At 48.5% G+C, this 57,671-nt stretch carries 30 protein-coding genes, 3 tRNA genes, 7 rRNA genes and 1 pseudogene (2 of these 41 only partly in view); 14 read left to right on the forward strand and 27 right to left on the reverse strand.

The window, feature by feature from the left end; genetic code table 11:
• Window positions 1-1,865: the 5' portion of a putative bifunctional diguanylate cyclase/phosphodiesterase gene (locus CFF01_RS16775; RefSeq protein WP_088905544.1), read on the reverse strand. The gene continues 706 nt to the left of window position 1, outside the view; only the first 1,865 of its 2,571 coding nucleotides appear in the window; its start codon is at window positions 1,863-1,865; its stop codon lies beyond the left edge, outside the window.
• A 624-nt stretch (window positions 1,866-2,489) separates the two neighbouring features.
• Complete coding sequence (hemE, locus tag CFF01_RS16780) at window positions 2,490-3,554, reverse strand: uroporphyrinogen decarboxylase (protein WP_033539516.1); 1,065 nt, start codon at window positions 3,552-3,554, stop codon at window positions 2,490-2,492.
• A 478-nt stretch (window positions 3,555-4,032) separates the two neighbouring features.
• On the opposite strand from hemE, the gene rsd reads away from it, so the two are divergent.
• The gene (gene rsd, locus CFF01_RS16790; RefSeq protein ID WP_198387074.1) at window positions 4,033-4,500 is read left to right on the forward strand and encodes a sigma D regulator; all 468 of its coding nucleotides are present in this window, start codon (window positions 4,033-4,035) and stop codon (window positions 4,498-4,500) included.
• 94 nt (window positions 4,501-4,594) lie between these two features.
• Here the strand turns inward: rsd and acnB are convergent, their stop codons facing one another.
• Complete coding sequence (gene acnB, locus CFF01_RS16795) at window positions 4,595-7,192, reverse strand: bifunctional aconitate hydratase 2/2-methylisocitrate dehydratase (RefSeq protein WP_088905546.1); 2,598 nt, start codon at window positions 7,190-7,192, stop codon at window positions 4,595-4,597.
• A gap of 409 nt (window positions 7,193-7,601) precedes the next feature.
• On the opposite strand from acnB, the gene hxpB reads away from it, so the two are divergent.
• The gene (hxpB, locus tag CFF01_RS16800; RefSeq protein ID WP_088905547.1) at window positions 7,602-8,261 is read left to right on the forward strand and encodes a hexitol phosphatase HxpB; all 660 of its coding nucleotides are present in this window, start codon (window positions 7,602-7,604) and stop codon (window positions 8,259-8,261) included.
• A 64-nt stretch (window positions 8,262-8,325) separates the two neighbouring features.
• Here hxpB and CFF01_RS16805 read toward each other — a convergent pair whose 3' ends face one another.
• The 9 genes from CFF01_RS16805 to ampD form a co-directional block, all read right to left on the reverse strand.
• The gene (locus CFF01_RS16805) at window positions 8,326-10,380 is read right to left on the reverse strand and encodes a M13 family metallopeptidase (protein WP_088905548.1); all 2,055 of its coding nucleotides are present in this window, start codon (window positions 10,378-10,380) and stop codon (window positions 8,326-8,328) included.
• A 133-nt stretch (window positions 10,381-10,513) separates the two neighbouring features.
• On the reverse strand, window positions 10,514-12,727 hold the full coding sequence (locus CFF01_RS16810; RefSeq protein ID WP_088905549.1) for a patatin-like phospholipase family protein: 2,214 nt from the start codon (window positions 12,725-12,727) through the stop codon (window positions 10,514-10,516).
• A gap of 100 nt (window positions 12,728-12,827) precedes the next feature.
• A complete protein-coding gene (locus CFF01_RS16815; protein ID WP_088905550.1) occupies window positions 12,828-17,282 on the reverse strand; it encodes an EAL domain-containing protein in 4,455 nt (1,484 codons plus the stop codon).
• Between the two features lie 141 nt (window positions 17,283-17,423).
• The gene (lpdA, locus tag CFF01_RS16820; RefSeq protein WP_088905551.1) at window positions 17,424-18,851 is read right to left on the reverse strand and encodes a dihydrolipoyl dehydrogenase; all 1,428 of its coding nucleotides are present in this window, start codon (window positions 18,849-18,851) and stop codon (window positions 17,424-17,426) included.
• 153 nt (window positions 18,852-19,004) lie between these two features.
• Window positions 19,005-20,963 carry a dihydrolipoyllysine-residue acetyltransferase gene (gene aceF / locus CFF01_RS16825; RefSeq protein WP_088905552.1) on the reverse strand — a complete coding sequence of 653 codons (1,959 nt, stop codon included), beginning with the start codon at window positions 20,961-20,963 and terminating at the stop codon, window positions 19,005-19,007.
• 11 nt (window positions 20,964-20,974) lie between these two features.
• Complete coding sequence (gene aceE / locus CFF01_RS16830; RefSeq protein WP_033540797.1) at window positions 20,975-23,641, reverse strand: pyruvate dehydrogenase (acetyl-transferring), homodimeric type; 2,667 nt, start codon at window positions 23,639-23,641, stop codon at window positions 20,975-20,977.
• 70 nt (window positions 23,642-23,711) lie between these two features.
• Window positions 23,712-24,464 carry a pyruvate dehydrogenase complex transcriptional repressor PdhR gene (gene pdhR, locus CFF01_RS16835; protein WP_033540798.1) on the reverse strand — a complete coding sequence of 251 codons (753 nt, stop codon included), beginning with the start codon at window positions 24,462-24,464 and terminating at the stop codon, window positions 23,712-23,714.
• Between the two features lie 250 nt (window positions 24,465-24,714).
• Window positions 24,715-25,566, reverse strand: a complete 852-nt coding sequence (gene ampE / locus CFF01_RS16840) for a beta-lactamase regulator AmpE (protein ID WP_088905553.1) — start codon at window positions 25,564-25,566, stop codon at window positions 24,715-24,717.
• Between the two features lie 31 nt (window positions 25,567-25,597).
• Window positions 25,598-26,149, reverse strand: coding sequence for a 1,6-anhydro-N-acetylmuramyl-L-alanine amidase AmpD (gene ampD, locus CFF01_RS16845; protein WP_033540800.1), 552 nt, complete (start codon window positions 26,147-26,149; stop codon window positions 25,598-25,600).
• A gap of 277 nt (window positions 26,150-26,426) precedes the next feature.
• Between ampD and nadC the strand changes: the two genes are divergently transcribed.
• From nadC to CFF01_RS16900, 11 genes and pseudogenes are all read left to right on the forward strand, one after another.
• The gene (nadC, locus tag CFF01_RS16850) at window positions 26,427-27,305 is read left to right on the forward strand and encodes a carboxylating nicotinate-nucleotide diphosphorylase (RefSeq protein WP_088905554.1); all 879 of its coding nucleotides are present in this window, start codon (window positions 26,427-26,429) and stop codon (window positions 27,303-27,305) included.
• Window positions 27,306-27,351: 46 nt separating this feature from the next.
• Window positions 27,352-29,031 carry a PglL family O-oligosaccharyltransferase gene (locus tag CFF01_RS16855; RefSeq protein WP_088905555.1) on the forward strand — a complete coding sequence of 560 codons (1,680 nt, stop codon included), beginning with the start codon at window positions 27,352-27,354 and terminating at the stop codon, window positions 29,029-29,031.
• A 425-nt stretch (window positions 29,032-29,456) separates the two neighbouring features.
• Window positions 29,457-29,574, forward strand: a pseudogene (locus CFF01_RS19225) (prepilin-type N-terminal cleavage/methylation domain-containing protein); the annotation flags it as partial.
• A 293-nt stretch (window positions 29,575-29,867) separates the two neighbouring features.
• Window positions 29,868-31,574 (forward strand): type IV-A pilus assembly ATPase PilB, encoded by a 1,707-nt coding sequence (gene pilB, locus CFF01_RS16865; RefSeq protein WP_088905557.1) that lies wholly within the window; start codon window positions 29,868-29,870, stop codon window positions 31,572-31,574.
• Between the two features lie 88 nt (window positions 31,575-31,662).
• Window positions 31,663-32,928, forward strand: a complete 1,266-nt coding sequence (locus CFF01_RS16870; protein WP_088905558.1) for a type II secretion system F family protein — start codon at window positions 31,663-31,665, stop codon at window positions 32,926-32,928.
• Between the two features lie 47 nt (window positions 32,929-32,975).
• Complete coding sequence (locus tag CFF01_RS16875) at window positions 32,976-33,887, forward strand: prepilin peptidase (protein WP_088905559.1); 912 nt, start codon at window positions 32,976-32,978, stop codon at window positions 33,885-33,887.
• Between the two features lie 24 nt (window positions 33,888-33,911).
• Entirely contained in the window at window positions 33,912-34,517 is a 606-nt protein-coding gene (gene coaE / locus CFF01_RS16880; RefSeq protein ID WP_088905560.1) for a dephospho-CoA kinase, read from the forward strand.
• Window positions 34,518-34,525: 8 nt separating this feature from the next.
• Window positions 34,526-35,260 carry a cell division protein ZapD gene (gene zapD, locus CFF01_RS16885; protein ID WP_033540806.1) on the forward strand — a complete coding sequence of 245 codons (735 nt, stop codon included), beginning with the start codon at window positions 34,526-34,528 and terminating at the stop codon, window positions 35,258-35,260.
• A gap of 48 nt (window positions 35,261-35,308) precedes the next feature.
• Entirely contained in the window at window positions 35,309-35,521 is a 213-nt protein-coding gene (gene yacG / locus CFF01_RS16890; protein ID WP_088905561.1) for a DNA gyrase inhibitor YacG, read from the forward strand.
• The gene (gene mutT, locus CFF01_RS16895) at window positions 35,522-35,911 is read left to right on the forward strand and encodes an 8-oxo-dGTP diphosphatase MutT (protein ID WP_088905562.1); all 390 of its coding nucleotides are present in this window, start codon (window positions 35,522-35,524) and stop codon (window positions 35,909-35,911) included.
• A 425-nt stretch (window positions 35,912-36,336) separates the two neighbouring features.
• Window positions 36,337-37,511, forward strand: a protein-coding gene (locus CFF01_RS16900) for an IS3 family transposase (protein WP_088903906.1) whose coding sequence is annotated in 2 segments (ribosomal slippage) — window positions 36,337-36,595 and window positions 36,595-37,511 — 1,176 coding nt in all. Because the reading frame shifts where the segments join, the coding sequence is not laid out codon by codon here.
• A 176-nt stretch (window positions 37,512-37,687) separates the two neighbouring features.
• Here CFF01_RS16900 and rrf (CFF01_RS16905) read toward each other — a convergent pair.
• The 12 genes from rrf (CFF01_RS16905) to CFF01_RS16960 all read right to left on the reverse strand — a co-directional run bounded on the left by rrf (CFF01_RS16905) (window position 37,688) and on the right by CFF01_RS16960 (window position 54,349).
• Window positions 37,688-37,803: ribosomal RNA gene (gene rrf, locus CFF01_RS16905) — 5S ribosomal RNA — on the reverse strand.
• A 131-nt stretch (window positions 37,804-37,934) separates the two neighbouring features.
• Window positions 37,935-40,816 (reverse strand): 23S ribosomal RNA (locus CFF01_RS16910).
• A gap of 289 nt (window positions 40,817-41,105) precedes the next feature.
• A 16S ribosomal RNA gene (locus CFF01_RS16915) occupies window positions 41,106-42,650 on the reverse strand.
• A 1,863-nt stretch (window positions 42,651-44,513) separates the two neighbouring features.
• Window positions 44,514-44,629 (reverse strand): 5S ribosomal RNA (rrf, locus tag CFF01_RS16920).
• Between the two features lie 9 nt (window positions 44,630-44,638).
• Window positions 44,639-44,714 (reverse strand) — tRNA-Thr (locus CFF01_RS16925).
• Between the two features lie 83 nt (window positions 44,715-44,797).
• A 5S ribosomal RNA gene (gene rrf, locus CFF01_RS16930) occupies window positions 44,798-44,913 on the reverse strand.
• Window positions 44,914-45,096: 183 nt separating this feature from the next.
• Window positions 45,097-47,989: ribosomal RNA gene (locus tag CFF01_RS16935) — 23S ribosomal RNA — on the reverse strand.
• A 283-nt stretch (window positions 47,990-48,272) separates the two neighbouring features.
• Window positions 48,273-48,348 (reverse strand) — tRNA-Ala (locus tag CFF01_RS16940).
• Between the two features lie 54 nt (window positions 48,349-48,402).
• A tRNA-Ile gene (locus CFF01_RS16945) sits at window positions 48,403-48,479 on the reverse strand.
• Between the two features lie 70 nt (window positions 48,480-48,549).
• Window positions 48,550-50,094, reverse strand: a 16S ribosomal RNA gene (locus CFF01_RS16950).
• Together the 16S, 23S and 5S rRNA genes with 3 tRNA genes alongside form the textbook arrangement of a ribosomal RNA operon.
• 573 nt (window positions 50,095-50,667) lie before the next feature.
• Window positions 50,668-53,391 (reverse strand): preprotein translocase subunit SecA, encoded by a 2,724-nt coding sequence (gene secA / locus CFF01_RS16955; protein ID WP_088905563.1) that lies wholly within the window; start codon window positions 53,389-53,391, stop codon window positions 50,668-50,670.
• Between the two features lie 58 nt (window positions 53,392-53,449).
• Window positions 53,450-54,349, reverse strand: coding sequence for a M23 family metallopeptidase (locus CFF01_RS16960; protein ID WP_033539393.1), 900 nt, complete (start codon window positions 54,347-54,349; stop codon window positions 53,450-53,452).
• A 27-nt stretch (window positions 54,350-54,376) separates the two neighbouring features.
• On the opposite strand from CFF01_RS16960, the gene CFF01_RS16965 reads away from it, so the two are divergent.
• Entirely contained in the window at window positions 54,377-54,832 is a 456-nt protein-coding gene (locus CFF01_RS16965; protein WP_033539392.1) for a DUF721 domain-containing protein, read from the forward strand.
• Window positions 54,833-54,834: 2 nt separating this feature from the next.
• On the opposite strand, the gene lpxC is transcribed toward CFF01_RS16965, so the two are convergent.
• The 3 genes from lpxC to ftsA form a co-directional block, all read right to left on the reverse strand.
• Window positions 54,835-55,755, reverse strand: a complete 921-nt coding sequence (gene lpxC / locus CFF01_RS16970) for a UDP-3-O-acyl-N-acetylglucosamine deacetylase (RefSeq protein ID WP_033539391.1) — start codon at window positions 55,753-55,755, stop codon at window positions 54,835-54,837.
• Window positions 55,756-55,933: 178 nt separating this feature from the next.
• Complete coding sequence (gene ftsZ, locus CFF01_RS16975; RefSeq protein WP_033539390.1) at window positions 55,934-57,109, reverse strand: cell division protein FtsZ; 1,176 nt, start codon at window positions 57,107-57,109, stop codon at window positions 55,934-55,936.
• Between the two features lie 33 nt (window positions 57,110-57,142).
• A protein-coding gene (ftsA, locus tag CFF01_RS16980; RefSeq protein WP_033539389.1) for a cell division protein FtsA crosses the window boundary here: on the reverse strand, window positions 57,143-57,671 show its 3' end. The gene runs 707 nt beyond the window's last position; only the last 529 of its 1,236 coding nucleotides appear in the window; its start codon lies beyond the right edge, outside the window — the gene reads right to left on this strand; its stop codon occupies window positions 57,143-57,145.

The raw sequence follows: 57,671 nt of genomic DNA on the forward strand, positions 1-57,671 counted from the left end.
TTAATCGGTTGATAGTAAAGCAGCAGCTCATTATGCTCTATCGCCTGAGCAATACGCACAGCCCACTTAGGCGCGTTACGCTGATAGGTGAGCTCCTTGTCCTTATCATCATAAAAATGCACCTGATTACTGCCCTTACGTTTGGCGGCGATACAGGCAATATCGGCATCTTTAAGCAGTTCTAATGGATTGATATAGGGCGCTCTAGCCATGGCCACACCAGCGCTGATCCCCACATGGTAATGACAACCGTGATGCTCCATCACCTGCTTACCCACGGCGTCGATGATCTGCTTAACCTGCTGCGCCAAGGGCACCACCCCCAGATCTTTAAGGGCCAAGCCAAATTCATCGCCCCCGAGACGTGCCAACAAGCCATTATCATCGAGACTCGCCTGTATCGCCTTAGCGACCATCTCAAGCATGGCATCACCGGCGTTATGACCACAGGAGTCGTTGATCAGCTTAAACTGCTCCAGATCCAAGTAGCAGATGGCTAATGTCTGCGCATCTTCGGCAAACCCCTTTAAACGCTCCTCGAAGGCGCAGCGATTCAATAAGCCAGTCACATTATCGAAGTTGGCCCTACGCCTGAGCTGATGCTTTAACAACTCCTCCTGAGTGATATCTCTTAGCACGATAACCGTGCCAATGCTCTTACTGTTGAGCCCTCTAAGGTTGCTGATGCTACGCTCCATCAATCGTGGCTCATGACTGTTAAACTTCACCTTACTCAGCATTGGCGTCGCGGTCCCGCTGGCCATGAAAGCAAATAAGGATTCATTTAACTGACTTTCACTGCGAAATACCTTGTCCAGACTCATCCCCACCGCCGCTTCCGCCTTTATCCTAAGCAGGCGCTCGGCCTGAGGATTTAAGTAGATCACCTTAGCCCAGCTGTCGGTGAGAATAACGGCTTCGGCGATAGCTTCGAGGGTGATCTTAGAGCGCTCTTTTTGCTGAAATATGCGCGCAAGCAGGCTATTGATCTGTTCTGAGATCACCATAAATTCAGAGGCCCCGGAGCTGCGGACCGGTTGATAAGTCTTAGCCGTTGGGTCCACCTTGGCGAGCTGCTTTAACAGCTGCTTTAACGGGTCGACCACCCCATGGCGCAACCAAAGATAACCCAGCAGCAAGAGCAGCAAACTGATAGCAGCGACAAGGTAGATAAATGTCATCGGCGCACTAGAGACCTTACTTAACGGCTCAGCCCACTCTATATCGAGCAGCAAGGTTTGGTCAGCTAGCAGGTTAGGCACCTCAAGCGTCTCCCTTAGGGAGTCCTCTTGGGTAAGCGGCATCGCCTCAGTGGTTGCCAACCTCAATCGCACGGAAGTTGCATAAGGCTGATAGTGCTCCAACAAGACGTTATCGACTCGCCTCACCGTCAGCAACTGGCGCTCAAATGAGAGGGGGATAACATTGACCAGATAGCCTAACTGACCTTTAAGTAGGAAACCTGTCTTGATGCTTGATAGCTCCCTGATTTCGGACAAGAAGGCATTAAGCTCTAACTCTTGCTCTCGGCTATCTCGGTCAAAAGACGTTAGGCGCTCCCCCTGCAGGGTATAGAAATTGACCTGACTCGATTGCGCCATAGCCTGCCAGTTAGCCGACAATGTTTGTTGCTGCTCTGAGGGCAACAAGGCCATAGGCACACCATAAATTTGCGCCAACATTTCGAATTGATGCAAATCTTCCTCGAGATGCAGAGCAATATTGTGCAGAGTCCGGCGCCCCTCCTCCTTTTGAATATCGGCGAGGCGCATGTCAAACCACACACTTAAGCTATAGGCGATGGCCAATATGGCAGGCAGGCAAAAGCCCACCACAAAAACCACTATTTTCTTGCTAATGCGCATCGTAAATCAGAGCCATCCTATAGGGTCGCTTTAGTGCGGTGATCAGGTCGGCGAGAAAAATACCCTATTTGGCCTAGGGATTAAACTACCGAGCATCTGGCCGTTGCAAAACTAGCCAATAGCCTGCCTGCGACAATCAGCGCCTGCATTGACTTAGCGCAGGAATTGGCAATTGAGGCGTAACTGTCGAAACAAATTGAGAGCCAGTTCACCACTTATTAAGGCGATGAGATATTTTTGTAATAATTTATAAAAACTTAAGTGCTCTCTTCAGACGATACAGCCATATTGAGATAAGAAGAGAAATAGATTGAGATTGAAAGAGAAATAGCGCTGAACGGCCGATTTAACTTGCCGCGGCAGGGGATAGAAGATCAACTGGCCGCCAAGAGACGAAACAGGACAATCTTAAGCACCAACATACTGATTAATATATTTTTTATAAAGCAAACTTATCTTTGCTTATTGAATTTAAATTAGCCAAGCCTACATCCCATGACATCTTAGGTATTTTTTTACCTGTAGGGGGCTGATGAGAGCTGGCACCTTTCAGACAAAAAAATAGCCAGCCGGGTTAACCAGGCTGGCCATCTCACTATTGGTATCGATTACTTGCGATATCGATTACTTGTGGTATTGCGCTGACAGTTCGTGAACTGACTTAATAAAGGCGCCCGCATGCTCTGGATCCACATGCTGGTGAATACCATGACCCAAGTTAAATACATGGCCTGAACCTTCACCATAACCCGCAAGGATCTGACGCACCTCTTCGTGGATGCGCTCAGGAGAAGCATAAAGCATCGATGGGTCCATGTTACCTTGAAGGGCAACCTTGTGGCCTACACGACGACGTGCATCGGCAATGTCTACAGTCCAGTCAAGACCCAGTGCATCACAACCGGTTTCGGCCATGGCTTCTAACCAGAGTCCGCCACCCTTAGTAAATAGGGTCACAGGCACTTGACGGCCATCGGCATGACGAGTCAGGCCATCAACAATCTTCTGCATGTAACGCAAAGAGAACTCACGGTAGGCAGTATGCGACAGAGCGCCGCCCCATGAATCGAAAATCATCAGCGACTGAGCACCGTTAGCCACCTGAGCATTTAGATACAGAGTCACAGAATCGGCCAACTTGTCTAATAGCATGTGCAGCGCAGCTGGCTCGGCATAAGCCATCTTCTTGATCTTTTCGAAGGTCTTGCTTGAACCACCCTCGACCATATAAGTCGCCAGGGTCCAAGGCGAACCGGAGAAACCGATCAGCGGCACTTCGCCTTTCAGCTCGCGGCGAATAGTGCTAACGGCGTTCATCACGTAACCCAGCTCATCTTCTGGATCCGGCACAGCCAGCTTCTTGATGGCGTCTATGGTATCGGTTGGACGCTCGAAACGTGGACCTTCACCAGTTTCGAAATAGAGACCCAGTCCCATCGCATCCGGTACGGTCAAAATATCAGAGAATAAGATCGCAGCATCGAGATCGTAACGACGAAGCGGTTGCAACGTCACCTCACAAGCCAACTCAGCGTTACGGCACAGTGACATGAAGTCACCAGCTTGTGCACGAGTCGCTTTATATTCAGGAAGGTAACGACCTGCTTGACGCATCATCCACACAGGAGTCACATCAACAGGCTGTTTCAGTAAGGCACGTAAATAACGATCATTTTTTAATTCTGCCATAAGGCTCTATTCCTACGCTTATTGATTTTCGCTGGGACAGTAGTTTAGCATTTACGCGAGTAAAGTAACCTCCATCAACACATTTATGTGACAAACGCCGCTTGATTATTTTTTTGCCTCGACTTCCCATCACAGGGGCACTGACTCACGACAATGATTAGTCGCTCTACACCGCATTTCATTCGAAAAAAGTTGCACCGTCTCCTCGCCTTTGATATAAAAAGTCTGCGCTAGCAAGAACAATCAAGAAGCTCGTCGCATCGAGCCCGCAAAAACTTTACTCGCCCAGCGATAGATTTCTATCGCTGGGCATTTTATTTCTGCTCCCTCGATTACTCCCGACCCAACCATTTTGTATACAAAACAATCAGATTCGACCAGCTGAAAGATCGCCGAGATTGACTAAAAAATGGTTGATCAAAGCAGTGGTTGTCACCTACATTAGAAGTCACAGAAGAAGAATTCGATGGGGACCATCATGCTTAAGCAATTAGAACGGGCCGAACAGAAATGGGGAGGCGCCAACAAACTGATTGATCAATGGCTCAACCACCGTCGTAAGCTACTGATTAACTACTGCCAAATCGCAGGATTGCCCCCCTATGAGGCAATGGACAAATCACTCCCCGCCTTCAAGTCAGTTAAAGAGTTTTGTGACCTATTGGTAGACTATGTCTCCGAAGGCCATTTCGAAGTCTATGACCGCGTGATGACCGCCTGTGAGAAAAATGGCGAATCAAGCCATTCACTGGCACAGACCATAGTACCTAAGATCAGCGAAACCACAGATCTCGCGCTGGACTTCAATGACAAATACACCAGCGCCAGCGACGACAAGATCCTCTACCAGCTGGATAAAGATCTCTCCTCTTTAGGTGATGCCATGGAAACCCGCTTCCAGCTAGAAGATCAGCTCCTAGAAGCCTTGCACGCCAAATACTCCTAATAGAGAGCAAACCGCTGACTTTGTTTAAATCACAGGTAAACCCCAATAAAAAAGGCCAGCTATTTAGCTGGCCTTTTTGCGCAATCTAACTAAGTTACACGGCAGACTGGAAGATCACTTCGCCCGCTTTTTGAGTGTAAGAGTCGATCTGGTCGAAGTTCAGGTAGCGGTATGTATCGGCTGCTGTCGCATCGATCTCTTTCGCGTACTCTTGATACTCTTCAACACTTGGCAGACGACCCAGCAGCGCAGCAACGGCGGCTAGCTCGGCAGAGGCCAGATAAACGTTTGCACCTGTACCCAAACGGTTCGGGAAGTTACGAGTAGAAGTCGAAACCACTGTCGCACCCTCGGCAACACGAGCCTGGTTACCCATACACAGAGAACAACCAGGGATCTCGATACGCGCACCAACACGACCGAAGATGGCGTAGTAACCCTCTTCTGTCAGCTGATCACGGTCCATCTTAGTTGGCGGAGCGATCCACAGACGGGTAGGCAGAGTCGTAGCAAACTTGTCCAGCATCTTACCGGTTGCACGGAAGTGGCCAATGTTAGTCATACAAGAACCCACGAATACTTCGTCGATCTTAGTATCTTTCACGCTTGACAGCAGTACGGCATCATCTGGATCGTTTGGCGCACACAGGATAGGCTCTTTGATCTCGTTCAGATCGATCTCGATCACTTCGGCGTATTCTGCATCAGAATCGGCTTCCATCAGCTCTGGGTTAGCCAACCACTCTTCCATCGCAGTGATACGACGCTCGATGGTACGACGGTCACCGTAACCTTCGGCGATCATCCACTTCAACATCACTATGTTAGAGTTGAGGTATTCGATGATAGGCTCTTTGTCCAGCTTGATGGTACAACCGGCAGCACTACGCTCGGCAGAGGCATCAGACAGTTCGAACGCCTGCTCAACCTTCAGCTTCTCAAGACCTTCGATCTCCAGGATACGACCAGAGAAGGCGTTGATCTTGCCCTTCTTCTCAACGGTCAGCAGACCCATCTCGATCGCCTTGTGCGGAATCGCATGTACCAGGTCACGTAGCGTGATACCAGGCTGCATCTCGCCCTTGAAACGAACCAATACAGACTCAGGCATATCCAGTGGCATAACACCGGTCGCCGCGGCGAAAGCCACCAGACCAGAACCCGCAGGGAAAGAGATACCGATTGGGAAACGAGTATGAGAGTCACCACCAGTACCTACAGTATCAGGCAGCAGCATACGGTTTAACCAAGAGTGGATAACACCGTCACCTGGACGCAGCGATACACCGCCACGGTTCATGATGAAGTCAGGCAGCGTGTGGTGAGTGTTCACGTCCACTGGCTTAGGATAAGCCGCGGTGTGACAGAATGACTGCATGGTCAGATCGGCACTGAAGCCAAGACATGCCAAGTCTTTCAACTCATCACGCGTCATAGGACCTGTAGTGTCTTGTGAACCCACAGAGGTCATCTTAGGCTCACAGTATTGGCCAGGACGCACACCGGCAACGCCGCATGCCTTACCTACCATCTTCTGCGCCAGGGTGTAACCCTTACCAGAGTCGGCCACATCTTGTGGACGTACGAATACGTCAGAGGCTGGCAGACCTAAAGTTTCACGTGCGCGATCAGTCAAGCCACGACCGATGATAAGGGGAATACGGCCACCGGCACGTACTTCGTCTAATAAGACTTCAGTCTTGAGCTTGAACTCTGAAATAACTTCGTCGCTGCCGTGAAGCTTAACCACACCTTCGTATGGGTAGATGTCAATCACATCACCCATGTTCATCTTGCTCACGTCTAGCTCGATTGGCAGGGCACCGGCATCTTCCATGGTATTGAAGAAGATAGGTGCGATCTTGCCACCCAGACAGAAACCACCAGCGCGCTTGTTAGGCACATTTGGGATATCGTCGCCCATAAACCAAAGTACTGAGTTGGTAGCAGACTTACGTGAAGAACCTGTACCTACAACGTCGCCCACATAAACCAGTGGATGACCCTTCTCTTTCAGAGTTTCGATCTCTTTGATTGGACCTTTCACGCCCGCTTCGTCTGGCACTATGCCATCACGCGCGTTTTTCAGCATGGCTAAGGCATGCAGTGGGATATCTGGACGTGACCAGGCATCGGGTGCCGGTGACAGATCGTCGGTGTTGGTTTCACCAGTCACCTTAAATACAGTGAGAGTCACTTTTTCAGCCAGCTTAGGACGGTTCAGGAACCACTCGGCGTTGGCCCAAGACTCAACCACTTGCTTAGCGAAAGCGTTACCCGCTTTCATCTTCTCAACCACATCGTGGTAAGCATCAAACATCAGCAAGGTGTTTGACAGCGCCTTGGCTGCCAAAGGCGCTTGAGCTTCATTGTCTAGCTGACCAATTAGAGGTTCGATGTTGTAACCGCCCTGCATGGTACCCAGTAGCTCAACGGCGCGGGCTGAAGATAGGATAGGAGACGTTACCTCACCTTTGGCAACCGCATCGAGGAAGCCCGCTTTTACATAGGCAGCTTCGTCAACACCTGGTGGAATTCTGTTTTCGAGCAGGTCAAGGATAAACTCCTCTTCACCCGCAGGCGGATTCTTTACTAATTCGACTAATTCGGCCACTTGATGGGCATCTAGTGGCTTAGGGACTACGCCCTCTGCAGCACGTTCTGCGACGTGTTTACGATATGCTTCTAGCACGGCAACATTCCTCTTTGTTTGGCGTTCTAACAGCGAAACTGCACGTCTTCAATTCTGAAGCTCACAGTCAAGCAGGCTCAACCCGTATTTCCGGCCGCATTATACTACAGCTTTGCAAAAGTATGAATCAGATCACACTCTTAGAAGTGAGAAATTACCGGGATTTCCTAGGGCGCAGTGCAAATTATCCTAGCCATAAAACAAATGAAATTAGACAATAGTTTGAATCAACAGCTAAACACCTAATATTAAAGACTTTATAAAACAAAGATTAATTTATTCTAAACGAGAAAAGCCTGAAGTTTGCTCAAGATATTAAGGCAAAAAACTTTGGCTTTAGACTCGTATTTAACCGAAGAATACGCATAATATTCCACTTTCCCCGCCTAAAAGAGCAGGACTCTTCATCATGAGCCAATTGAATTTATCGGCTGTCATCTTCGATATGGATGGCGTCCTTATCGATTCGGAACCGAGCTGGCAAGCCGCCGAATACCATGTATTTCGCCAATTGGGCCTGCCCATCAGCCTTATCGATACCCAGCAAACCACAGGCCTACGCATCGATCAGGTAGTGGCCTTCTGGTATCAACGTCATCCCTGGGCGGATTACGATAATCAAGCGACTTCTGAGGCCATAGTGCAACGGGTCGCCGAGGAGATATTACGCAACGGCCAGGCTATGCCCGGCGTAGCTGCTGCTCTTGAAGCATCTCAGCGCAGCGGCCTTAAAATAGGCTTGGCAACTTCCTCGCCCCAGCAACTGATCGATGCCGTCATGCAAAAATTAGCCATTGCAGATAAGTTCGATGCCATAGAGAGCGCCGAGTCTCTGGCGCTGGGTAAGCCCCACCCTGAGGTTTATCTCAATTGCGCCAAGGCGTTAGGAGTGCCACCACAAGAATGTTTAGCGATAGAAGACTCCTTCAACGGCCTAATCGCCGCCAGGGCCGCCAATATGCATACAGTTGTGATCCCTGCGCCCCATGAGGCGAGCCAAGCCAGATGGGCCGCCGCTCACCAGCAACTCAAAAGTCTCAATGAGCTGGCCGACTACCTGATGCGTTAAATCTATCGAGTTCAAATACCAAAAAGCCCATCCTAGGATGGGCTTTTTTACATTTATCTCTGAGTTACCAGATCTTCACGCGATCTTCTTCGCTCAGGTACATCTTGTCGCCTGCCTTAACATCGAATGCCTCGTAGAAGGCCGGTATGTTACGGGGCGTACCCATGGCGCGGAAATGACTTGGTGAATGCGGATCGGTCAGCAGACGACGACCCAGCTCTTCATCGCGATAGTTACGGCGCCATACCTGAGACCAACCGATAAACAGACGCTGCTCACCGGTCAGGCCGTCGATCACTGGCGCCTCTTTACCGTTGAGGCTCAGCTGGTAAGAGCGCGCGGCCACGGTTAGGCCACCCAGATCACCAATGTTTTCCCCCAAGGTGAGGTCGCCATTCACAAACTTACCAGGCAAGGCTTCATAACCAGAATACTGGGCGCTCAGCTTAGCGCCGCGCTTGTTAAACTCTTCTCTGTCTTTGTCTGACCACCAATCTCTCAAGTTGCCATCGCCGTCATACTTGGCCCCTTGGTCGTCGAAACCATGGCTGATCTCATGACCGATCACGGCGCCGATACCGCCATAGTTGATCGCATCGTCGGCATCCATGTTAAAGAATGGCGGTTGCAGAATCGCAGCGGGGAAAACGATCTCGTTCATCACAGGACTATAGTAAGCGTTCACCGTCTGTGGCGTCATGTGCCACTCGGTGCGATCGATTGGCTGACCTAGCTTATCCAGCATGCTCTTATACTCGAAGTGCGCGTAACGCAGGTAGTTACCCACCAGGTCATCCGCCTTGATGCTAAGATCTGTGTAATCTTTCCACTTGTCTGGATAACCTATCTTGTAGTTGAACTTAGACAGCTTCTCTTGGGCCGCCACCTTAGTTTCGGGCGTCATCCACTCGAGCTCATTGATGCTCACCTCGAAACCCTTGATCAGGTTTTGGATCATCTTTTCCATACGCGCCTTGGCTTCTGGCTTAAAGTGACGCTTAACGTACTCTTTACCCACCAACTCACCAATCACCTGATCGGCCGCATCTACCGCCTTCTTCCAGCGTGGCTTCTGCTCTTCGATGCCCATCAAAGTCTTGCCATGGAAAGCAAAGTGTAGGTCAACCAACTCTTTATTCAGCAACTCGGCATAGCTGTCGACCAGATGGAACATCAGGTAATCTTGCCACTGCTCCACACTAAATTGATTAAACTGCTTACCAAATTTCTCGAAGAAAGAGGGCTGGCGAACAATCACCTCGGTGACCTTATTCATGTCGGCGCCGTTGGCAAACTGTGAATAATCGAAGTTGCTCACCGTCTGTTGCAAGCCATCGATATCCATCTTGTTGTAGCTCTTATTGGCGTCACGTGACTCGGTGCGCGTCCACTGACTCTCTGCCAGGAAATGCTCGATCTCGGCGACATTTTTCGCCGCACGTTGGGCATGAGAATAGCCTGCCTTTTCTAGCAATTCGGCGATATAGCTTTGCAGCGCAGCGCGATTGGCGACAAACTTGGCGTCGTCCTTCAGGTAGTAATCGCGATCCGGCAGGGTTAAGCCAGACTGGTAGAAATAGACACCATACTGGGTCGACTTTTTGGCATCATTATTAACGTAGAAGCCAAGAGGCATCTGCACACCAGAGACCAAGAGTTTACCCATTTGGTTGGCAACATCTTGATGATTCTTAAGACCTTGAATCTCAGCCATCGGCGCCTTAATTGGCGTTACGCCTAGCTGCTCGGCCAGATCGGTGTTCATGTAGCTGGCGTAAAAATCACCCACTTTCTGTTCACTCGAGCCTTCTGCCTTGTTTGGCATGGCGGCGACTTCGTCGATGATCTCTTTTAACGCATTTTGGCTCTGCTCATACAAAACCGAGAAAGCGCCGTAATTAGATTTGTCAGCCGGGATTGGCGTGGTTGCCAGCCAATGACCGTTAACACTGTAGTAGAAGTCGTCCTGATGACGCACTTGAGGGTCGAAATTCTCTTTCTCTACACCCGACACCTTGGCCGTTTGCACACTCTCTACTTTACTGGCATCCTGGCTGCTGCAGGCACCCAGGCCCAAGCTTAGTGCCACGGCTAATGCCAAATGACTGACTCTTTTCATCTCGAAATCCCCGGTTTTTTTTACGCTTTATTGTTAATCTTCTGTTAGTTAAACCATTGCGAATGACACACTATCACCCCAGTCTGTCTGACTGTAGGGCGATTTTGTAACTTTGTATGACGCCCTTATCTGCCTACCAGTTCTTACCCAGAAACAGGAAGACAGTATTTTCGCCATCGTCAGTCCAGCCATAACCGATCGCGGCAGGACCTATGGGTGTATCAGTCCCCAGATAGAGGCTGCCACCATAGATAAGGTCGTCGAAGCTGACACTGTCTCGAATAGACCAGACATTACCCGCCTCAATACTGGTACCCACATAGAGAGGGTAATCAGTCATACCCAGCATGTCGCGCCCCAGATCGTATTGATAAATGAAGGCACCGAACAGCTTGTGCGGCCCCACCAAGGCATTCTTGTGGTATCCGGATAAGTTGAGGAAACCACCTAACTCAGACACGTTAACACTAAAGCCCCGCTCCTTATCTACGGTCGCCAGCGAGGCCTTACCCACGAAGGCATGATTGCCGACACTCAGGGCGCCGCGCCAATCGGCCTTGATCTGGAATGAAGTCTCGGAAGGATCTTCTCCAAAAATGTCGGGAGAATGCTCACGGCGATAGTACATATTAATCGTGACTCGATTACCCGAGGTCGGGAAGCTGATGCTGTCTAAGTCGTCGAAGCCAAATTTGAGGTAGGCACCATAGGAGCTATAGTCTTGCTCACCGATAAATACCGCATTATCCAGATAACCGCTTTCCCCCACCAAACCAACTTCAACTTTCCCTTCCTTGATATAGTTAAGACCAACGCCCAGCTCGGCGCGGAACCTAACCTGATCAAGTTCTATGACACGATTATTCTCTTCATAGAGGGTCCACTCTTTATTCTCATAACCTAATTCGGCACGGGAAAAATAACGCTGATCAGAATCCAAAGGCAGATACAGCTCAGAGGAGAGCAATTTCTCATAACCCAGACGCAGTTCATTGCGCCATTCGCCGCCATAAGCAGTGAGATCTGTCATGGTATAAGCGACATCAAACGCCACGGCAGAATCTAAGGTGAAGTCGTCTTCCCAGCTAAAGCCAAGCTGAAAGTAATTGGGTCCCCACGACTTGGCTCGGGTTTGCAGCACCATGACACGCCCCTCTTCCGTATCAATAAACTCGGCATTAACCCGCTCAAATTTATCTAAGGCGTAAACGTTATTTATCCCCTTCTCCAACTTGGCCTTATCGACCACCTCTCCAGGCTCTATGCCTAAGGTTTCAGCCAGCAGCTTCTGACTCACCAGAGAGTTATTGTCAAAACGTATTTCCACTACTGGTTGCGACAGGTTATAGAGCCAGCCTACGCTGACGGCATCTTTATGCGCCTGATAGGCAGCATACTGCTCTGAGGTCACGGTAAGTTGCTTTAGCCTATCTAGTTGCTGCTTAACGGCAACCTCACCCAAACGAAAAGCTTCAGGCATGATGGTAAAGTCTGTGGTACTGAGCGCCCCCACCTCGGGGCGGATCAGGATATCTTGTGCGGTCAGCAACTGCTTCTGCCGCTCGGTACTGGCATTGGTCAACATGGTCGATAACTGATTTAACACGGCAACCGTACTTTCTAGGTGCTCTCGTGTCACCAAGGAGGAGCCGATATCCACGGCGATGACGATATCGGCGCCCATGGCCTTAACCACATCCACTGGCATATTGTTGGCGATACCGCCATCAACTACGATGCGGCCCTTATACTGGGCGGCCTGTAGCGCACCCGGCACTGTCGCCGACGCCTGCATGGCGTCGACCAAGCTACCACTGTCGATCACCACGGCGCCGCTGGTCTCGAGGTCGGTCGCCACCGCACGATAGGGGATGGGCAGCTCGTCAAAATGTTCGAACTTATGTACCAGATCTGTCGAGCGCTGTAGCAAAATAGACATAGACTGACCGTGCAGTAGGCCATTCGGGACCTTTATTTCATCGTCTCTATAACCCACATTGATCGGTAAATTAAATCGGTCGCGCTGCTGTTTGCCGCGATAACTAAGGTCTGCGCGGGGAATGGTATCTGAATAGCCTGCATTCCAGTTGGCGCCCATCATGATCTCTTCGATCTCTTCGGCGCTATAACCCAGAGCATACATGCCCCCCACATAAGCCCCAATACTGGTACCGGCAATATAATCGACGGGGATTTGTTCCGCCTCCAGCGCCTTAAGCACGGCGATATGAGCCGCTCCTTTGGCACCGCCACCACTGAGTGCCAGACCGATTTTAGGCCGCTCTTGGCTCACGGCTACACTAGAGATACTCATTAGCAGAAAAATGAGTAGGAAAGGCTTGGTCATCGGCAGTTCATCATCTTATTGTTAAAGGAACAGGGCATTCTAACAAACATCTTAAATAACGAGAAAATTTTCACTTTTCAATAAGATTGTCTTAACAGATCTACTGAAGTTGGGCATTGAGGTATTGTTCAAACTCCGCAGTGGCCATCGGCTTAGCAAAGTAGTATCCCTGAATGATGTAACAACCGCGACTAAAGACCTGCTCCAGCTGTTCTTGGGTTTCCACCCCTTCTGCCACCACCTTCAACTTGAGGTTACGCGCCAGCTCTATGATACTGCTGGCAATCGCCTGGTCGGCCTCGTTGTTGGCGATATCGATAAGGAAAGATCTGTCAATCTTCAAGGTACTCACATCGAAGCTGCGCAGGTAGGCAAGGGATGAATAGCCAGTACCAAAATCATCGATAGCCACATCTATGCCTATGGCTCTGAGCGCCTCGAGATGATCTTTGGCCACATGTAGCTCTTTCATCAAAACGCCTTCGGTAATTTCCAGCCCCAACATCTTAGCCGGCATCCCCGATTCCTGGAGCGCCTGCTGCACATCCTGAATAAAGTCGGGCTGCCTGAAATGCACTGCCGACACGTTAACCGACAGCTTCAGCTCTTCGCCGAACTCCTCACCCCACTTAGCTCCCTGAATACAGGCCTGTTTGATCACCCAGCGATCGATATCGATGATCAGTCCGCAAGACTCAGCCACCCGAATAAAAATATCGGGACGAATATAGCCCTCTGTAGGATGATGCCAGCGTAGCAACGCCTCCATGCCCACCACCTTGTCGTCTTTGAGGATATCGATCTGCGGCTGGAAATGGAGTTCAAACTCCTGCCTGTCTATCGCCTTGCGCAGCTCAGCTTCCAACTTAAGATGGTAGAGCGCTTCGGCATTACGTTCGGCCGAGAAGTACTGGAAATTACCACGCCCCTCATCTTTAGCGTGGTACATCGCCTGATCGGCGTTTTTGATCAACACCTCAGGCTGCTTGGCATCATCCGGCCAGAGGCTTACACCGATACTGGTAGAGATAAAGAACTCGCGACCATAGAGCTCGAACGGTTGCTCGATTTGGCGAATCAAGGCTTCACACAGGTGATTGACCTCATCGATATCTGCCATGTCTCGCATCAAAATCACAAACTCATCGCCACCGAAACGGCACAAGGTGTGATTATCGCTCACACAAGATTGCAGTCGACTAGCGGCCTCAACGAGTAAGGCATCCCCCATGCTGTGACCATAGGAATCGTTAACATTCTTAAAGCGATCCAGATCGAGGAAGATCAACGCCAGTTTTTCTTGGGTTTGTTCGGCGCGATGGATGCATTTGGCTAAGCGAGAGGCAAACAACGAGCGATTGGGCAGACCGGTGAGCACATCATAGTTAGCCAGGCGGCGCAGGTCCGCCTCGGTCTGCTTTCGCTCGGTAATATCGGAGAACACCGCCACATAGTGGCTAATAGCGCCACGCTCATCCGTCATGGTCGACAGATTTAACCACACGGGGCAGATAAGCCCCTCGGCACACTGAAACTCATGCTCTCCGGTCCAGGTGATCCCCTGCTCCAGCAAGATATTGATCTCATCACTTCGCTCTTCGCTGCTGTGCACCAACTGGGCAAAATAGCGGTCAATCAACTCATCGGCGGTCATGCCCAAAATCTTCTGCGCCGCCTTGTTAGAAACCCTAACCCGCTCATCAGCATCTAAGATAAGCACCCCTTCAGAGGTATTGGCAAAGGCTTGCGCTAACAGCTTAACGTCATCTTCTAAGCGACGCTGAGTGGTGATATCCGTGTAGATCCCCGCAACCTTTCTGACTTTGCCGCTCACGGCATCAAACTCAAGGGCTCGACCGCGCACACGAGTCCAGCCCCAAGAGTCATCTGGTCGACGGTAGCGGTAGTCGACATCAAGCCTGTCGTCCTGCTTAGACAATAGGCGCTTCCAGGCGCTAAACACCTTATCCTGATCATCGGCGTAGATGGGGAACTCTTCCATCTTAAGCTCAAAGGCATCTCCCTTATCGGGGAAATAGCGGCCACGATTTTCCAGCAAAAATGAGTCACTGTCGCTATGCCACTCCCACAATTCGGAGTCACTTCCTCGCAGCGATTGACGCAGTCTATCTTCACTATCTTTTAACGCCCGATTTACCCGTCTGAAGGCGCTAAGCTGCTTCTGGCGCAACAGCAGGAAATAGAGCCCCACCAACAACAAAGAGATAATGACCAAGGCCCTAAACCAGTCATAGTTCCACCAGTAATCTTCTACGACAAAGCTAAATGAATAGGGGGTTTGCGACCAGACACCATTTTGTTCACTGAGGATATCTAAGGTGTAGCGGCCCTCTTTAAGACCTGAGACGTTCACCTGAGACTGGCCCATCAGCTGAAGATACTTACTCTCTTCCGAGTTCTGACCATGGCGCAAACGATACTGTAATTGAAATGGAATATCGGTGAGATAATCCAGGCTGGTGAGTTGGAAGCTGATCAGACGCGCACCGGGCTTTATAAGCATGCCGGGGTCTGGAACCAGCTTTATCTCGGTACTGTCTTCATAAAAAACAGACACTGACTCCATCATGATGCCATCTTCTGCCAAACGATTACGCATTAAAGAGACATCAACCAGGCTCACACCATCAGGACTCCCGACAAACAAACCGGCACTTGGCTCATAATAAGCGGCACCATCGTTTAACTCATGGCTGATTAAACCATCCTGTTTCTCAATCACAGTCAAGCTGCCCGTGGTCAAGTCCTGCCGGATCAGAGAATTAGCACAGCCAAGCACGCGATAACCAGGCAACTGCTCGATAAAATAGATAGAGCTACAATCCACCTGCCAGTTGTCGGTCAGAAAATAGGTCAAGCCTGTTTTTGGATGATACTCCACTAAGCCCTTAGGCGAAGTGCCCAGCCATAGCACCCCCGAGTCCACCTCTTTGATATAACTGACGTCGATAGAGATATTGTTATCGGCAAAGATATCGATACGAGAATAGAAGAGCCCCTTGTTATCTATGTAGCCAAACAGGTTCTCACCGCCCACCCACAGCTTGCCATCGGCCCCGCGGTAAATTGATCTAAGTGGGATCTGATGCTGAGTGCCATCAACTCCCTTAACGGGCATCCGGCTCGGCTCCAAGCTGCCTTTATCCCAATAAAACAGACCCGTAGCCGTAACAAACCACCAGCGTGAGGTAATAAGCGGATCTTTATAGGTAGAGTAGATCATCTTATTTTCGAGGGAAGTTCGCCCACCGGAGATCTCGGCAAAGCGCAGTGTTTTCTGGCTCAATCTATCATAGACAAACAAGCCATTGGTGGTCCCCAGCAGCAGATATTGCTCATCAAATGGGCTCACCATATAGACACTGTCATTCACCTCCAGGTCGTCAGGCACAAAGGTTTGACTCGTCTTTGCAACCCTATCTATCTCGATAAGCCCTTTATCAGTCCCCAGCCAGAGTTGCTGCTCATCGGCATATATTGTCCACACCATCTCGTCACTAAGACGATATGGCGCACGCTGAGTAAAGTCGTCGATAACAAAATCAGGGTTATCGGCAATGATCGCCAGTCCATCACCCGAGCCACCAACCCATACCAAATCGTTACTATCGACCGCCAAATCATAGATATAATCCAAATCAGCAGCCAATTTTAAGTCATCGGTAAAGCGTTTGAGCTCTAAGGTATCTGGATGCCACTTGATCAGCCCCTCTCGTCCTGACAACCAGAGAAAGCCCAACTTGTCCTGAGCCATCTGAGTCACATAAAAGGGAAGCTGCTCTACCTTTTCCAGCGTTAAAGTATCTGGATAGACGCGGTACAAGCCGTTGCTCGACCCCAGCCAGAGCCGACCAGCTCTGTCTTCAAACAGACTCTTGATCTGCCCCTGCTCCTCGGTCCAGGGAAACAGCCCTCTGAGCATGCCTAGGCTGTCTCTAAGCTGCAGCTCATAACTCTTACCCACAATAAGCTGCGAATCGCCAAATTGGGACAACACAAACCAAGGCATGTCGGGATCGGTGGGCAGAGCACTAATAAATGAGAGCGACATCGCCTCATAATTAAGACGATACAATTCGCCATGGTAGCTTAGCAGTACATAACTGCCATCCTTCTGGCGAGTAATTGCCTGCAGGCCACCGCGATGAAACTCGGGAAAAAGCTGCGGCGTGCCGAGTTGCACAAACTTATCATTGATGATGTCGTACAGATAGGTGTTGGCATAACTGCTGACCAGTAGGTGTTTCTTACTGAGTGACTCAGTAAGATAGATATATTCATCGGAAAGACGAATAAGGTTGGCATCTTTATCGATACGCCTGGCCTTGGTATCGCTGATACGGTACAGCCCCTGCTCGGTGGAGAGCCAAGTATAGCCATACTCATCGAAGCTGATATCGTTTACCGTGGCATTGTTGAGTCCATCCCGGGCACCAAATACCCTCTGCACCAGATCGCCGCCAACACTCGGCCCACTAACACAGAACAGCAGCAAACAAAGGCCTATTAAGCGTAACGCCTGGCTATAGCTCATAGAAGATCCCATTTAAAACAGACGGTACAACGGGGTTGGGGCATGGCGCAATAAACTTACAACTGTTACAAAAATATAATATATAAGTTAGCCTACCAAAAAAAAAGCGCTCAATGAGCGCTTTTTTTATTTAACAAGTAATTATTTTTTCTTCTTTGCCTTAGGGTTTGGCAAATCGGTAATTGAACCTTCATAGATTTCAGCGGCGAGACCAACAGACTCATGCAGAGTTGGGTGAGCATGAATGGTCAAAGCCAAATCTTCTGCATCGCAACCCATCTCGATAGCCAGACCGATTTCACCTAGGAGTTCACCACCGTTAACACCCACGATAGCACCACCGATCACACGATGAGTTTCCTTATCGAAAATCAGCTTAGTCATACCGTCTGAACAGTCTGAAGCAATCGCACGACCACTAGCCGCCCATGGGAAAGTCGCTGTCTCATAAGCAATACCTTGCTCTTTAGCTTCTTTCTCAGTCAGACCAACCCACGCCACTTCTGGATCTGTGTAAGCGATTGATGGGATCACCTTAGGATCGAAGTAGTGCTTCATGCCAGCGATCACCTCAGCGGCAACGTGGCCTTCATGCACACCTTTGTGTGCCAGCATTGGCTGACCCACGATATCACCGATAGCATAGATGTGTGGTACGTTGGTGCGCATCTGCTTATCAACATTGATGAAGCCACGCTCATCGATGTTCACGCCAGCCTTGTCAGCGTCAATCAGCTTGCCATTTGGTGTACGGCCGATAGCCACCAATACCGCATCGTAGCGTACTGGCTCACTCGGTGCCTTCTTACCTTCCATAGACACATAGATACCGTCTTCTTTCGCTTCAACGGCAGTCACTTTGGTCTCTAGGATCAGATTGAACTTCTTCTTGATCTTCTTGGTGTAGACGCGAACGATATCTTTGTCAGCGGCTGGGATCACCTGGTCGAACATTTCAACCACGTCGATCTCACTACCCAGTGACGAATAAACGGTACCCATCTCTAGACCAATAATACCACCGCCCATAACCAGCAGTTTGCTTGGCACTTCTTTCAGCTCTAGCGCATCGGTTGAGTCCCAAATGCGTGGATCTTCATGAGGAATGAAAGGCAGTTGAATTGGACGAGAGCCCGCAGCGATGATCGCTTGCTCAAAGTGAACCACTTTCACACCATCTTCACCGGCAACTTCGATAGTGTTAGGTCCAGTGAACTTACCGAAACCATTCACTACGTTGACTTTACGCATCTTAGACATACCGCCCAGACCGCCAGTCAGCTGGCTGATAACACTCTGCTTAAACTCACGTAGTTTATCCAGGTCAATCTGTGGCTCGCCAAATACCACGCCGTGGTTTGAAATGGCTTTAGCTTCTTCGATCACTTTAGATACGTGCAGCAATGCCTTAGATGGGATACAACCCACGTTCAGACACACACCACCTAGGGTGCTGAAACGTTCAACGATAACAGTCTCCAGACCTAAGTCGGCAGCACGGAATGCTGCTGAATAACCTGCAGGGCCTGCACCTAAAACCACTACCTGAGTTTTGATTTCGTTACTCATGTTTTCCTCTATTCTTTCTCATTGTGTTGGGAGGAATTCCGGCCCAACCCATTATGACGCCAGCTTTTTGAACGTTAGTTCTTGTAAGGTGGCCGCATTTTAACCTTTCAAGGAGTTAAACAAAAGGCTACTCATGTTGAGTAGCCTTCATCATTACAAAATAAGTGTGCGTATGTCGGACAGCATACTTGACAGCGTGACGCTAAAGCGTGCTGCCATGGCGCCATCGATCACACGGTGGTCGTAAGACAAAGAGAGCGGCAACATTAACTTAGGCTCAAACTCTTTACCATTCCACTTAGGTTTAATCTCAGACTTAGATACACCAAGAATCGCCACATCAGGATAGTTCACGATAGGCGTAAATGCCGTTCCACCAATACCGCCTAGGCTAGAAATGGTGAAGCAACTACCTTGCATGTCGGCTGCTTTTAGCTTGCCATCACGGGCCTTAACTGAGATCTCCATCAGCTCGGCTGACAGCTCGATAATACCCTTCTTGTCGACGTCACGAACCACAGGCACCACCAAACCGTTTGGCGTATCAACCGCCACACCGATGTGATAGTACTTCTTCTTGATCAGCGACTCACCGTCGGCACTCAGGCTGGCGTTAAACACAGGGAACTGCTGCAGTGTCTTAGCAACCGCCTTCATCATAAACACCAGCGGAGTGATCTTAACGCCAGTCTTTTGCTTAGCGGCGATCTCGTTTTGCTGCTTACGGAAGGCTTCCATCTCAGTGATGTCTGCTTCGTCAAACTGGGTCACATGAGGGATAGTCACCCAGTTGCGATGCAGGTTAGGTCCAGAGATCTTCTGAATACGGCTCAGCGGTACTTCTTCCACTTCACCGAACTTAGCGAAATCAACCTTAGGCGCAGCAATCACCTGCAGGCCGCCTTCACCGGCGCCCACGCTAGTGGCCGCAGAGGCTTTCGGACGAGACAGCTCATACTTGATAAAGGCCTGAACGTCTTCTTTCAGAATACGTCCCTTAGGGCCGGTACCAGTAACCTGAGTCAGGTCTGCACCAAATTCACGTGCCAGACGGCGAACCGCTGGCGAGGCGTGCACGGCGCCCGTTGCAGGCTTGCTGCCGGCACTCGGGTGATGCGGCACAGGCGGCTTGTTCGCCGCAGGTGCTGGCGCACTGGCTTGCGGAGCTGGAGCTGCGGGTGCAGCCGCTGGCGCTGGAGCCGCCGCTGGGGCACTCGACTGTGTCTCAATAGTCGCGATGACGCTACCTTGAGAAACCTTATCGCCTACCTTAACCGTCACAGAAACCAGTTTACCGGCGAACGGTGCAGGTACTTCCATGGTGGCCTTGTCGGTTTCCAGGGTGATCAGGCCTTGGTCAGCCTCAATCACATCACCCGCTGCCACCAAAACCTCGATAACATCGACATCAGACGCGTCGCCGATATCGGGTACGCTAATCTCTTTCACTTCGATGCTGGCAGCTGCCGCTGGTGCAGCCTCTGCACTTGGTGCTGGAGCCGCGCTTGCCGCAGGAGCCGCAGCTTCACCGCCGCTGACTTCAAGCATCAAGACCAGAGAACCTTGAGAGACCTTGTCGCCAACGGCCACTTTCATCTCTTTGACCACACCCGCGGCTGGCGCAGGGACTTCCATGGTCGCCTTATCGGTTTCAAGTGTGATAAGCCCTGTGTCGACATCAATGCTGTCACCCACGGCCACCAGCACTTCAATCACGTCAACATCTGACGCATCACCGATATCCGGCACAGTGACTTCAATCACTTGCGCTGAGGCTGGAGCCGCGGCAGGAGCTGACTCAACAGGCGCAGCTGGAGCAGCAACAGGGGCGGCTTCTGCTGGCGCTGCAGAAGCTGGCTCGGCGGCTTGCGCTTCACCCGCTTCCATCATGGCGATCAGCGTTCCTTCAGAAACCGTATCACCCACAGCGACCTTGAGTTCGGCAAGTTTACCGGCGAAAGGCGCAGGAATATCCATGGTCGCCTTGTCGCTTTCAACGGTAATGATAGACTCTTCGGCAGCGAGGTTATCGCCTACCGCAGCACAGATCTCAATAACCTGTACCTCATCCCCACCGATATCGGGGACTAAAACTTCTTTTAATTCAGCCATTCTTTATCCCCTTACGCGAACTGTGGGTTAATCTTGTCTGCATCGATGCCGTATTCGGCAATCGCCTTAGCAAGCACTTCGACAGGCAGTTCATTGCGGTCAACCAGCGACTTAAGCGCGGCGATCACGATGAACTTAGCATCCACTTCGAAGTGGTGACGCAGATTTTCGCGACTGTCACTGCGGCCGAAACCGTCAGTACCCAACACCTTGTAGTCGGTAGGAACATAAGCACGTAGCTGCTCGCCATATATCTTCATATAGTCGGTGGCAACAACGGCTGGTGAATCGCTAGAAAGCACTTGGCTGATATAAGCCTGCTTAGGCGTCTCAGTTGGGTGCAGCATGTTGTAACGCTCTGCCGCCTGACCATCACGAGTCAGCTCGTTGAAGCTGGTCACGCTAAATACATCAGATGAGATACCGAAGTCTTTCGCCAATGCCTGCGCCGCCTTGCGAACTTGCTCAAGGATGGTGCCACAGCCCATCAGCTGTACCTTACCTTTGCCGCTGCCTGATACAGACTCAAGCTTGTAGATACCTTTAACTATGCCTTCCTCAGCGCCTTCTGGCATCTCAGGTTGAACATAGTTTTCGTTCATAGTGGTCAGGTAGTAGAAGATATCTTCTTGGTTTTCGCCGTACATGCGACGGATACCATCTTGAACGATAACCGCAATCTCATAACCATAAGTTGGGTCATAAGAGATACAGTTTGGAATCGTGTTCGCCAATACATGGCTGTGACCATCCTGATGCTGCAGACCTTCACCGTTCAGGGTCGTACGACCTGACGTACCACCGACCATGAAGCCACGGGCTCGCATGTCACCTGCCGCCCATGCCATGTCGCCAATACGTTGGAAACCAAACATAGAGTAGTAGATGTAGAATGGGATCATTGGCGTATCGTTAACCGAGTAACTGGTCGCCGCAGACACCCATGAAGACATTGCGCCAAGCTCGTTGATACCTTCTTGCAGCACCTGACCCGACTTATCTTCACGGTAGTAAGCCACCTGATCCGAATCTTGTGGCACGTACTTTTGCCCTTCATGGGCATAGATACCCACCTGACGGAACAGGCCTTCCATACCGAAGGTACGCGCTTCATCAGGAATGATAGGGACAATGTTTTTACCTATCTTCTTATCTTTTAGTAGTGCAGTCAGGATACGTACAAACGCCATGGTGCTAGAGATCTCACGACCATTAGATCCTTTCAGGATAGAGTCAAAAATCTTCAGTGATGGCACTTCCAGATCTTCAGAGAACTTCTCGCGGCGAGCCGGCATAGAACCATGCAACTCAGCGCGACGCTCAAGAAGATACTTCACCTCTTCCGAGTCTGGACCTGGGTGATAGAATGGGATCTCTTCTAGCTTGTCATCCGGAATTGGGATGTTAAAGCGATCGCGGAAGTAACGTACGGCGCTGATATCCATCTTCTTGACGTTATGCGCAATGTTCTTACCTTCACCGGCATCACCCAAACCATAACCTTTAACGGTTTTCGCCAGGATAACGGTTGGACGACCCTTAGTGTTTTTCGCGTGTTGTAGCGCGGCATAGATCTTAACCGGATCATGGCCACCACGGTTTAGACGCCAGATATCATCATCTGACATGTTGGCAACCATTTCAGCCGTCTCTGGGTACTTACCGAAGAAGTGTTCACGGGTATAAGCACCACCTTTGGCTTTACAGTTTTGGTATTCACCATCAACGGTTTCTTCCATCAGCTGCAGTAGCTTACCGCTGGTGTCACGAGCCAATAGTGGATCCCAGTAACGACCCCAGATAACCTTAACCACTTCCCAGCCTGCGCCGCGGAATTCACCTTCAAGCTCTTGAATGATCTTGCCGTTACCACGTACAGGGCCGTCGAGACGCTGTAGGTTACAGTTGATCACGAACACTAGGTTATCCAGCTCTTCACGTGCAGCCAGGCCGATAGCACCTAGTGCCTCAGGCTCATCACACTCACCATCGCCAAGGAAACAGTAAACGGTTTGCTCAGAACAATCTTTCAGACCACGGTCAGTCAGGTACTTAAGGAAACGTGCCTGATAGATAGCTTGAATCGGACCCAGACCCATAGATACCGTTGGGAACTGCCAGTAATCAGGCATCAACTTAGGATGTGGGTATGAAGAGAGACCCTTACCGTCTACTTCCTGGCGGAAGTTAGCCATTTGATCTTCGGTTAAACGGCCCTCAAGGAAAGAACGCGCATAGATACCTGGGGCGATATGACCCTGGAAATAGACTAAGTCACCGCCATCTTTCTCGTTTGGTGCACGGAAGAAGTGGTTGAAACAAACGTCATAAATTGTCGCACTAGAGGCAAAACTCGAAATGTGACCACCCAGCTCAAGATCTTTCTTCGATCCACGAAGCACCATAGCGAGGGCATTCCAACGAATGATAGCGCGAATACGACGCTCCATCTCTTGGTTACCAGGCATATGTGGCTCTTGGCCCGCTGGAATAGTGTTCAAATACGCAGTCGTTGCTTTATAAGGCAGATGAGTACCGTTACGACGAGCCTTGTCGATAAGTTTCTCTAAGAGATAGTGAGCACGCTCTGGGCCTTCTTGCTCTAACACGGCTTGTAATGAATCGACCCACTCTTGAGTCTCTAACGGATCTAAATCTTGTAGCATATGTTCAGACATTTCGCAGTCCTTCCCTATATACATTAATTGTATGAGTTGAATAGTAAAAAGTGGCGACTAGACCATTGGTCTATGCGCCACTCTTCAAACGGCGCAGACTACGCTGCAACCGGCTATCTTCTTCCCTCACAGACAACATCACTTCCTCAATGTAGCTTAAGTGCTCGTTTGAGGCTTCTCTTGCTGCTTCAGGGTCACGGCGTACAATGGCGGCAAGCAGATCTTGCCTATGTTCGTTCGCCATCTTAGAGGCATCGGTTCTACGCCTTAGCAACTCTAAGTTTTGCGCCACATTCTTATGCAGCACGGGAGTTAAACTTAATACCAAATGCAGCATGGCCACGTTATGAGACGCTTCGGCAATGGCGCGATAAAAGCACACAATCGCCTCGGCCTTAGTCTCTATGTCAGAGGCGGCTTCAACTGCTTGGATTTTTTGTTTGATGTTTTGCATGTCCGCGTCGGTTCCCCGAAGCGCCGCAAAATAGGCCATCATGCCTTCAGTGGCGTGACGAAACTCGAGTAAGTCGTATTGACTCTCAGAATCGCTGTGCATCAGCTCCACAATAGGATCAGCAAGACTCTGCCAAAGTTGCTCTTTGACATAGGTGCCACCGCCCTGACGACGCAGCAGCAGGCCCTTTGCTTCTAACTTTTGAATTGCTTCACGAAGAGATGGTCGAGAGACTTCAAATTGCAGTGCCAATTCACGCTCTGGTGGTAACTTCTGACCCGGTTGCAGACTTCCTTCGAGGATCATCTGCTCCAACTGATTCATGATCACATCAGAAATTTTTGGCTGGTTAATTTTGCTATAAGCCATATGGCCCTCAGCTCCTATTGTAAATTGGTCTTACCAATTTAATTGACTGAGCGCACTTTATCAAATCACATTTCAGATGTCTAGTTCGTGATCCGCTTCATGTAAACTCACAATTTGTGAGAATAGCTTATTTTTACGTATAAGGGGTCTGACCTTTGCCCCACGTTTAGTGAGGCAAGATCTCAATCAGTCTACAAGCTGTTTGCAGCCCTAGTTGGAGCATCAGCCTTTTGCTTATACCACGACTTACTTATACCACGACCCCAAAGATAGTCAGTAAAGAGAGACCTATCACGAGTAAGATAAAGTTACGCTTACTCAACTGTAGCAAAGAGATGGTGGATTGGACGCAAATTGGCGTAGGTGAATTAAATTCAATGGTCTCCGCGGCCTGAGCAACTTCAGAGATCACCTCTCTCGCCGGGCAGCGCCAACACAGCGCCTGTTGACGCCAGCGAGCAAATGCCAACGTAAAATGGCCGCTGAGTACATAACCCAGCGCGATTAAGCGACTCGGCAACCAATCTAACAACATCAAGGCCGTATCCACTAAAGGCAACTCTGCCCCGCGGCTCTTAGCATCATCGGAGAAATAACGCACTGTGCAGTAAAGCACTGCCCCAGCAGGCCCGAAGAAAATAAGGTATAGGGCCACGGCGCCATAGAAGCGGTAGTTGAGCCAGGCTACGGTTTGCCCCACCTTTTCGCCTAAATCTTGCTCAGATACGGCATTGAGGGACACATAAGGATCGAGTTCATCAGCAAAATGGTAACAGGCCTGAGCATCACCCCGGCAAGCCGCCTGAATATATTGCTTAAAGATCTGCCGCTGCTTAAGGTGGCTGAAACATAAAATAGAAACACTTACCCAGAGTGCAAGACTCAGTAGCCCCCAGAACATACCAGCAACAAACCAAGCCAGTACCTGCACCGCTATGGCGGGTAAAATCAGGGCGATAGCCATCATAAGATCATTGGCCAACTGCTTACGGCCAAAGAAACTCTTAGCATATAATGCCAATAAGGTTTCCAGCTGCCACGCTTGGGGGAGTAGCTTGAGACGCTCAATCATGATCGCCATCAACAAAGAAAACAGTGCCATCTACAATTCCCTCTCCTAACTTGTTAGCTTGCTATATTTGTTCATCCGTTAAACTGGCGCGATATCTCTGCCAATCGAAACTTTCACCGGGATCGGTTTTGCGACCGGGTGCAATGTCACTATGGCCGACGATCATATCTTTATTGAGCATAGGATATGCCTCAAACAAGACCAAGGTTAATTGTCTAAGCCGCTCATACTGCGCATCGGTATAGGCAATGCTGTCGGTTCCCTCAAGTTCCACCCCGATCGCAAAGTCATTACAACCGCTTCGACCCGCGAACTGAGATAGCCCAGCATGCCAGGCGCGGTCATTACAGCTGACATACTGCACTAACTCCCCATCACGGCGAATCAAAAAGTGCGCCGACACCTCAAGCCCTTGAAGATCACAAAAGCTTTCATCTGCCTGGCTATCTAAACAGCCTTGAAACAGCTGATCGATATAGGGCAAGCCAAACTGGCCAGCTGGCAAACTGATATTGTGGATCACCAACAAGCTGACCTCACCGCAGGGCCGCTCGTTAAAATGGGGCGAGATACATTTTCGGCATTGCTCAACCCAGCCATTATCTAACGTCATTACAGCCACAGGCTAATCTACCTCCAAATAATATCAAGCCTTTAGCACTTTAACTCACTTTGGCTCAAGGCCGCCAGTAGCTCCCCACAGCAAAATACAAATCGACACATGGTCAGCTGACATTAGGAGAGAAATATCCCTGCTTTTTCAATTAGGGATTTGTTACTATTAACGGCATATAGTTAAGTGTTTGCGGCCATTAGATCACGACCGATACCCTATTGGTCATTTAAAGAGCGACTCACGGAGCGCCGCACACAGTCATGAGGATAGAAAGATGCTGGAAAATGACATTAGACTGGCAGTCAAAATCGCACTTGAAGAAGATTTAGGTTTTCAGGCCGATAGCAATCTTACCGCCGATGAAAAATTAAGCCTGGATATCACAGCGCAGCTTATTCCTAGCGATAAGTATGCAACAGCCACCCTAATCACCCGAGAGGAAGGGGTATTTTGTGGCAAAGCCTGGGCCGAGCAGGTCTTTAATCAGTTAGGTGGTGAAGTTGCCCTGCACTGGCATGTGGACGATGGCGACCTTGTACTTCCTAATCAGGTATTGTGCGAAATGTCAGGCTCAGCCCGCGCTATTTTGACCGGCGAGCGTAGCGCGATGAACTTTATCCAAACGCTTTCAGGTGTTGCCACCCTAACTAAGCTCTATGTCGATAGACTGGCCGGCACTCACTGCAAACTGTTAGATACCCGCAAAACGATCCCCGGTCTGCGCACCGCGCAAAAGTATGCCGTTACTTGTGGCGGCGGTAAGAATCATCGTATAGGCCTGTTCGATGCCTTCCTTATTAAGGAAAACCACATCATGGCCAGCGGCTCCATCGCCTCAGCGGTTAGCGCTGCCCGTCAATTGGCCAGTGATAAGCTAGTTGAAGTCGAAGTTGAAACGATTGATGAACTCAAGCAGGCTCTCGATGCCGGTGCAGATATCGTCATGCTCGATAATTTTGACGTCACCATGATGATTGAGGCTGTAGAGCTCAACAATAGCTATAGCGAAAACCAACGCGTTAAGCTCGAAGTCTCAGGAAACGTGACATTAGACACCATCTCTGACTTTGCCAAGACAGGAATCGACTACATCTCAGTTGGCGCCCTAACCAAACACGTCAAAGCGCTAGATTTGTCTTTGAGATTGAGATAAGGCATAAACGAGCTAGCCCCTACTAATCCATTCAAAAGGAACTTGCATGACAACTGCAACCCAACGCTATTTCTATATTGTCTTTGCACTATTGTTTGCAGTTGGCATGCATTATTATCAATATAACTTCGGTGGTTTTGGATTACAGTTACCATTCAACCTTATAGCATGGTCGTTGCTATCTATTTTAATAGGTATATCCCTATGGAATATATCATTAACCAAAAAAATAATATATTCAAATTTATTAGTGGCGACATTAATTTTTGCTGCCACTCTCTTTATACCCCCCCTATATAACAACAATGATTTAATCAATGTAAGTAGCGGACGACTATTAGGACTAATAGGTGGCGCACTATTTCTTTTCTGTTTGTACCAAATCAACCTCAATAGAAAAACAACAAGCAACTTAGCATCATGGATAATAATTGCTGTCCTCATAGAGTCAATTATTGCTATTTATCAAAAATATTTTGCATTCATAGAACCTGTAGGAGTATTTCAACAACGAAATGTAGCATCAACTTTCTTTGTCTCAGGAATTGCTCTATGTGCCTACTTAATAGCAAAAATTGACGAAAATCAGCCTAAACACCAAGCTCTAATTTATTTAACATCTTACCTTGCAGCATGGGTTGTTATTTTAATCGGCTCAAAAACAGCAACTATATCTCTTTTCATTGTCTTAGCTTCAACAGCACCATTACTGTATAAAAGGTCACCCACCAATTCTTTGAGACTTTGGTACTTTTTCTTAATAGCAGGACTATCAACGCCCTTACTGGCAAACATTGCTGACCATAACTTTGTCCCACGAGAAATAGTGGATCACCATAGACCTGCCATTTACTCAATCTCCTATCATATTTTTAACACGAACTGGCTTGCCGGCACAGGGTACGGTAGTTTTGAGAGTGTTTTCTTAAAAGCTCAGGCCAATTACCACAATTTCGTAAACATTAATCTACCATGGGTATACAATCTTGAGCATCCACATAACGAAATATTACTTTGGGCAATAGAGGGAGGTGTTCTTACAACTATTTCAATATTTGCCTACCTGACATTCGTATTAATCAAGTTAGCGAATCGGGGATGGAGGGAACTACTTTTCTATTTCGGAATACTATTCCCCATTTCGTTCCATACACAAACAGAATTACCTTTTTACCATGCCGCCATATTATGGATAAGCTTACTAACATGCCTATATATCATGGATAGAGAAGCACCACACAAAAGTATAAGAATTTACAAAACAAAATTACACTTCACACCCAAAATAGCTGCAATTATAATCCCACTTATTGTTTGTTCCTTCATGATGACAGGTATTTATAATGTCACCATGATCAATAAATATGCAAAATCTGAAATTAGTCAAGAAGAATTAGCATCATCAATAGTAAACACTTACCAATTATCACCTAATTTACGCTTCGAACTACTTATAAAACCAATTCTATTAGCAAATACCAAAGAATCAACTCTAGAGTTTATATCTAAGACAGAGGCCCTATTAAAAGCACACCCGAGAGAAAAGTTTTACCAAGCATTGATTGAGGCGTATTACAAATCAAGCAATTTTACCAAATTGAAGTTGACATGTCAGGAGCTATACAAACTATACCCTCCGCAAGCAAAGAATGGTAAGGTGCAGGAACTGCAACTGCCGCTTAACGACATTACCGCTCAAATGTGTAACCTCAAGAACTTCAGCTGAAAAGCATCTGGGCATGGCATTTTATTGACACCAAGTCAAAATCACATCAAAAAACAAAAAATGTCAAAAAAATGTTATACACAAATATCACACAAACTTAGCTTTCTTAGAAAATTTCAAATTATTAGCACTTTATACGGCTTCAGCTATTTCATTTTTGCTAACTATGTATTAACTTTCTCCATAGGCAATAGCTGTATCGGAGTCTCTATGTGATGCTTGTTGCACCGACGAAAGAGAGTCGAGCATTTGTGACATAAATTCCCGATACGAAAAGCTGTGTAGTCTACAACCAGCTAGTCACTCGTTTTAACTTGATGTCTGCTGTCATAACTAGTAAACAACCTAACATCTATAATGATTTTGTTAAATGTTCCACTATACTATTACGGACAGACTATATTGTATGTTTTGGAGAGCAAAATATGAAAGGCACTAAACTTAACCACGCCAAAGGTTTCACCCTCATTGAATTAATGATTGTGGTTGCAATCATTGGTATTTTGGCAGCGATAGCGCTACCCGCATATCAAGACTACACACAAAAAAGTGCTGAAAGAGCATGTTTGAGTGAAATGAAAGCCTACGGTAATGTTGTTATGGTTGCATTACATGAAAGTGGAGCTTCCGCTGCTGCTGCTATTGGAGTACCGAATTCAGCATGTTCAGCCATATCCGGGAGCTTAACAATTGGCTCACAATTAACCGGAACACCTCAAGCGCCTGGTGTTACTCAGCAAACCATCGTTTTAGGAACAACAAATAATCCATAATTAAGTTGCCGCTTAGTGTTTCTTTAGGCATTAAGCGGCAGCAACATTAAATAAGTACAAAGAATGCCATCAACAGGCTTACATCTAGGACTATCAACTTTATTTATTCGTAAAGGTCTCCTTAGCGAAGAACAGTTAGCTGATGCAATATCACGGTCACGTCAAAACAAACAATCTCTAGTAAGCACAATAGTTTCAATTAAAATGCTATCAGCTAGAGAGGTTGCCGAGCTTTGCTATGAAGAATACGGAACACCTCTGCTAGATCTCAGTGAGTTCGATATAAGTAGTATCCCTGAAGACTTTCTCAACAGAAAACTCATCGAGAAGCACAGGTGTCTTCCGCTATTCAAAAGAGGCAACCGCCTCTATATTGGCACTTCAGATCCAACTAACATCGCAGCCTTAGAAGACTTTCAATTCAGCGCCGGTCTGCATGCTGAAGCAATACTCGTTGAAGATGATAAACTTACTATTGCCTTAGAGAAAGTCCTCGAAGAAGATCTCTCGGCTCTCGATTTAGATGGTATAGATGAAGAATCACTCTCCAGCATTGAGGTTACCGATACAGACAAGCGCCAGGAAGAACAAGGCGATGCTAGTGATGACGCACCTATTGTCATCTACATTAATAAGATTCTCACTGACGCTATACGTAAAGGTGCGTCTGATTTACATTTTGAGCCCTATGAGAAACGCTACCGTATTCGTTTTCGTATCGATGGAATTTTACATGAAGTCTCTGAACCACCGGTGAATTTAGCTGGCCGTATCTCAGCTCGCCTTAAGGTGATGTCAAAGCTAGATATAGCCGAACGCCGCGTCCCTCAAGATGGCCGCATCAAGATGAAGCTGTCTCGCACTAAATCTATCGATTTTCGTGTCAGCACACTGCCCACTATCTGGGGCGAAAAGATCGTAATGCGTATCTTGGACTCCTCTTCTGCCCAGCTCGGTATCGAAAAGCTCGGCTATGAAGATGACCAACGCAAGCTTTATGAAAAGATGTTGGCAAAGCCTCAAGGAATGATCTTGGTAACCGGCCCTACAGGCTCGGGGAAAACAGTTTCCCTTTATACAGGCCTTAACATTCTCAATACCGAAGAGCGCAATATCTCAACCGCTGAAGATCCTGTTGAAATTAACTTAGAAGGCGTCAATCAGGTTCATATTAACTTGAAGGCAGGACTTACCTTTGCCTCTGCTCTACGCTCATTCCTGCGCCAAGATCCAGATGTGGTCATGGTGGGTGAGATCCGAGACTTGGAAACCGCAGAAATTGCAATCAAAGCAGCGCAAACCGGCCACTTAGTGCTATCTACCCTGCATACTAACTCAGCTGCCGAAACGCTAACTCGTCTGATAAACATGGGTGTGCCTGGTTACAACATTGCCAGCTCTGTTAACCTGATTATTGCCCAGCGTCTTGCCAGAAGGCTTTGCACCGAATGCCGTCAGCCCGAAGAAGTCCCAGAGCACGAACTACTCAGATTAGGCTTTACTCAAGCACAAATTGACGAAGGCTTTACCGTATACAAACCTGTTGGCTGTGACCTTTGCTCTGGCGGTTATAAGGGACGAGTCGGTATCTATGAAGTAATGAAGATGTCAGATGAGATTGCCCGTACTATTATGGAAGGAGGCAACTCGTTACAAATCGCTAATCAGGCCAAAGAACAAGGCATGCGAGATCTGAGAGATTCTGGCCTACGCAAGGTCATTGCAGGCGTAACCAGTATCGCCGAAATAAACCGCGTCACCAGTTTTTAAAGTGCATAAGCGTAAGTCGTAGGCAAAAGCTGGCATCTTTTTAACTTACAGCTGATAACTTAATACTTTTCCCAAGAAAGGATTTTACATGGCAACCGCATCTCTAGCAAAGACGGCAAACAGAAAGCAAAAAGCAGCCAAAGCACAGCCCAAAGTCATTACCTTTCAGTGGAAAGGTACTAACCGTGACGGCAAAAAAACCAGTGGAGAATTGCGCGGCACCTCGTCGGCAGAAATTAAGGCGCAGCTAAAATCCCAAGGGGTTAATCCTAAGGTCGTTAAGAAAAAGGCCGAGCCTCTATTCAAAAGCGATCCTAAGATTAAGGCCATGGACATTGCCATGATTACTCGCCAGATAGCAACCATGCTGGCTGCTGGCGTCCCAATCGTAACCACCTTAGAGATGTTAGGCCGCGGCCATGAAAAACCAAAGATGCGTGAGTTGCTTGGAACCATTGTTACCGATGTACAATCAGGTATTCCACTATCAGATTCACTAAGACCACACAGACAATATTTCGATGACCTATACGTTGATTTGGTTGCCGCTGGTGAGCACTCTGGCTCACTTGACGCTGTATTCGACAGAATTGCAACCTATCGCGAAAAGGCTGAGGCTCTTAAATCAAAAATTAAAAAAGCATTATTTTACCCCGCTGCGGTAGTCGTTGTTGCAATTGCTGTAACGAGCTTACTATTGCTTTTTGTTGTACCTCAGTTCGAAAGTATTTTTGAAGGATTTGGAGCTGAATTACCAGCATTCACTCAATTAATTATTGGTATATCGAGATGGTTGCAAGCGTCTTGGTATATTTTCTTATTTGCTATCGTCATAGGTATCTGGCTATTTAAGAGAGCTCATCTAAAATCCCAAAACTTCCGTAATAAAGTAGATGAACTAATACTCAAAATGCCTATTATTGGAGATATTCTCCATAAAGGTGCAATGGCTCGTTTTGCTCGTACCTTGGCAACCACCTTCGCAGCAGGTGTCCCTTTGATTGATGGCCTCGAATCCGCTGCAGGGGCATCGGGCAATTATGTGTACCGAAGTGCACTGTTGAAAGTGCGAACAGAGGTCATGTCTGGCATGCAGATGAACGTTGCTATGCGTACAATAGGACTATTCCCCGACATGCTTATTCAGATGGTGATGATTGGTGAGGAATCCGGCGGACTCGATGAGATGCTTAACAAGGTCGCCAACATCTATGAGATGCAGGTTGACGATGCGGTGGATGCATTATCTAGCCTCATAGAACCTATTATGATGGTAGTAATTGGTACTCTTGTTGGCGGCCTCATCGTTGGTATGTATCTGCCTATCTTCCAGCTCGGTAATGTCGTTGGCTAAGGCTACGGCAACCAACTACTTTCTAATAACAAGAATAAGCATTTTCAATGACTGATTTTATCCAATTAATGGCTCAGTATCCTTTACTGTTTGCCGCCATTTCTTTTGTTTTCGCCGCAACGATTGGCAGCTTTTTAAATGTTGTGATTCACCGCCTTCCGGTAATGATGAAAAGGGAATGGCAGCAAGAGTGCAATCAGTATCTCGATGAATACCATAAATCCACTATCAAGGGGATTGAAAAGAAGTTAGCTCAGCCAATTGATGATTACCCTGAAAAATATAACCTCATCGTCCCAGGCTCTGCTTGTCCTAAATGCAAAACCAATATTAAGCCTTGGCACAACTTGCCCATTTTTGGTTGGTTAATGCTCGGCGGGAAATGTGCTAATTGTAAAACCAACATATCTGCCAGATACCCTATTATTGAAGCCATTACAGGGCTTGCTGTTGCCTATCTCGCCTATTACTTTGGCCCTAGCTGGCAATTTGCCTTTGCGACCATACTCACATTTGGGCTGATAGCCTTAACTGGCATAGATCTCGATGAGATGTTGCTACCCGATCAGATCACCCTGCCACTCTTATGGCTTGGCCTTCTCATTAACCTTGATAGCACCTTTGTCTCGCTAAGCGATGCAGTGATTGGTGCAGCGGCAGGTTACATGAGCCTCTGGTGCGTCTTCTGGGGCTTCAAGCTGCTGACAGGTAAAGAAGGTATGGGCTATGGCGACTTTAAACTACTGGCCGTGTTTGGCGCTTGGTTTGGCTGGCAGTTACTTCCCCTGATCATCCTACTCTCGTCTGTTGTCGGCGCCCTCGTTGGATTACTTCTTATCGTCAATAAGAAGATCAACTCAGGCAACCCCATTCCATTTGGGCCCTATATTGCGTTAGCAGGCTGGATAGCCATGATCTGGGGAGAGAAAATCACTAACTGGTACCTCTCCACCCTTTAAACATCAACAAACTCAGAGATTATCATGGCTAATTTTGTTGTCGGCCTCACTGGCGGTATAGGAAGTGGCAAGACCACAGTGGCGAACCTGTTTGCAGAATTAGGTATCGATCTTGTCGACGCCGATGTCGTGAGTCGACAAGTGGTAGCAAAAGGCACCAAAGGCTTAGCCGAGATTGCCCAACATTTTGGCCGCGACATTTTGCTTGAAAATGGCGAGCTAAATCGAACGGCACTAAGAGATAAGATATTTAACAATCCCACCGAGCGAGAATGGCTTAACAACTTATTACACCCCATAATCCGATCAGAAATGTTAACACAATTGCAAAATTCAACCTCAGACTATGCAATTTTGGTTGTGCCCTTGCTATTTGAGAATGGTTTAGATAGGTTAGTGAATTGCACTTTAGTGGTTGATATTTCGCCAGAGTTACAGATTCAGCGAACGACGCTAAGAGACGCTGTCGATGCAGAGCAAGTGCAAAATATAATAGCTAGCCAGGCAAGCAGAGATGAGAAGTTATCCAAAGCTGACGATGTTATCGACAATCAAGGCTCGATATCAGCATTAAGAAGTAAGGTTTCTGCATTACATAATAAATACATAAAATTAGCCGCACAAACTTAATTATCGTCATGAATGAATTGATCTACGAACAGCCATTAAACGAGAAGACACGTAGCTATCTTAGGCTCGAATATCTCGCGAGCCAGGTACAAAGTAATTTAGATCAAGACCATCAACATCGTTGTTTCTATCCACTATTTTCCCTCTGCGAACTTACTGAACGTTGTGATTATCGCAGCGAGATCATTAAGGATATCGACAAGCAGCTGCTTAATCTAAAAAAGTGGCAGCACTTGCCTCATATTGATGAGCAGCAAGTAGAGCATTACATTCATCAAATGCAACAAGCTAGAGCTCAGCTGATCGGCTGTGAACGCCCAGGACAAAAGCTAAAGCAAGATAGGTTTTTATCAGCATTAAGGCAGCGCTTTGGCATGCCAGGCGCATGCTGTAACTTTGATCTGCCGCAGTTACATTATTGGTTGGCTAAACCTTGGGAAGTGCGCCAGCAAGAGTATAAAGCTTGGACTAGTCACTTCGATTGCTTACTCAACCCGATTAAGCTGTTACTTGAATTAACCCGTAATACAACCATCTATAATCCAGCAACGGCTACCGCCGGCTTCTACCAAGGCTCTAGCAATCAAGCACTATCTCTGATTCGAGTTAAAATAGATCCAGAGCAGGGTTGCTACCCCACAATTAGCGGCAACCGTAATCGTTACGCCATCCACTTTGTATTGTTTGACCAACAAAAGCACTCAGATAAATCAATCGACTTTATGTTGGCAACCTGCACCTAAAGTGATTACCATAGCCCGACTGTCATTCATCGGCCTATGGAAGTAATTATGCCAACCACAGTTAAGTGCCCGACCTGTCAAAAAGAGGTAGTTTGGTCAAAAGAATCCAAATTCAAGCCCTTTTGCAGCGAAAGATGCAAACTCATCGATCTTGGCGATTGGGCCTATGAGAAACATGCTATTCCAGTGAAACCTGAATTTGATCCAGAAACCCTAGATTCCCTTGGCTATGAAGAATCTGATTTCTTTAAGGATCAATAGATGAAAAGAGTCCATGTTGCTGTCGGCATCATATTCGACACTGATAACAAGATATTACTCGCTAAACGTCCTCAGCACCTTCACCAAGGCGGCAAATGGGAATTCCCTGGCGGTAAGGTCGAACAGGGTGAAACGACCTCTGAAGCCTTGATCAGAGAGTTGAGGGAAGAAGTGGCGTTAGAAGTGGCATCGACAAGCCCACTAATGACCATCTCATACGACTACCCTGACAAACAGGTGTATCTCGACATACACACAGTTAAGTCCTTCACAGGGCAAGCTAAGGGCCTCGAAGGTCAACTTATTCAATGGGCTGAACTTGCTGATCTCAAAGATTATGATTTTCCCGCGGCGAACCAACCCATAGTAGAAAAACTCCTCTCTTTATAGTCATTCATCTCAAAGCCCGAATCCTAATATCGGGCTTTTTAATGACTAAAATCCTATCCACACATAATTGAATATCAATTAAGAATCCCCTGCCCAGTCAGTAATTATCCTGCTATTTATAAGAAAAGTCAGACCGTGAGTTTATCTGTCTTTTTACTACTGCTGCGACCTAAAAGCCCATTCACCAAGAAGCACAGGCTTCAAACTAATCAAAAAAGCATTTACTAAGGTCTCTATTGTGGGCTACGAAGCCTTATATGGTTCCAATGCATCTAAGGCCTTGGGGCAGGGATGAGGGAGTCAACTAAACATAAAAGAAAGTCGCCTGTCATCGACAGCTTCAAACCAAATTGTAGTGGCATAGTGAATTTGGCCACCTGAATAGACGAAGTGATAGACTAACTTCTGGAAAAAAGGTGGTAGAAATGAAGAACACAAGACCGACATTCAGTGCAGAGTTCAAATTAGAAGCTGCGCAGCTGGTAACGAAACAGGGATACAGCATAGCTGAGGCTGCAAGCGCGATGGGCGTGAGTAATTCAGCCATGCGTAAATGGGTAAACCAGCTTCGACAAGAGCAGCAAGGCATATCCCCCAAAGGCGCACCGCTCACCCCCGAACAACAGCGGATCCGTGAGCTGGAGAAGAAAATCCGCCGCATTGAAGAAGAGAACACCATTTTGAAAAAGGCTACGGCTCTCTTGATGTCAGACTCACTGAACAGTTCTCGTTAGTCGAGAAACTCAAGAAGAGCCATAGCGTAAAACGGATTTGTTCAGTATTTGGTATTCACCGCAGCAGTTACAAGTATTGGCGAGGCAGACCTACCACCATTGACTCGCAGCGGGTAAAACTGCACAGCTTGGTGCGGGAGGCTTATGAAGCCAGCAATGGGTCAGCGGGTGCCAGAACCCTGGCTGATATGGTGACGACTGCTGGCGTTAGGTTGACGCGCTATCGTGCCACAGGACTGATGAAGAAGCTGGGGCTAGTGAGCTGCCAGGTGCCGCAACATCGCTACAAAAAGGCAGACAAGGAGCATGTCGCCATCCCTAACCTCCTTGACCGCCAGTTTGCAGTGACGGCTCCCAATCAAGTGTGGTGTGGCGATGTGACCTATGTGTGGACAGGCAAACGATGGGCTTACCTTGCCGTTGTTCTGGACTTGTTTGCACGGAAACCGGTGGGGTGGGCGATGTCATTTTCGCCCGATAGTGCGCTAACAAGCAAGGCACTAACCATGGCCTTTGAGGCGCGAGGAAGGCCGAAAGACCTAATGTTCCATAGTGACCAAGGAAGCCACTATACCAGCCGCCGCTTCCGCCAACAGCTCTGGCGTTATCAGATTAAGCAGAGCATGAGTCGACGAGGAAACTGCTGGGACAACAGCCCGATGGAGCGCTTCTTTAGAAGCTTAAAAACAGAATGGATACCGATGACAGGCTATCGGGATATCGGTGAGGCTAAGAGTGAGATTTCGCGATATGTGACGGGGTATTACAGTCAGCTGAGACCACATCAATATAACGGTGGGCTGACACCCAATGAGTCAGAGCGAAGATACTGGCTTGAATACAAAACCGTGGCCAATTTTAGTTGACCACTACACGATTATGCAGGATGCAATTATCGACCTATCACATGGAAAGGTGGCATGCTTTGCATGCACTCCCTTCTTTCCCATGTTCGAGTAGATATTTCAAAAGCTGTTAAACGAAAAAATCCCCAACACAGTGTGCTGGGGATTCTTCGACTCTCTTTCGAGAATAAATAGGCGTCTGGAAATGACCTACTCTCACATGGGGAGACCCCACACTACCATCGGCGCGATTGCGTTTCACTTCTGAGTTCGGGATGGGATCAGGTGGGACCACAATGCTATGGTTTCCAGACAAATTTGGAAATTTAGAAAGCTGCACTCTTTATTCAAGAGCTAATTTGAGTCCGCACTTCAATCAAGTACTTGTATTCTTCTGATTCAGTAACCATTACTTACTTTGCAGTAAAAACCCTTTTGGGTTGTATGGTTAAGCCTCACGAGTCATTAGTACAGGTTAGCTCAACGCCTCACAACGCTTACACACCCTGCCTATCAACGTCCTAGTCTCGGACGGCTCTTTAGAGACCTTAAAGGTCTAGGGATGACTCATCTTAGGGCTCGCTTCCCGCTTAGATGCTTTCAGCGGTTATCGATTCCGAACGTAGCTACCGGGCAATGCCATTGGCATGACAACCCGAACACCAGCGGTTCGTCCACTCCGGTCCTCTCGTACTAGGAGCAGCTCCCTTCAATCATCCAACGCCCACGGCAGATAGGGACCGAACTGTCTCACGACGTTCTGAACCCAGCTCGCGTACCACTTTAAATGGCGAACAGCCATACCCTTGGGACCGACTTCAGCCCCAGGATGTGATGAGCCGACATCGAGGTGCCAAACACCGCCGTCGATATGAACTCTTGGGCGGTATCAGCCTGTTATCCCCGGAGTACCTTTTATCCGTTGAGCGATGGCCCTTCCATTCAGAACCACCGGATCACTATGACCTGCTTTCGCACCTGCTCGACGTGTATGTCTCGCAGTTAAGCTGGCTTATGCCATTGCACTAACCGTACGATGTCCGACCGTACTTAGCCAACCTTCGTGCTCCTCCGTTACTCTTTGGGAGGAGACCGCCCCAGTCAAACTACCCACCAGGCACTGTCCTCAACCCCGATTCAGGGGCCAGAGTTAGAACATCAACACTACAAGGGTGGTATTTCAAGGTTGACTCCACGAGAACTGGCGTTCCCGCTTCAAAGTCTCCCACCTATCCTACACATGTAGGGTCAATGTTCAGTGCCAAGCTATAGTAAAGGTTCACGGGGTCTTTCCGTCTAGCCGCGGGTATACGGCATCTTCACCGCAATTTCAACTTCACTGAGTCTCGGCTGGAGACAGCGTGGCCATCATTACGCCATTCGTGCAGGTCGGAACTTACCCGACAAGGAATTTCGCTACCTTAGGACCGTTATAGTTACGGCCGCCGTTTACCGGGGCTTCGATCATGGCTTCTCCGAAGATAACCCAATCAATTAACCTTCCGGCACCGGGCAGGCGTCACACCGTATACGTCATCTTGCGATTTTGCACAGTGCTGTGTTTTTGATAAACAGTTGCAGCCACCTGGTATCTGCGACTGCCGTCAGCTTAGGGAGCAAGTCCCATCACCAACAGCAGCGTACCTTCTCCCGAAGTTACGGTACCATTTTGCCTAGTTCCTTCAGCCGAGTTCTCTCAAGCGCCTTGGTATTCTCTACCCGACCACCTGTGTCGGTTTGGGGTACGATTCCTGCTAACCTGAAGCTTAGAAGATTTTCCTGGAAGCATGGCATCACTACTTCAGTTCCGTAGAACCTCGTCATCAACTCTCAGTATTAGGTACCCGGATTTGCCTAAGTACCCTACAGTCTTAAACGCGGACAACCAACGCCGCGCTAGCCTAGCCTTCTCCGTCTCTCCATCGCAGTTAGCAGAAGTACGGGAATATTAACCCGTTTCCCATCGACTACGCCTTTCGGCCTCGCCTTAGGGGTCGACTTACCCTGCCCCGATTAACGTTGGACAGGAACCCTTGGTCTTTCGGCGTGGAGGTTTTTCACCCCCATTATCGTTACTCATGTCAGCATTCGCACTTCTGATACCCCAGCGTGGGTTACCTTCACCTTCAACGGCTTACAGAACGCTCCTCTACCGCACTAGCGCAAGCGCTAGTACCATAGCTTTCGGTGTATTGCTTAGCCCCGTTAAATCTTCCGCGCAGGCCGACTCGACTAGTGAGCTATTACGCTTTCTTTAAATGATGGCTGCTTCTAAGCCAACATCCTAGCTGTCTAAGCCTTCCCACATCGTTTCCCACTTAGCAATAACTTTGGGACCTTAGCTGATGGTCTGGGTTGTTTCCCTTTTCACGACGGACGTTAGCACCCGCCGTGTGTCTCCCGAGTAGTACTCATTGGTATTCGGAGTTTGCAAAGGGTTGGTAAGTCGGGATGACCCCTAGCCTTAACAGTGCTCTACCCCCAATGGTATTCGCTCGAGGCGCTACCTAAATAGCTTTCGAGGAGAACCAGATATCTCCCGGTTTGATTGGCCTTTCACCCCCAGCCACAAGTCATCACCGCATTTTTCAACATACGTGTGTTCGGTCCTCCAGTTGATGTTACTCAACCTTCAACCTGCCCATGGCTAGATCACCGGGTTTCGGGTCTACACCTTGCAACTAAACGCGCAGTTAACACTCGGTTTCCCTACGGCTCCGCTATTCGCTTAACCTCGCTACAAAATGTAAGTCGCTGACCCATTATACAAAAGGTACGCAGTCACGGTCTCAAGAACCGCTCCCACTGCTTGTACGTATACGGTTTCAGGTTCTATTTCACTCCCCTCACAGGGGTTCTTTTCGCCTTTCCCTCACGGTACTGGTTCACTATCGGTCAGTCAGGAGTATTTAGCCTTGGAGGATGGTCCCCCCATATTCGAACAAGATATCACGTGTCCCGTCCTACTCGTTTTCACCTAAAGTTAGTTTTCATGTACGGGGCTATCACCCTGTATCGCTGTGCTTTCCAACACATTCCACTAACACCCTCTAGGCTTAAGGGCTAATCCCCGTTCGCTCGCCGCTACTAGGGGAATCTCGGTTGATTTCTTTTCCTAAGGGTACTTAGATGTTTCAGTTCCCCTCGTTCGCCTCATTAAGCTATGTATTCACTTAATGATGACAGCTTATGCTGCCGGGTTTCCCCATTCGGACTCGTTAGCTCAAATGCTTGTTACTAGCTCGCCAACGCTTTTCGCAAGTTACTACGTCCTTCATCGCCTCTGACTGCCAAGGCATCCACCGTATACGCTTAGTCACTTAACCATACAACCCAAATGAGTTTCATCTGAGTCGCATCGCAACTAATGGTTTCAACTTTCGCCAAAAGAATACTCAATGCACTTGATTAAAGTGTGTTTTGAGAACTCAATTATTTTTTCGCGCTAATGCTACAAATAATCACGTACAAGTACGTCACTATCCCTTTCACATTAACACTATCAGCTTTCCAAATTTTTAAAGAACAAGCATCGTCGCTCGGACGTGCCACTCGCTCTAACAAGAACAAGTTATCTGTGTGAACACTCAACAAGCACTAAATCAATCGTATAGGTAAGGAGGTGATCCAGCCCCAGGTTCCCCTAGGGCTACCTTGTTACGACTTCACCCCAGTCATGAACCACACCGTGGTAAACGCCCTCCCGAAGGTTAAGCTATCTACTTCTGGTGCAGCCCACTCCCATGGTGTGACGGGCGGTGTGTACAAGGCCCGGGAACGTATTCACCGTGGCATTCTGATCCACGATTACTAGCGATTCCGACTTCATGGAGTCGAGTTGCAGACTCCAATCCGGACTACGACGAGCTTTCTGAGATTAGCTCCACCTCGCGGCTTCGCAACCCTCTGTACTCGCCATTGTAGCACGTGTGTAGCCCTACTCGTAAGGGCCATGATGACTTGACGTCGTCCCCACCTTCCTCCGGTTTATCACCGGCAGTCTCCCTAAAGTTCCCGGCATGACCCGCTGGCAAGTAAGGATAAGGGTTGCGCTCGTTGCGGGACTTAACCCAACATTTCACAACACGAGCTGACGACAGCCATGCAGCACCTGTCTCAGAGTTCCCGAAGGCACTAAGCTATCTCTAGCGAATTCTCTGGATGTCAAGAGTAGGTAAGGTTCTTCGCGTTGCATCGAATTAAACCACATGCTCCACCGCTTGTGCGGGCCCCCGTCAATTCATTTGAGTTTTAACCTTGCGGCCGTACTCCCCAGGCGGTCTACTTAATGCGTTAGCTTGAGAACCCAGTGTTCAAGACACCAAATTCCGAGTAGACATCGTTTACGGCGTGGACTACCAGGGTATCTAATCCTGTTTGCTCCCCACGCTTTCGTACCTGAGCGTCAGTCTTTGTCCAGGGGGCCGCCTTCGCCACCGGTATTCCTTCAGATCTCTACGCATTTCACCGCTACACCTGAAATTCTACCCCCCTCTACAAGACTCTAGTTTGCCAGTTCGAAATGCAGTTCCCAGGTTGAGCCCGGGGCTTTCACATCTCGCTTAACAAACCGCCTGCGTACGCTTTACGCCCAGTAATTCCGATTAACGCTTGCACCCCTCGTATTACCGCGGCTGCTGGCACGAAGTTAGCCGGTGCTTCTTCTGCGAGTAACGTCACAGCTAAGTGCTATTAACACTTAACTTTTCCTCCTCGCTGAAAGTGCTTTACAACCCGAAGGCCTTCTTCACACACGCGGCATGGCTGCATCAGGCTTGCGCCCATTGTGCAATATTCCCCACTGCTGCCTCCCGTAGGAGTCTGGGCCGTGTCTCAGTCCCAGTGTGGCTGATCATCCTCTCAGAACAGCTAGGGATCGTCGCCTAGGTGAGCCATTACCTCACCTACTAGCTAATCCCACCTAGGTACATCCAATCGCAGAAGGCCCGAAGGTCCCCTCTTTTCCCCCGTAGGGCGTATGCGGTATTAGCAGTCGTTTCCAACTGTTATCCCCCTCGACTGGGCAGTTCCCTAGGCATTACTCACCCGTCCGCCGCTCGTCAGCAAAGAAAGCAAGCTTTCTTCCTGTTACCGCTCGACTTGCATGTGTTAGGCCTGCCGCCAGCGTTCAATCTGAGCCATGATCAAACTCTTCAATTAAAGTTTTGGTGAAGCTAAAAGCTTCGGCTCAATGAATTCTGATTCATTTAAACGACTCGGAAGAATCATCTAAATGTTTGTACATATTGCTATGAACATTCATCGTTGCATTGAGATATAAATCGTTTTCGATTAACTCAACACCTGTGAATGTCCACACAGATTTCTTGTTTCATCTTGTTAAAGAACGTTCGCCTCATACTGGAGTCCAGCGGGCTAGGGCTGCGTATTCTACGCTTCTCCCTGTCGGCGTCAAGCGCTTTTTTCAAAAGTTTTTTTCAGTGGTTAATTACTGTGCTTTCGCAGTGTAACTAACGTCTTAAAAACCCGAAGGCGCTTACCACCCTGACTCAACCTACATGCTTACTTACTTTGCTAAGCAGCGCCGTTTGCCGTGTCAGTGGATGCGCATTATAGGGAGACTAAACTTTTACGCAAGGGCTTTTTTCAATAAAAACGAACTTATTTTTTATACCTGGAATAAGCACACCCTTTGCACCAATTACGCACAAAGTTATCCACATAACCGGTCTCTAAAGATACAACACACAACCTCTTTACCTATCGACGATAAAGCCTAATACCTCTTCAAAGCCTTAGTCGGGCATAGTTGAAATAGAACAACCGTATATAAAAGGAATAAAAAGAGTCAGCAGTTAATACAAATACCACGGGCCAATATGGCAAAAGCCCAAGCCATTTTAGGAAAACGCTTAAGCGAATGTTCTTTTAATGCATAAATGGATCACTATTTCCCCTAAGACCACAGTACTAGCTCTCTTATAAACTTCAAGGGAGTATGCGAAACTCCTCGACCTAATTAGTCAAAAATAGAAAGCCGATAGTAGCCGATCGCTTTACCTCGGATTTTCATTAAGTGTGCTTATTGGATACAAGGCTACTTGGGCCGGTAGCTGTTACTTAAATGGATATACTGCGCTCAGCTAGACACAGAGCCTCATCTTCTTCTACAAGCAACAAAGCAACTGAAACCGTCGTGAGTTGGGCATAAGTTAAGACAATTATACCAACCTCCAGCTCTCCAAGTTGCTTCAGTTACTCCAGTTACTTTGACCCCATTTATGAAGATGTAACGACCGGCAACCAGATCTCTCACTGCTCCAGCAAATCCCTACAAAGAACTATTTTTTCCGAGAAACGGCTAGCGTCCAGGAAAGCCGATAGCGGCCTTGAGCGAATTAAATGTCGAAATATCGATACCCAATGAAACATTTATCGACTGATTTAAACAATAGGCATTCATTCCTACCTCAGTGAATTAAGTCGTATTTGTCTTTAAGGAATCGGTATTGGCCAGTAGCAAGCTTGCGTACTTGACCGAGATGGATGGCGAAAGTATCGATATAGCAGAATGCACTTATCAACCTATCTCAGATGGCAAAAGACATCCGTTTCTCAAGCGAAGCATGATGGACGGCTGGAGCGCGAAGCAGCTTGCCTGAGAGCTGAGGGGCAAGGCACATGAATGTAACGAATGTCATACACGCAGGATGCAGTTTATGACCAAGCTCAGCGATATAAAGGAAGCGCTAATCATGGCCAGCTTCAGCCATATTTAGATATTTATATAAACATACGCTCACATGGATGGCTGGCTAGACTGCGAGCTGAGGGGCCTGACCGCCATGGATGGCGGAAATGCAGTTAATGAATGGAGCACTTAACTGCCACACTGCGTAAGCAGCTTTGGGCTGCATGTGAAGTAGGTGCTTTCGCGCAACCTACATGGATGCAGGAAGTGCCATAAACTGCCAGGAGCAATTTAGGGCGAGCGTATAAACGAAAAAATCCCCAACACACTGTGCTGGGGATTCTTCGACTCTCTTTCGAGAATAAATAGGCGTCTGGAAATGACCTACTCTCACATGGGGAGACCCCACACTACCATCGGCGCGATTGCGTTTCACTTCTGAGTTCGGGATGGGATCAGGTGGGACCACAATGCTATGGTTTCCAGACAAATTTAGTGGTGCTGATACCCAGAATCGAACTGGGGACCTCATCCTTACCAAGGATGCGCTCTACCGACTGAGCCATATCAGCACAAAACTCTTAATAATTAGGCGTCTTACTCTACATGCGCTCAATTATTTTGCTTTATCCTAAAGAGGATAAGCGAAATTAGCGTCTGGAAATGACCTACTCTCACATGGGGAGACCCCACACTACCATCGGCGCGATTGCGTTTCACTTCTGAGTTCGGGATGGGATCAGGTGGGACCACAATGCTATGGTTTCCAGACAAATTTGGAAATTTAGAAAGCTGCACTCTTTATTCAAGAGCTAATTTGAGTCCGCACTTCAATCAAGTACTTGTATTCTTCTGATTCAGTAACCATTATTACGACCTCCATGGATGGAGGAAGTGCCAAGAAATGATTGGACTCATTTCCGGTACTTTGCAGTAAAAACCCTTTTGGGTTGTATGGTTAAGCCTCACGAGTCATTAGTACAGGTTAGCTCAACGCCTCACAACGCTTACACACCCTGCCTATCAACGTCCTAGTCTCGGACGGCTCTTTAGAGACCTTAAAGGTCTAGGGATGACTCATCTTAGGGCTCGCTTCCCGCTTAGATGCTTTCAGCGGTTATCGATTCCGAACGTAGCTACCGGGCAATGCCATTGGCATGACAACCCGAACACCAGCGGTTCGTCCACTCCGGTCCTCTCGTACTAGGAGCAGCTCCCTTCAATCATCCAACGCCCACGGCAGATAGGGACCGAACTGTCTCACGACGTTCTGAACCCAGCTCGCGTACCACTTTAAATGGCGAACAGCCATACCCTTGGGACCGACTTCAGCCCCAGGATGTGATGAGCCGACATCGAGGTGCCAAACACCGCCGTCGATATGAACTCTTGGGCGGTATCAGCCTGTTATCCCCGGAGTACCTTTTATCCGTTGAGCGATGGCCCTTCCATTCAGAACCACCGGATCACTATGACCTGCTTTCGCACCTGCTCGACGTGTATGTCTCGCAGTTAAGCTGGCTTATGCCATTGCACTAACCGTACGATGTCCGACCGTACTTAGCCAACCTTCGTGCTCCTCCGTTACTCTTTGGGAGGAGACCGCCCCAGTCAAACTACCCACCAGGCACTGTCCTCAACCCCGATTCAGGGGCCAGAGTTAGAACATCAACACTACAAGGGTGGTATTTCAAGGTTGACTCCACGAGAACTGGCGTTCCCGCTTCAAAGTCTCCCACCTATCCTACACATGTAGGGTCAATGTTCAGTGCCAAGCTATAGTAAAGGTTCACGGGGTCTTTCCGTCTAGCCGCGGGTATACGGCATCTTCACCGCAATTTCAACTTCACTGAGTCTCGGCTGGAGACAGCGTGGCCATCATTACGCCATTCGTGCAGGTCGGAACTTACCCGACAAGGAATTTCGCTACCTTAGGACCGTTATAGTTACGGCCGCCGTTTACCGGGGCTTCGATCATGAGCTTCTCCGAAGATAACCCAATCAATTAACCTTCCGGCACCGGGCAGGCGTCACACCGTATACGTCATCTTGCGATTTTGCACAGTGCTGTGTTTTTGATAAACAGTTGCAGCCACCTGGTATCTGCGACTGCCGTCAGCTTAGGGAGCAAGTCCCATCACCAACAGCAGCGTACCTTCTCCCGAAGTTACGGTACCATTTTGCCTAGTTCCTTCAGCCGAGTTCTCTCAAGCGCCTTGGTATTCTCTACCCGACCACCTGTGTCGGTTTGGGGTACGATTCCTGCTAACCTGAAGCTTAGAAGATTTTCCTGGAAGCATGGCATCAACTACTTCAGTTCCGTAGAACCTCGTCATCAACTCTCAGTATTAGGTACCCGGATTTGCCTAAGTACCCTACCTACAGTCTTAAACGCGGACAACCAACGCCGCGCTAGCCTAGCCTTCTCCGTCTCTCCATCGCAGTTAGCAGAAGTACGGGAATATTAACCCGTTTCCCATCGACTACGCCTTTCGGCCTCGCCTTAGGGGTCGACTTACCCTGCCCCGATTAACGTTGGACAGGAACCCTTGGTCTTTCGGCGTGGAGGTTTTTCACCCCCATTATCGTTACTCATGTCAGCATTCGCACTTCTGATACCTCCAGCGTGGGTTACCCCTTCACCTTCAACGGCTTACAGAACGCTCCTCTACCGCACTAGCGCAAGCGCTAGTACCCATAGCTTCGGTGTATTGCTTAGCCCCGTTAAATCTTCCGCGCAGGCCGACTCGACTAGTGAGCTATTACGCTTTCTTTAAATGATGGCTGCTTCTAAGCCAACATCCTAGCTGTCTAAGCCTTCCCACATCGTTTCCCACTTAGCAATAACTTTGGGACCTTAGCTGATGGTCTGGGTTGTTTCCCTTTTCACGACGGACGTTAGCACCCGCCGTGTGTCTCCCGAGTAGTACTCATTGGTATTCGGAGTTTGCAAAGGGTTGGTAAGTCGGGATGACCCCCTAGCCTTAACAGTGCTCTACCCCCAATGGTATTCGCTCGAGGCGCTACCTAAATAGCTTTCGAGGAGAACCAGATATCTCCCGGTTTGATTGGCCTTTCACCCCCAGCCACAAGTCATCACCGCATTTTTCAACATACGTGTGTTCGGTCCTCCAGTTGATGTTACTCAACCTTCAACCTGCCCATGGCTAGATCACCGGGTTTCGGGTCTACACCTTGCAACTAAACGCGCAGTTAACACTCGGTTTCCCTACGGCTCCGCTATTCGCTTAACCTCGCTACAAAATGTAAGTCGCTGACCCATTATACAAAAGGTACGCAGTCACGGTCTCAAGAACCGCTCCCACTGCTTGTACGTATACGGTTTCAGGTTCTATTTCACTCCCCTCACAGGGGTTCTTTTCGCCTTTCCCTCACGGTACTGGTTCACTATCGGTCAGTCAGGAGTATTTAGCCTTGGAGGATGGTCCCCCCATATTCGAACAAGATATCACGTGTCCCGTCCTACTCGTTTTCACCTAAAGTTAGTTTTCATGTACGGGGCTATCACCCTGTATCGCTGTGCTTTCCAACACATTCCACTAACACCCTCTAGGCTTAAGGGCTAATCCCCGTTCGCTCGCCGCTACTAGGGGAATCTCGGTTGATTTCTTTTCCTAAGGGTACTTAGATGTTTCAGTTCCCCTCGTTCGCCTCATTAAGCTATGTATTCACTTAATGATGACAGCTTATGCTGCCGGGTTTCCCCATTCGGACATCGTTAGCTCAAATGCTTGTTACTAGCTCGCCAACGCTTTTCGCAAGTTACTACGTCCTTCATCGCCTCTGACTGCCAAGGCATCCACCGTATACGCTTAGTCACTTAACCATACAACCCAAATGAGTTTCATCTGAGCTGCATCGCAACTAATGGTTTCAACTTTCGCCAAAAGAATACTCAATGCACTTGATTAAAGTGTGTTTTGAGAACTCAATTATTTTTTCGCGCTAATGCTACAAATAATCACGTACAAGTACGTCATTATCCCTTTCACATTAACACTATCAGCTTTCCAAATTTTTAAAGAGCGGGCTTAAAAAAGCCAAAGATAAATTCTGCATTTATCTTTGGCATCTCTAACCTAAACTGCATGCTCTCATCAAAGAGCAAATGGTGGAGCTATGCGGGATCGAACCGCAGACCTCCTGCGTGCAAGGCAGGCGCTCTCCCAGCTGAGCTATAGCCCCATTTACATGCAGCGAGAATAATACGTTTAATACCGAATCTTTCCTTGGAAAGATTGGTGGGTCAGAGTGGACTTGAACCACCGACCTCACCCTTATCAGGGGTGCGCTCTAACCAGCTGAGCTACAGACCCAACGTATTTCTCTATCTTCTATCAAGTAATCTGTGTGAACACTCAACAAGCACTAAATCAATCGTATAGGTAAGGAGGTGATCCAGCCCCAGGTTCCCCTAGGGCTACCTTGTTACGACTTCACCCCAGTCATGAACCACACCGTGGTAAACGCCCTCCCGAAGGTTAAGCTATCTACTTCTGGTGCAGCCCACTCCCATGGTGTGACGGGCGGTGTGTACAAGGCCCGGGAACGTATTCACCGTGGCATTCTGATCCACGATTACTAGCGATTCCGACTTCATGGAGTCGAGTTGCAGACTCCAATCCGGACTACGACGAGCTTTCTGAGATTAGCTCCACCTCGCGGCTTCGCAACCCTCTGTACTCGCCATTGTAGCACGTGTGTAGCCCTACTCGTAAGGGCCATGATGACTTGACGTCGTCCCCACCTTCCTCCGGTTTATCACCGGCAGTCTCCCTAAAGTTCCCGGCATGACCCGCTGGCAAGTAAGGATAAGGGTTGCGCTCGTTGCGGGACTTAACCCAACATTTCACAACACGAGCTGACGACAGCCATGCAGCACCTGTCTCAGAGTTCCCGAAGGCACTAAGCTATCTCTAGCGAATTCTCTGGATGTCAAGAGTAGGTAAGGTTCTTCGCGTTGCATCGAATTAAACCACATGCTCCACCGCTTGTGCGGGCCCCCGTCAATTCATTTGAGTTTTAACCTTGCGGCCGTACTCCCCAGGCGGTCTACTTAATGCGTTAGCTTGAGAACCCAGTGTTCAAGACACCAAATTCCGAGTAGACATCGTTTACGGCGTGGACTACCAGGGTATCTAATCCTGTTTGCTCCCCACGCTTTCGTACCTGAGCGTCAGTCTTTGTCCAGGGGGCCGCCTTCGCCACCGGTATTCCTTCAGATCTCTACGCATTTCACCGCTACACCTGAAATTCTACCCCCCTCTACAAGACTCTAGTTTGCCAGTTCGAAATGCAGTTCCCAGGTTGAGCCCGGGGCTTTCACATCTCGCTTAACAAACCGCCTGCGTACGCTTTACGCCCAGTAATTCCGATTAACGCTTGCACCCCTCGTATTACCGCGGCTGCTGGCACGAAGTTAGCCGGTGCTTCTTCTGCGAGTAACGTCACAGCTAAGTGCTATTAACACTTAACCTTTCCTCCTCGCTGAAAGTGCTTTACAACCCGAAGGCCTTCTTCACACACGCGGCATGGCTGCATCAGGCTTGCGCCCATTGTGCAATATTCCCCACTGCTGCCTCCCGTAGGAGTCTGGGCCGTGTCTCAGTCCCAGTGTGGCTGATCATCCTCTCAGAACAGCTAGGGATCGTCGCCTAGGTGAGCCATTACCTCACCTACTAGCTAATCCCACCTAGGTACATCCAATCGCAGAAGGCCCGAAGGTCCCCTCTTTTCCCCCGTAGGGCGTATGCGGTATTAGCAGTCGTTTCCAACTGTTATCCCCCTCGACTGGGCAGTTCCCTAGGCATTACTCACCCGTCCGCCGCTCGTCAGCAAAGAAAGCAAGCTTTCTTCCTGTTACCGCTCGACTTGCATGTGTTAGGCCTGCCGCCAGCGTTCAATCTGAGCCATGATCAAACTCTTCAATTAAAGTTTTGGTGAAGCTAAAAGCTTCGGCTCAATGAATTCTGATTCATTTAAACGACTCGGAAGAATCATCTAAATGTTTGTACATATTGCTATGAACATTCATCGTTGCATTGAGATATAAATCGTTTTCGATTAACTCAACACCTGTGAATGTCCACACAGATTACTTGATAAATTGTTAAAGAGCGTTTAGCACATCCCGGTAGTTCCGAGTGGCTAGGGCTGCGTATTCTACGCAATCCCGTGTTCGCGTCAAGCAGTTTTTGCAAACTTTTTGAGGCTTCACTTTTCAGTGACTGACCACCTTATCGCCTTAGCTACCAAGTGTTTCGACGCTGCGTTATCTGCTTTGCCGTGTCAGTGGATGCGCATTATAGGCAGTTCTAATTTGGGCGCAAGTGGTTTTTAACGAAAAATCAGACTTTTTTCGATCTTTTTAGATAGTCACATCATACACACCATTTACCCCCAAAGTTATCCACAAATAGGGGCTTTAGAGGGAGTTTGGCCTCGCGCCAAGATCAAAAAAGCCATCCTAAGGATGGCTTTTTCTATTATAGCTAAACTAACAAATTAACTTAGCTTGCCGTGACACTGCTTATACTTGCGACCCGAACCACATGGGCATGGATCGTTACGGCCAACCTTTTCACCTTCACGGACAACCGGCTGAGTCCCGGCTAACGCTTGAGCTTCTTCGGCGCCAACGAGTGCTTCGGCTTGAGCATGTTGATAATCACGACGCATCTTAGCCTCTTCCTGGCGACGTCGCTCTTCCATCTCTTCGACATCTGATTGCGCTTGAACTTGTACTTTAGACAATACGCTGATCACATCATGCTTTAATGTCTCCAACATCTGCTGGAACAGCTCGAACGACTCACGCTTATATTCTTGCTTAGGATTCTTCTGTGCATAGCCGCGCAGATGGATACCTTGACGCAGATGGTCCATGGCTGCCAAGTGCTCTTTCCAGAGACCGTCCAGAGTTTGTAGCATCACAGCTTTCTCGAATTGACGCAGTACCTGGGCACCGACCATCTCTTCTTTCGCCTTATATGCCTTAGCCCACATTTCAACGATGCGCTCACGCAGGGTTTCCTCGTGCAGATCGTCTTCCTTATCTAACCACTCTTGAACAGGCATTCTTAGGGCGTACTCTTGCTCAAGACGGGTTTCAAGGCCAGCAACATCCCACAACTCTTCAACTGATTGCGGCGGAATGTATTGATCGATTAGACCGTTAACCACATCGGCCTGAATGTTAACGATAGTGTCTTCAATGCTTTCGGCATCCATGAGTTCGTTACGTTGAGCATAAACCACCTGACGTTGATCGTTGGCCACGTCATCGAATTCCAGCAATTGCTTACGAATATCGAAGTTACGCGCTTCAACCTTACGCTGGGCATTTTCAATCGCACGAGATACCCATGGGTGCTCAATGGCTTCGCCCTTTTCCATGCCAAGCTTCTTCATCATAGAGGAGACACGATCTGAGGCGAAGATACGCATCAAGCTGTCTTCCATTGAGAGATAGAAGCGTGATGAACCGGCATCACCCTGACGACCTGAACGACCACGAAGCTGGTTATCAATACGACGCGATTCGTGACGCTCTGTACCCAAAATATGTAGACCACCAGCTGCAACCACTTCATCGTGACGTACCTGCCAGTCAGCTTTGATCTTAGCTTTCTGTTCGGCAGTTGGGTTGTCGAGCGCTTCGATCTCCATGTTCCAGTTACCGCCTAACACGATATCGGTACCACGACCGGCCATGTTGGTTGCGATGGTTACCGCACCTTTACGACCCGCCTGGGCGACGATATCTGCTTCACGCTCATGGAACTTAGCGTTAAGTACTTCGTGCGGAATCTTCGCCTTTTTAAGCATGCTATGTAGCAGCTCAGACTGTTCAATCGAAACCGTACCCACCAACACAGGTTGACCACGCTCGCGGCAATCTATGATGTCTTTAATAATGGCTTCGTATTTTTCTTCCGCCGTCAGGTAAACCAGATCCGCATGGTCTTTACGCACCATAGGACGGTTAGTTGGAATAACGACAGTATCCAAACCATAAATATGTTGGAACTCGAACGCTTCGGTATCGGCAGTACCTGTCATACCGGCTAGCTTCTCATACTGACGGAAGAAGTTCTGGAAGGTAATAGACGCCAGCGTCTGGTTTTCATTTTGAATATGAACGCCTTCTTTAGCCTCAACCGCCTGATGTAGACCTTCTGACCAACGACGACCCGGCATAGTACGACCCGTGTGTTCATCAACGATAATCACTTCGTTATCTTGAACAATATAGTCGACATCTTTTTCAAACAGGGTATGAGCACGCAGTGCGGCATTAACGTGATGCAGCAATGAGATGTTGGCTGCTGAGTAAAGTGAATCCCCCTCAGCGAGCATGCCGCGTTCGGTCAGCAGGACTTCTACCTTCTCCTGACCGCGCTCTGTCATATGGACTTGCTTGGCTTTTTCATCAATAGAGTAATCACCCTCACCAATCTCTTCCTCGGTATCTTCTTTCTCCTGACGGATAAGATGAGGGATCAGGGTGTTGATCTTAATATATAGCTCAGAGCTATCTTCAGCGGCGCCCGAGATGATCAGCGGCGTACGCGCCTCATCGATCAAAATAGAGTCGACCTCATCGATCAGTGCATAATGCAGTGGGCGTTGAACACGCTCGTTAGGCGAGAAGGCCATGTTATCGCGCAGATAATCGAAGCCAAATTCGTTGTTGGTACCATAGGTAATATCAGACGCATAAGCCATCTTCTTTTCGGCTTGGCCCATACCCGCGATATTGACGCCAACAGACATACCTAAGAATTCAAATAGGGGACGGTTATTTTCAGCGTCACGACGAGCCAGGTAATCGTTCACAGTGATCACATGAACCCCTTTACCTGTCAGTGCATTCAGATAAGCCGGCAGGGTAGCAGTCAAGGTTTTACCTTCACCGGTACGCATTTCAGCAATACGGTTGCTATCAAGCACCATACCACCTAGTAGCTGCACATCGAAATGGCGCATATCGAACACACGCTTTGAGGCCTCACGCACAACGGCAAAGGCTTCTGGCATTACATCATCCAGCGTCTGGCCCGATTCTAATCGCTGCTTAAACTCAGCCGTCTTGGCCTTGAGCTCTTCGTCGGAAAGTTTCTCAAAATCCGCTTCGAGTGCATTAATCTTAGTGACAATCTTACCGAGAGTTTTAAGGGTGCGATCGTTACGACTACCAAATATTTTTGTCAGTAATTTACCAAACATCTGAACCACTTTTATGTTGTTGGCTAAGTCCCTGTCGAGTCCAAAAGCCTATTTTAGTTTAACCTGCCTTGCGGTAGACATACTTCTTTGGATCTATCTGCTGTCCACCACGCAACACTTCATAATGCACATGAGGACCGGTCGAGCGACCCGTACTCCCCATTTTGGCAATACTTTCGCCTTTTGCGACCACATCACCTACAGCTACTGACAAAGACTTATTGTGTCCATAGCGAGTACGCAGACCATTACCATGATCTATCTCGACTAACTCGCCATAACCAAACATATTGCCTGCCCATGTTACGACGCCGCCAGCAGTGGCGACAACATCGGCTCCCTCTTTGCCGGCAAAATCTATGCCTTTGTGCATGGTTCTGCGGCCGTTAAAGGGATCATTGCGTAAACCGTAGGGCGAAGATAACCAACCTTTCTGGATGGGACGCCCCGAGATATAACGTTCTTCATCTATATGGAGATTAGATGTCACCGTTTCAAGTAGTGATAATTGAACATTATTGTTATCTATTCGTGACACTAGCCTATCCATATCCTGAATAAGCTGATCGAGTTCGATGTTGCTGCCCAGTTCACTCAGGCCGCCAACACCGACTTCTGAAGAGAAATCGAATTGATCTTCGAGTTTATAATCTTTGGCAACTTGCTGACCCAGAGCTTCAAGTCGGGCGACTTTAGCCTGCATTCTTGCGACATGGGTAACCAACATGGCTAATTGCGATTCGGTTGCGCCTTTAAGCTCGATGAGTTCATGCTTCTGCTCTTCGCGGGCAACACGCTCATTATCGACACTCGCCTGTTGTTGCTGGAGTTGTTTGGCATTGTGCTGATACAAGCCAGTGCCTGCGGCAATCAGCAATACAGGTAGCAATAACCAACGCTTACCCGGTTGCCAGCGCATAGCACCATTCCGACCTTGAATAAAAACTGTTACACTCATAGCCTCATTAAGCCATTTTATTATGTTATGAAAAAGCCCCCGCAGGACCTCAGTCAATTACTGCTTCAGCAGGGTCAACTTCCCTCTATAGCCGAAAAAGCAGAACTTCTGATCCACCTAGATCACTATGTTAAACAGGTGATCTCTGGTCCTGTCACGGAACAACTAAAAGTTGCCAACTTCCGTCAAGGTGTGCTCGTTATCGAAACTACCACCGCTGCATGGGCTGCAAGGATAAACTTTCAAAAACCCAAACTTTTACAACAGTTACAAGCCGAAACGCTACCCATGCTGTCCGCTATCGAGGTTAAAGTCAACCCAAGCTTGAAAATGTATGAGACAAAATCAAAGCAGGCTCACAACCAGATTAGCGAAACCGCCGCGGCGCATATCGAAGCCTTGGCTGAACATGTAGAAGGTTCCCTAGGCCAAAAACTAAAACGGCTGGCTGCTTTAGCCAGCCGTTCAAGGCAATCCAAATAGGCTTAGGCCAATACTGCACCGGTAGGTACAGCAAAACTGACTGGCACCTCTTCTTCTTTTTCGAAGCTGACCAATTCCCAAGCATCTTGCTCGGCTAACAGGGCACGTACTAACTGATTGTTCAGTGCGTGTCCCGTCTTAAAGGCACGGAATTCACCGACGATAGCATGACCTGCTACATACAGATCACCAAAAGCATCGAGAATTTTGTGCTTAACGAATTCATCCTCATAACGCAGACCATCGGGGTTGAGGACACGATATTCATCAAGCACAACGGCATTTTCCATGCTGCCACCTAACGCCAGGTTATTGGCTCGCAAATATTCGATGTCGCGCATAAACCCAAAGGTTCTCGCACGGCTGATATCGCGAACGAAAGCAGAAGATGAAAAGTCCATCACCATGTGTTGCTGACTTCTGGCAATTTCAGGATGGTTAAAATCGATTGCGAAATCGACTCTGAATCCCTTGAATGGACGCAATTCGGCCCACTTATCACCATCTTCAACACGCACAGGGCGCTTAATTCTTAGATATTTCTTTGCTGCGGCTTGCTCCTGAATCCCTACCGACTGTAGTAGGAACACCCATGGGCTGGCACTGCCATCCATGATGGGGATCTCAGGGGCATCGACTTCAATCGTTGCATTATCGATACCTAAGCCCGCTAACGCGGCAAACAGATGCTCAATTGTTGAAATACGAACACCGTCGTCATTCACAAGCGCCGTACACATGGTCGTTTCACGCACTTGATCTGCCTTAGCGGCAATCGCCACACTCGGCGTCAAGTCGGTACGAACCAACACGATCCCTGTATTTACTGGCGCGGGTTTGATCGTCAAAGTCACCTTGTTACCGGAATGCAATCCGACACCGGTGGTCTTAACCATTTCTTTAACAGTTCTTTGAAAAATCATTTATTTACCCGTTATATCACAACCAAAAAGCGTCTATTTTTGCACAACAAAGCGGCGCACAAGGGCGCTGCAGGTCGGACATGCTAGCATATCTTTGCCAATTCACCAAAATTTACAGACGATAGTCGCCGTACACCATCCTGGTTAAGGCGGCGGCTAGCACTCCCAACCAGAAGCGCTAGTCAGCTTGCTTACGCAAAAATGCCGGTATATCTAAGTAATCAAGATCACTCTTAGGCGCAGCGGCCGCAGCAGGCTGTGCCACTTGCACAACATTACCCGCTCCCATTGCCTGTGGGACTGCTTCTTCCGGTGGAAGTTCAATCTTCACCTCAGGCGCAGGAGTAGGCTCAGGGCGCTGCGCAGGCTTAGAAACCAGTTGAATATCAGGCTTCTTTTCGGCGCCAATGCCGGTTGCCACAACCGTTACACGCAGTTCATCGCTCATCTCTGGGTCAATCACCGCACCCACAACCACAGTGGCATTGTCAGATGCATAAGCCTTAACATGGTTACCTACGGTCTCGAACTCTTCGATACTCATGTCCATGCCCGCCGTGATGTTAACCAGAACGCCACGAGCTCCAGCCAGATCGATATCTTCCAGCAATGGACTGGCAACCGCCGCTTCGGCAGCTTCTTCGGCGCGATCTTCACCGCTCGCCACACCTGTGCCCATCATGGCATTACCCATTTCAGACATGACCGTCTTGACGTCGGCGAAGTCGACGTTAATCAGACCAGGACGGGTGATTAGCTCGGCAATACCTTGCACCGCACCAAGCAGAACATTGTTAGCCGCAGCAAAAGCATCTAACAGTGAAGTACCGCGGCCTAATACCTTAAGTAACTTCTCGTTAGGGATGGTGATCAGCGAATCCACATGCTTAGCCAGCATCTCGATACCTTGATCCGCGTAAGCCATACGCTTCTTACCCTCAAACGGGAAAGGCTTAGTCACTACGGCTACGGTGAGAATTCCCTCTTCACGAGCGATCTCAGCCACCACAGGTGCAGCACCAGTACCCGTACCACCACCCATACCGGCGGCGATAAAGATCATGTCCGAGCCTTTGATTGCGCTGCGGATATTCTCTCTGTCTTCTTCGGCCGCCAGGCGACCAATTTCTGGGTTGGCGCCTGCGCCAAGTCCCTTAGTGACATCACGACCTAATTGAATGGTCGTGCCCGCCGCTGACTTTCGCAGCGCCTGGGCGTCAGTGTTGGTTGCAACGAACTCAACACCTTCGATATTGTGTTTCACCATATGCTCGACGGCGTTACCACCACCGCCACCGACACCGATGACCTTAATCACCGCCTCATCGGAATGACTATCCATGATCTCAAACATGGTCTTTTCTCCATTTAGTCTGCGTTATTAACCTTAAAACTCACCTTTAAACCAACTTTGGACCCGATTCCAAAGACTGGTCACCCCTTGACGCTCAGGGCGCTCGAACTGACGCTCAAGCACTCGTCTTGCACCATAATGTAACAACCCAACACCCGTGGAGTAGATGGGCTGGTTCACATATTCAAACAATCCTTTTACAGGTAATGGCTCGGCAACCCGAACAGGCATACCAAAGGTCGCTTCGGCGACATCCACAGCGCCTTCGATAGACGCAGTGCCACCTGTTAGCACGATACCGGCGGCGACCTGATCTTCCAGACCGCAATCTCTCAATTCTTTACGTACCAGTTCAAATAGCTCCTGATACCTAGGCTCAACCACTTCTGCCAAGGTGTGGCGAGACATGGTGCGCGACGGACGTCCGCCAACCGACGGCACTTCGATACTGTCTTCGCGGCTCACCATGGCGCTTCTGGCACTGGCGTATTGCACCTTAATCTGCTCGGCGTGTGACAGTGGCGTACGGAAGATCTTAGCGATGTCGCTGGTTACCTGGTTA

It is taken from the genome of Shewanella marisflavi (assembly GCF_002215585.1).
GTDB classification, from domain to species: Bacteria; Pseudomonadota; Gammaproteobacteria; order Enterobacterales; family Shewanellaceae; genus Shewanella; species Shewanella marisflavi.

Coding starts and splice junctions, on each gene's coding strand:
- zapD (WP_033540806.1), top strand. CDS start 34,526: ATGAATGAATTGATCTACGAACAGCCATTAAACGAGAAGACACGTAGC.
- CFF01_RS16875 (WP_088905559.1), top strand. CDS start 32,976: ATGACTGATTTTATCCAATTAATGGCTCAGTATCCTTTACTGTTTGCC.
- aceF (WP_088905552.1), bottom strand. CDS start 20,963: ATGGCTGAATTAAAAGAAGTTTTAGTCCCCGATATCGGTGGGGATGAG.
- coaE (WP_088905560.1), top strand. CDS start 33,912: ATGGCTAATTTTGTTGTCGGCCTCACTGGCGGTATAGGAAGTGGCAAG.
- lpxC (WP_033539391.1), bottom strand. CDS start 55,755: ATGATTTTTCAAAGAACTGTTAAAGAAATGGTTAAGACCACCGGTGTC.
- hemE (WP_033539516.1), bottom strand. CDS start 3,554: ATGGCAGAATTAAAAAATGATCGTTATTTACGTGCCTTACTGAAACAG.
- aceE (WP_033540797.1), bottom strand. CDS start 23,641: ATGTCTGAACATATGCTACAAGATTTAGATCCGTTAGAGACTCAAGAG.
- ampD (WP_033540800.1), bottom strand. CDS start 26,149: ATGACGTTAGATAATGGCTGGGTTGAGCAATGCCGAAAATGTATCTCG.
- hxpB (WP_088905547.1), top strand. CDS start 7,602: ATGAGCCAATTGAATTTATCGGCTGTCATCTTCGATATGGATGGCGTC.
- ftsZ (WP_033539390.1), bottom strand. CDS start 57,109: ATGTTTGAGATCATGGATAGTCATTCCGATGAGGCGGTGATTAAGGTC.
- lpdA (WP_088905551.1), bottom strand. CDS start 18,851: ATGAGTAACGAAATCAAAACTCAGGTAGTGGTTTTAGGTGCAGGCCCT.
- mutT (WP_088905562.1), top strand. CDS start 35,522: ATGAAAAGAGTCCATGTTGCTGTCGGCATCATATTCGACACTGATAAC.
- secA (WP_088905563.1), bottom strand. CDS start 53,391: ATGTTTGGTAAATTACTGACAAAAATATTTGGTAGTCGTAACGATCGC.
- rsd (WP_198387074.1), top strand. CDS start 4,033: ATGCTTAAGCAATTAGAACGGGCCGAACAGAAATGGGGAGGCGCCAAC.
- pilB (WP_088905557.1), top strand. CDS start 29,868: ATGCCATCAACAGGCTTACATCTAGGACTATCAACTTTATTTATTCGT.
- nadC (WP_088905554.1), top strand. CDS start 26,427: ATGCTGGAAAATGACATTAGACTGGCAGTCAAAATCGCACTTGAAGAA.
- CFF01_RS16815 (WP_088905550.1), bottom strand. CDS start 17,282: ATGAGCTATAGCCAGGCGTTACGCTTAATAGGCCTTTGTTTGCTGCTG.
- ampE (WP_088905553.1), bottom strand. CDS start 25,566: ATGGCACTGTTTTCTTTGTTGATGGCGATCATGATTGAGCGTCTCAAG.
- yacG (WP_088905561.1), top strand. CDS start 35,309: ATGCCAACCACAGTTAAGTGCCCGACCTGTCAAAAAGAGGTAGTTTGG.
- CFF01_RS16805 (WP_088905548.1), bottom strand. CDS start 10,380: ATGAAAAGAGTCAGTCATTTGGCATTAGCCGTGGCACTAAGCTTGGGC.
- pdhR (WP_033540798.1), bottom strand. CDS start 24,464: ATGGCTTATAGCAAAATTAACCAGCCAAAAATTTCTGATGTGATCATG.
- CFF01_RS16965 (WP_033539392.1), top strand. CDS start 54,377: ATGAAAAAGCCCCCGCAGGACCTCAGTCAATTACTGCTTCAGCAGGGT.
- CFF01_RS16870 (WP_088905558.1), top strand. CDS start 31,663: ATGGCAACCGCATCTCTAGCAAAGACGGCAAACAGAAAGCAAAAAGCA.
- CFF01_RS16810 (WP_088905549.1), bottom strand. CDS start 12,727: ATGACCAAGCCTTTCCTACTCATTTTTCTGCTAATGAGTATCTCTAGT.
- CFF01_RS16960 (WP_033539393.1), bottom strand. CDS start 54,349: ATGAGTGTAACAGTTTTTATTCAAGGTCGGAATGGTGCTATGCGCTGG.
- CFF01_RS16855 (WP_088905555.1), top strand. CDS start 27,352: ATGACAACTGCAACCCAACGCTATTTCTATATTGTCTTTGCACTATTG.